The organism is uncultured Leifsonia sp. (assembly GCF_945957465.1).
Lineage (GTDB): Bacteria > Actinomycetota > Actinomycetes > Actinomycetales > Microbacteriaceae > Leifsonia.
This window is the reverse complement of sequence record NZ_CAMFLC010000033.1, coordinates 1-42,442: the sequence shown is the minus strand read 5'-3', so window position 1 is coordinate 42,442 and position 42,442 is coordinate 1. Positions and strand designations below refer to the sequence as shown.

The 42,442-nt window shown below is 70.3% G+C and carries 50 protein-coding genes; 14 read left to right on the top strand and 36 right to left on the bottom strand.

The features are described from left to right. Positions 1-9: 9 nt before the first annotated feature. From Q0Q23_RS14325 to fliO, 6 genes are read right to left on the bottom strand one after another with little or no spacing between them, the layout of a single operon-like run. Positions 10-2,058 (bottom strand): flagellar biosynthesis protein FlhA, encoded by a 2,049-nt coding sequence (locus Q0Q23_RS14325; protein ID WP_295125231.1) that lies wholly within the window; start codon positions 2,056-2,058, stop codon positions 10-12. Further along, a complete protein-coding gene (locus Q0Q23_RS14320) occupies positions 2,055-3,263 on the bottom strand; it encodes a flagellar biosynthesis protein FlhB (RefSeq protein WP_295125229.1) in 1,209 nt (402 codons plus the stop codon). Before Q0Q23_RS14320 ends, Q0Q23_RS14325 begins: the two co-directional genes overlap by 4 nt. Further along, a complete protein-coding gene (locus tag Q0Q23_RS14315; protein WP_295125225.1) occupies positions 3,260-4,021 on the bottom strand; it encodes a flagellar biosynthetic protein FliR in 762 nt (253 codons plus the stop codon). The genes Q0Q23_RS14320 and Q0Q23_RS14315 overlap by 4 nt, the downstream gene beginning before the upstream one ends. Continuing rightward, positions 4,021-4,296, bottom strand: a complete 276-nt coding sequence (locus Q0Q23_RS14310) for a flagellar biosynthetic protein FliQ (RefSeq protein ID WP_295125222.1) — start codon at positions 4,294-4,296, stop codon at positions 4,021-4,023. Before Q0Q23_RS14310 ends, Q0Q23_RS14315 begins: the two co-directional genes overlap by 1 nt. After that, positions 4,293-5,147, bottom strand: coding sequence for a flagellar type III secretion system pore protein FliP (gene fliP, locus Q0Q23_RS14305; protein ID WP_295125237.1), 855 nt, complete (start codon positions 5,145-5,147; stop codon positions 4,293-4,295). Before fliP ends, Q0Q23_RS14310 begins: the two co-directional genes overlap by 4 nt. Before the next feature lie 17 nt (positions 5,148-5,164). Then, positions 5,165-5,653 (bottom strand): flagellar biosynthetic protein FliO, encoded by a 489-nt coding sequence (fliO, locus tag Q0Q23_RS14300; protein ID WP_295125219.1) that lies wholly within the window; start codon positions 5,651-5,653, stop codon positions 5,165-5,167. Between the two features lie 58 nt (positions 5,654-5,711). Between fliO and Q0Q23_RS14295 the strand changes: the two genes are divergently transcribed. After that, positions 5,712-6,461, top strand: a complete 750-nt coding sequence (locus Q0Q23_RS14295; RefSeq protein WP_295125216.1) for an SUMF1/EgtB/PvdO family nonheme iron enzyme — start codon at positions 5,712-5,714, stop codon at positions 6,459-6,461. Positions 6,462-6,570: 109 nt separating this feature from the next. On the opposite strand, the gene fliN is transcribed toward Q0Q23_RS14295, so the two are convergent. The 5 genes from fliN to Q0Q23_RS14270 all read right to left on the bottom strand — a co-directional run bounded on the left by fliN (position 6,571) and on the right by Q0Q23_RS14270 (position 11,099). Beyond that, a complete protein-coding gene (fliN, locus tag Q0Q23_RS14290) occupies positions 6,571-7,287 on the bottom strand; it encodes a flagellar motor switch protein FliN (protein WP_295125213.1) in 717 nt (238 codons plus the stop codon). Further along, positions 7,284-8,165, bottom strand: coding sequence for a flagellar motor switch protein FliM (locus Q0Q23_RS14285; protein WP_295125210.1), 882 nt, complete (start codon positions 8,163-8,165; stop codon positions 7,284-7,286). Before Q0Q23_RS14285 ends, fliN begins: the two co-directional genes overlap by 4 nt. A gap of 64 nt (positions 8,166-8,229) precedes the next feature. Next, entirely contained in the window at positions 8,230-8,700 is a 471-nt protein-coding gene (locus Q0Q23_RS14280) for a hypothetical protein (protein WP_295125207.1), read from the bottom strand. A 106-nt stretch (positions 8,701-8,806) separates the two neighbouring features. After that, complete coding sequence (locus Q0Q23_RS14275; RefSeq protein ID WP_295125204.1) at positions 8,807-10,747, bottom strand: alpha/beta hydrolase; 1,941 nt, start codon at positions 10,745-10,747, stop codon at positions 8,807-8,809. A gap of 61 nt (positions 10,748-10,808) precedes the next feature. Beyond that, positions 10,809-11,099 (bottom strand): type VII secretion target, encoded by a 291-nt coding sequence (locus Q0Q23_RS14270; protein ID WP_295125201.1) that lies wholly within the window; start codon positions 11,097-11,099, stop codon positions 10,809-10,811. 85 nt (positions 11,100-11,184) lie between these two features. On the opposite strand from Q0Q23_RS14270, the gene Q0Q23_RS14265 reads away from it, so the two are divergent. The 6 genes from Q0Q23_RS14265 to Q0Q23_RS14240 all read left to right on the top strand — a co-directional run bounded on the left by Q0Q23_RS14265 (position 11,185) and on the right by Q0Q23_RS14240 (position 14,884). After that, on the top strand, positions 11,185-12,228 hold the full coding sequence (locus Q0Q23_RS14265; RefSeq protein WP_295125198.1) for a hypothetical protein: 1,044 nt from the start codon (positions 11,185-11,187) through the stop codon (positions 12,226-12,228). A gap of 167 nt (positions 12,229-12,395) precedes the next feature. Next, positions 12,396-12,674: a flagellar FlbD family protein gene (locus Q0Q23_RS14260; RefSeq protein WP_295125195.1), complete on the top strand. Its 279-nt coding sequence runs from the start codon at positions 12,396-12,398 to the stop codon at positions 12,672-12,674. 14 nt (positions 12,675-12,688) lie between these two features. Beyond that, a complete protein-coding gene (locus Q0Q23_RS14255; RefSeq protein WP_295125192.1) occupies positions 12,689-13,495 on the top strand; it encodes a motility protein A in 807 nt (268 codons plus the stop codon). Between the two features lies 1 nt (position 13,496). Continuing rightward, complete coding sequence (locus tag Q0Q23_RS14250; RefSeq protein ID WP_295125189.1) at positions 13,497-14,330, top strand: flagellar motor protein MotB; 834 nt, start codon at positions 13,497-13,499, stop codon at positions 14,328-14,330. A 45-nt stretch (positions 14,331-14,375) separates the two neighbouring features. Then, complete coding sequence (locus Q0Q23_RS14245) at positions 14,376-14,627, top strand: type II toxin-antitoxin system Phd/YefM family antitoxin (protein WP_295125187.1); 252 nt, start codon at positions 14,376-14,378, stop codon at positions 14,625-14,627. Beyond that, the gene (locus tag Q0Q23_RS14240; RefSeq protein ID WP_295125184.1) at positions 14,624-14,884 is read left to right on the top strand and encodes a Txe/YoeB family addiction module toxin; all 261 of its coding nucleotides are present in this window, start codon (positions 14,624-14,626) and stop codon (positions 14,882-14,884) included. Before Q0Q23_RS14245 ends, Q0Q23_RS14240 begins: the two co-directional genes overlap by 4 nt. Positions 14,885-14,890: 6 nt before the next feature. Here Q0Q23_RS14240 and Q0Q23_RS14235 read toward each other — a convergent pair whose 3' ends face one another. From Q0Q23_RS14235 to Q0Q23_RS14150, 18 genes are all read right to left on the bottom strand, one after another. After that, positions 14,891-15,640, bottom strand: a complete 750-nt coding sequence (locus Q0Q23_RS14235; RefSeq protein ID WP_295125181.1) for an ABC transporter permease — start codon at positions 15,638-15,640, stop codon at positions 14,891-14,893. A 102-nt stretch (positions 15,641-15,742) separates the two neighbouring features. Next, the gene (locus tag Q0Q23_RS14230; RefSeq protein WP_295125178.1) at positions 15,743-16,918 is read right to left on the bottom strand and encodes a flagellar hook protein FlgE; all 1,176 of its coding nucleotides are present in this window, start codon (positions 16,916-16,918) and stop codon (positions 15,743-15,745) included. A gap of 22 nt (positions 16,919-16,940) precedes the next feature. Next, complete coding sequence (locus Q0Q23_RS14225) at positions 16,941-17,378, bottom strand: flagellar hook assembly protein FlgD (protein WP_295125175.1); 438 nt, start codon at positions 17,376-17,378, stop codon at positions 16,941-16,943. Positions 17,379-17,396: 18 nt separating this feature from the next. Continuing rightward, on the bottom strand, positions 17,397-18,944 hold the full coding sequence (locus tag Q0Q23_RS14220) for a flagellar hook-length control protein FliK (protein WP_295125172.1): 1,548 nt from the start codon (positions 18,942-18,944) through the stop codon (positions 17,397-17,399). Next, positions 18,941-19,756: a C40 family peptidase gene (locus Q0Q23_RS14215; protein WP_295125169.1), complete on the bottom strand. Its 816-nt coding sequence runs from the start codon at positions 19,754-19,756 to the stop codon at positions 18,941-18,943. The genes Q0Q23_RS14220 and Q0Q23_RS14215 overlap by 4 nt, the downstream gene beginning before the upstream one ends. After that, positions 19,753-20,202: a hypothetical protein gene (locus tag Q0Q23_RS14210; protein WP_295125166.1), complete on the bottom strand. Its 450-nt coding sequence runs from the start codon at positions 20,200-20,202 to the stop codon at positions 19,753-19,755. Before Q0Q23_RS14210 ends, Q0Q23_RS14215 begins: the two co-directional genes overlap by 4 nt. After that, positions 20,202-21,530 carry a FliI/YscN family ATPase gene (locus Q0Q23_RS14205; protein ID WP_295125164.1) on the bottom strand — a complete coding sequence of 443 codons (1,329 nt, stop codon included), beginning with the start codon at positions 21,528-21,530 and terminating at the stop codon, positions 20,202-20,204. Before Q0Q23_RS14205 ends, Q0Q23_RS14210 begins: the two co-directional genes overlap by 1 nt. Continuing rightward, positions 21,527-22,147 (bottom strand): FliH/SctL family protein, encoded by a 621-nt coding sequence (locus tag Q0Q23_RS14200; protein WP_295125161.1) that lies wholly within the window; start codon positions 22,145-22,147, stop codon positions 21,527-21,529. Before Q0Q23_RS14200 ends, Q0Q23_RS14205 begins: the two co-directional genes overlap by 4 nt. Next, complete coding sequence (gene fliG, locus Q0Q23_RS14195) at positions 22,137-23,156, bottom strand: flagellar motor switch protein FliG (protein WP_295125158.1); 1,020 nt, start codon at positions 23,154-23,156, stop codon at positions 22,137-22,139. Before fliG ends, Q0Q23_RS14200 begins: the two co-directional genes overlap by 11 nt. After that, positions 23,153-24,754, bottom strand: coding sequence for a flagellar basal-body MS-ring/collar protein FliF (gene fliF, locus Q0Q23_RS14190; RefSeq protein WP_295125155.1), 1,602 nt, complete (start codon positions 24,752-24,754; stop codon positions 23,153-23,155). Before fliF ends, fliG begins: the two co-directional genes overlap by 4 nt. Then, positions 24,754-25,068 (bottom strand): flagellar hook-basal body complex protein FliE, encoded by a 315-nt coding sequence (gene fliE / locus Q0Q23_RS14185; protein ID WP_295125152.1) that lies wholly within the window; start codon positions 25,066-25,068, stop codon positions 24,754-24,756. Before fliE ends, fliF begins: the two co-directional genes overlap by 1 nt. Further along, the gene (locus tag Q0Q23_RS14180) at positions 25,068-25,460 is read right to left on the bottom strand and encodes a flagellar basal body rod protein FlgC (protein WP_295125149.1); all 393 of its coding nucleotides are present in this window, start codon (positions 25,458-25,460) and stop codon (positions 25,068-25,070) included. Before Q0Q23_RS14180 ends, fliE begins: the two co-directional genes overlap by 1 nt. Positions 25,461-25,497: 37 nt before the next feature. Continuing rightward, positions 25,498-25,839: a flagellar basal body rod protein FlgB gene (flgB, locus tag Q0Q23_RS14175; RefSeq protein WP_295125146.1), complete on the bottom strand. Its 342-nt coding sequence runs from the start codon at positions 25,837-25,839 to the stop codon at positions 25,498-25,500. Between the two features lie 522 nt (positions 25,840-26,361). Then, complete coding sequence (locus tag Q0Q23_RS14170) at positions 26,362-26,655, bottom strand: hypothetical protein (RefSeq protein WP_295125143.1); 294 nt, start codon at positions 26,653-26,655, stop codon at positions 26,362-26,364. Continuing rightward, positions 26,636-27,106: a flagellar export chaperone FliS gene (fliS, locus tag Q0Q23_RS14165; RefSeq protein WP_295125141.1), complete on the bottom strand. Its 471-nt coding sequence runs from the start codon at positions 27,104-27,106 to the stop codon at positions 26,636-26,638. Before fliS ends, Q0Q23_RS14170 begins: the two co-directional genes overlap by 20 nt. Further along, complete coding sequence (gene fliD, locus Q0Q23_RS14160) at positions 27,106-28,494, bottom strand: flagellar filament capping protein FliD (RefSeq protein ID WP_295125138.1); 1,389 nt, start codon at positions 28,492-28,494, stop codon at positions 27,106-27,108. Before fliD ends, fliS begins: the two co-directional genes overlap by 1 nt. 111 nt (positions 28,495-28,605) lie before the next feature. Further along, positions 28,606-29,439: a flagellin gene (locus Q0Q23_RS14155; protein ID WP_295125135.1), complete on the bottom strand. Its 834-nt coding sequence runs from the start codon at positions 29,437-29,439 to the stop codon at positions 28,606-28,608. Between the two features lie 97 nt (positions 29,440-29,536). After that, positions 29,537-30,346: a sigma-70 family RNA polymerase sigma factor gene (locus tag Q0Q23_RS14150; RefSeq protein ID WP_295125132.1), complete on the bottom strand. Its 810-nt coding sequence runs from the start codon at positions 30,344-30,346 to the stop codon at positions 29,537-29,539. Between the two features lie 382 nt (positions 30,347-30,728). Here Q0Q23_RS14150 and flgN point away from each other — a divergent pair, with 382 nt between their 5' ends. From flgN to Q0Q23_RS14130, 4 genes are read left to right on the top strand one after another with little or no spacing between them, the layout of a single operon-like run. Beyond that, complete coding sequence (gene flgN / locus Q0Q23_RS14145; protein ID WP_295125129.1) at positions 30,729-31,223, top strand: flagellar export chaperone FlgN; 495 nt, start codon at positions 30,729-30,731, stop codon at positions 31,221-31,223. A gap of 1 nt (position 31,224) precedes the next feature. Next, complete coding sequence (flgK, locus tag Q0Q23_RS14140; RefSeq protein WP_295125126.1) at positions 31,225-32,649, top strand: flagellar hook-associated protein FlgK; 1,425 nt, start codon at positions 31,225-31,227, stop codon at positions 32,647-32,649. Positions 32,650-32,651: 2 nt separating this feature from the next. After that, positions 32,652-33,536 (top strand): flagellar hook-associated protein FlgL, encoded by an 885-nt coding sequence (gene flgL, locus Q0Q23_RS14135; RefSeq protein ID WP_295125123.1) that lies wholly within the window; start codon positions 32,652-32,654, stop codon positions 33,534-33,536. Then, positions 33,533-33,916, top strand: a complete 384-nt coding sequence (locus tag Q0Q23_RS14130) for a flagellar assembly protein FliW (protein ID WP_295125120.1) — start codon at positions 33,533-33,535, stop codon at positions 33,914-33,916. Before flgL ends, Q0Q23_RS14130 begins: the two co-directional genes overlap by 4 nt. 25 nt (positions 33,917-33,941) lie before the next feature. On the opposite strand, the gene Q0Q23_RS14125 is transcribed toward Q0Q23_RS14130, so the two are convergent. Continuing rightward, on the bottom strand, positions 33,942-35,213 hold the full coding sequence (locus tag Q0Q23_RS14125) for a serine hydrolase (RefSeq protein WP_295125117.1): 1,272 nt from the start codon (positions 35,211-35,213) through the stop codon (positions 33,942-33,944). A gap of 168 nt (positions 35,214-35,381) precedes the next feature. On the opposite strand from Q0Q23_RS14125, the gene Q0Q23_RS14120 reads away from it, so the two are divergent. Both Q0Q23_RS14120 and Q0Q23_RS14115 read left to right on the top strand, forming a co-directional pair. After that, positions 35,382-35,795 (top strand): DUF4383 domain-containing protein, encoded by a 414-nt coding sequence (locus tag Q0Q23_RS14120; protein WP_295125114.1) that lies wholly within the window; start codon positions 35,382-35,384, stop codon positions 35,793-35,795. A gap of 23 nt (positions 35,796-35,818) precedes the next feature. Next, on the top strand, positions 35,819-36,337 hold the full coding sequence (locus Q0Q23_RS14115; RefSeq protein WP_295125111.1) for a hypothetical protein: 519 nt from the start codon (positions 35,819-35,821) through the stop codon (positions 36,335-36,337). Positions 36,338-36,395: 58 nt separating this feature from the next. On the opposite strand, the gene Q0Q23_RS14110 is transcribed toward Q0Q23_RS14115, so the two are convergent. Both Q0Q23_RS14110 and Q0Q23_RS14105 read right to left on the bottom strand, forming a co-directional pair. Further along, positions 36,396-36,749, bottom strand: a complete 354-nt coding sequence (locus Q0Q23_RS14110; protein ID WP_295125108.1) for an FHA domain-containing protein — start codon at positions 36,747-36,749, stop codon at positions 36,396-36,398. Between the two features lie 141 nt (positions 36,750-36,890). Continuing rightward, the gene (locus tag Q0Q23_RS14105; protein WP_295125105.1) at positions 36,891-38,195 is read right to left on the bottom strand and encodes an ATP-dependent RecD-like DNA helicase; all 1,305 of its coding nucleotides are present in this window, start codon (positions 38,193-38,195) and stop codon (positions 36,891-36,893) included. A 93-nt stretch (positions 38,196-38,288) separates the two neighbouring features. On the opposite strand from Q0Q23_RS14105, the gene Q0Q23_RS14100 reads away from it, so the two are divergent. Further along, positions 38,289-39,329: a hypothetical protein gene (locus Q0Q23_RS14100; RefSeq protein WP_295125102.1), complete on the top strand. Its 1,041-nt coding sequence runs from the start codon at positions 38,289-38,291 to the stop codon at positions 39,327-39,329. A gap of 4 nt (positions 39,330-39,333) precedes the next feature. On the opposite strand, the gene Q0Q23_RS14095 is transcribed toward Q0Q23_RS14100, so the two are convergent. From Q0Q23_RS14095 to rpmG, 4 genes are all read right to left on the bottom strand, one after another. Continuing rightward, positions 39,334-41,307, bottom strand: a complete 1,974-nt coding sequence (locus Q0Q23_RS14095) for a cytochrome c oxidase assembly protein (protein WP_295125099.1) — start codon at positions 41,305-41,307, stop codon at positions 39,334-39,336. A 128-nt stretch (positions 41,308-41,435) separates the two neighbouring features. Beyond that, positions 41,436-41,720 (bottom strand): HU family DNA-binding protein, encoded by a 285-nt coding sequence (locus Q0Q23_RS14090; protein WP_055922178.1) that lies wholly within the window; start codon positions 41,718-41,720, stop codon positions 41,436-41,438. Between the two features lie 252 nt (positions 41,721-41,972). After that, positions 41,973-42,278, bottom strand: coding sequence for a 30S ribosomal protein S14 (gene rpsN / locus Q0Q23_RS14085; protein WP_295125094.1), 306 nt, complete (start codon positions 42,276-42,278; stop codon positions 41,973-41,975). Between the two features lie 2 nt (positions 42,279-42,280). After that, entirely contained in the window at positions 42,281-42,430 is a 150-nt protein-coding gene (rpmG, locus tag Q0Q23_RS14080; RefSeq protein ID WP_295125234.1) for a 50S ribosomal protein L33, read from the bottom strand. Between the last annotated feature and the right edge of the window lie 12 nt (positions 42,431-42,442).

Sequence of the window (42,442 nt, the reverse complement as noted above, 5' to 3'; positions counted from 1 at the left end):
CCGAGCCACTCAGGCCGCGATCGACTCCGCACCTCTCACCACCCCGACGGTCTCGATCGCCGCCTGCACGGCGCCGACCTCCTGGTAGCTGAGAACCGCGAGCCCGGAGAGCTGGCCCGCGACCAGCCGCCGGATCGCCGGTCGCAGCGCCGGTGCGCACACCAGCACGGCCGACACGTTGGCTTCGTCGAGCTGGGCCGCGGTCTGCCGGATCGATGTCAGCACGGCCTCCAGCCGCAGCGGGTCCATCACGATCTGCATGCCGCCCTCGGCCGGCCGCAGGCCCTCCAGCATCGACTGCTCCAGCCCCGGATCGATCATGATCACACGCAGCGTGCCGCCGTCGACGTGCGGTGCCACGACCGCCGGGCCCAGCGCCGCCCGCGCGGCCTCGATCAGCCCCTCGGGGTCGTTCGACAGCTTCGCCCGCAGCGCCAGCGCCTCCAGGATGCGCGGGAGGTCGTTGATCGGCACCTGCTCGGCGAGGAGTCCCTGCAGAACGCGCTGCACCTCGGCCAGCGACAGCAGGTTCGGCACGAGTTCCTCGACCGCCGGGGCGTTGACCTGCTTGACGGCCTCCGTGAGCTGTCGCACGTCCTCGCGGGTCAGCAGACGTGCGGCGTTCGAGGTGATGATCGACGACAGGTGGGTGATGAGCACGGACACCCGGTCGATCACCGTCGCGCCGCCCAGCTCGGCGCTGTGCCGCATCTCCGACGGGATCCACTTGGCGGGCAGGCCGAACACCGGTTCCACGGTCGGCGTGCCGGGGAGCGTGTCGAGCGCATCGCCGAGCGCGAGCACGCGGCCGCCCGGCGCCTGTCCGCGGCCGGCCTCCACCCCGGCGATCTTGATCACGTACGTGGAGGGCGGCAGCTCCGCGCTGTCGCGGGTGCGCACCGGTGGCACGATCAGGCCCAGCTCGAGCGCGATCTTGCGGCGCAGCGCGCGCACGCGGGCGAGCAGGTCGTCGGAGGCGCCGCTCACGATGTCGACCAGGTCGGGGGCGAGGGTGATCTCCAGCGCGTGCACCCGCATCTGGTCGATGAGGTCCTCCGTCGTCTCCGACTTGCCCGCGTTCTGCACCGCCGCCTGCGCCGCCTTCGCCTTCTTCTCGGCGGCCTGCGTGGTCTTGATCCGCTGCGCGGCGAGCACGAGTACACCGCCGACGAGCACGAACGGGATGGGCGGCATCCCGGGGATGAGCGCCATGACGATGGCCGCGCAGCCGGCGATGGTGAGGGCGTTGCGCGACTGGCCGAGCTGATTGCTCGCGGTGGTGCCGATCTCCGTCTCGGCGTTGGAGCGGGTCACGATCATGCCGGTGGACACCGCCATGAGCAGAGCGGGGATCTGCGTGACCAGCCCGTCGCCGATCGTCAACAGCGTGTAGGAGTTGACGGCGTCGCCGAGCTGCATGCCGCGCTGGATCATGCCGATCGCGATGCCGCCGACCACGTTGATGACGATGATCAGGATGCCGGCGATCGCGTCGCCCTTCACGAACTTGCTGGCGCCGTCCATCGCGCCGTAGAAGTCGGCCTCCGCCGACACTTCAGCGCGCCGGGCCCGCGCCTGCTCCTCGGTGATGAGGCCCGCGTTGAGGTCGGCGTCGATGGCCATCTGCTTGCCCGGCATGGCGTCGAGTGTGAAGCGGGCGCCGACCTCGGCGACACGCTCGGCACCCTTGGTCACCACGATGAACTGGATGACGATGAGGATCAGGAAGACGACGGCACCGATGATGATCGACCCGCCGACGGCGACGTGCCCGAACGCCTGGATGACCTGGCCGGCGTAGCCGTCGCCGAGCACGAGCCGGGTCGAGGCCACGTTCAGGCCGAGCCGGAAGAGCGTGGCCACCAACAGCAGCGACGGGAACACCGAGAAGTCGAGCGGCTTCCTCACGAACATGGTGGTGAGCAGGATCACCAGCGCCAGCATGATGTTGACGATGATCAGGGTGTCGAGGAGCCAGGCCGGCACCGGCACCACGAGCAGCATGATGATGCCGACGACACCGATCGGCACCGCGACCTTGCTCGCTGTGGACTTCATCGGAGACCTCCTGCCGGTGCGGGTGAGGGTGCGGGGGCCGCGGCGCCGAGGGGCACGTCGTGGCCCTCATCGCGGGCTTTTCCGGGCGCTTGGGCGCCCTTCGCCGAGAGGAACTGGGCGGGTACGGCTGTCGGGGTCCGCATGGTGTGGACGCCGGCAGCGGCCCCGCGCGCCTTGAGCGCCATGACGAACGCCAGCACCTGTGCGACGGCGTTGTAGAGCCCCACGGGGATCTCGTCGCCGAGCCGGCAGCTCGCGTGCAGGGCACGGGCGAGCGGGATGTCCTTGACCACCGGCACCCGCGCCTCCTCGGCCTTCTCGCGGATGCGCAACGCGATCGCGCCCGCACCCTTCGCGACCACGCGCGGCGCCGACTTGCCCGGCTCGTAGACGATGGCGACCGCGATGTGCGTCGGGTTCACCAGCACCACGTCCGACTGCCCGATCGCCGCGATCATGCGGTTGCGGCTCATCGCCAGCTGGCGGGAGCGCCGCTGCGACCGGATCAGCGGATCGCCGTCGGAGTTCTTGTGCTCATCGCGCACCTCGCGCTTGGTCATGCGGGTGTGCTTGCGGTTGCGGCGCATGACGACGAGCACGTCGAGGCCGGCGAGCACCAGCCCGGCGCCGACGGCCGCCTGCAGCAGCCCGGCCGCACCCCCTCCGGCCGCCGAGAGCAGGGCGGAGACGGGCATCATGCCGGAGGTCAGCAGTACCGGCATCAGCCCCTGGACGACCAGGAACAGGCCGATGCCCACCACCGCCGACTTGAGCAGGGTCTTGGCACCCTCCCAGAGCGCGCGCATCCCGAACACGCGCGCGACGCCGCTGACGATGTTGAACTGCTCGAACTTCGGCGCCGGCCGCTTGAAGTGGATGCCGCCCTGCGCGGCTGCGGCGCCGATGATCGCGATCGCGCCGACGGCGAGCAGCGGCCCGATGGTCGCCATGATGCTGCCGAGCCCGTCACCGAGCGCGGCGAGCGCCTTCGCCGGGTCGGGGCTCTCGATCACCGAGCGCACGCTGAAGAGCTGGTCGACCGCGGCGTCGCTGCCCTTCTGGAGCGTCAGCGGCAGCATGACGGCGGCGGCGCCGACGCCGACCCAGGCGGTGAGGTCGGTGGACTTGGCGAGGCGACCCTTCGAGCGGGCCTCCTTCATCCGCTTCTCGGTCGCCTGCTCGGTGCGTTCCTGCGCGTCGCTCACCTGGCCACCCCCAGCATGGTCTTCACCGCGGTGTCGGTCAGCGACCCCACCACGCCGGGGAGGGCGACGAACACGATCGCCGACAGCACGACGGTGAGCATGATCTTGAGCGGGAAGCCCAGGGCGAACGCGTTGAGTGCCGGTGCGACGCGGGTGAGGAGGCCGAGCGCCATGTCGGCCATGAACAGCACGACGATGAGCGGCCCGGCGATCTGGAGCGCGGAGAGGAACATCTGGGTGACCCCGGTGACCATGGCCTTCGCCGGGTCGGCCATCGACATCCCGGCCGCGAGCGGCACCGCGTCGAACGTGCGCACCAGCCCGCCGATGATCAGCTGGTAGCCGCCGGAGGCGAACAGCAGCGCCAGCGCGGTCAGCTGGAACATCCGCGTGAACTGCGCGCCGTTGATCATCGACTGCGGATCGAAGGCCTGGGCGAGCTGGAAGCCGCCGAACAGGTCGACCAGGCTGCCCGCCGACTGGATCGCGGCGAACACCACGAACACGAGGAACCCCAGGGTGGCGCCGACGGCGAGCTCACGCACCATGTCGAGCAGGAACGCGCCGAGGTCGCCGGAGTGGTACCCCGCGCCGGCCCGCGGCGCGACCGCGATCGCGAGCCCGATCGCGAGCATCCCCTTCACCTGGGCGGGGAACCCGTTGTACGAGAAGGGCGGCGCGATCACCAGGAAGGCGACCATCCGCAGCGACGCCAGCGCGACCGCCTCGATCGCCGAGAGATCGATCGGGATGGACATCAGCCGCCCCCGAGGAGGGTCGGGATCTTCTCGAACAGCACGTGAGTGAACGTGATCAGCTCCGAGATCATCCACTGCCCGCAGATGATCAGTGCGATCGCGACGGCCGCCGCCTTCGGCACGAACGAGAGCGTGACCTCCTGGATCTGGGTGATCGACTGGATGAGCGAGATCGCGAAACCGACCACCAGCGCCGTGACCACGATCGGCGCGGCCAGCTTCGCCGTGATGAGGAGGCCCTGCATCGCGACGTCCAGGACCGCGTTCGCGTTCATCCGCCACCCCGATAGCTCGTGATCAGGCTCGTGATGATGAGTCCCCAGCCGTCGACGAGCACGAACAGCAGGATCTTGAACGGCAGCGAGATCATCACCGGCGGGAGCATCATCATGCCCATCGACATCAGCGCAGCGGAGACGACCATGTCGATCACCAGGAACGGCACGAAGATCACGAAGCCGATGATGAAGGCCGCCCGCAGCTCTGAGATCATGAACGCGGGGATGAGGGTGAGCATCGGGACGGAGGCCGCCGAGTCGGGGTTCGGCCGGCCGGCCGCCCGCGTCATCAGGGCGATGTCCTCCTCGCGCGTGTGCGACGACATGAAGTGCCGCAGCGGGGCTTCGGCTGCGTGCACGGCCGCCGTGAAGTCGATGTGCCCGGCGAGGTAGGGCTGCACCGAAGTGGTGTTGATGTCGACCAGCACCGGGCTCATGATGAACAGGCTCAGGAAGAGGGCGAGGCCCGCGAGCACCTGGTTGGGCGGGATCGACGGCAGCGCGAGCGCGTTCCGGGTGATCGCCAGCACGACGAAGATCTTCGTGAACGACGACATCATCAGCAGCAGTGCCGGCGCGACCGAGAGCACCGTGATGCCGACGAGGGTGAGGATGGCGGTGCTCGGGGTGCCGTTGGGCCCGTTGATGTCGAGGGTGATGCCGCCGGTGCCTCCGGCGCCTCCCGGCCCGGCAGGACCGGACGGCGTCGGGACGGGTGTCGGGACAGCGTGCGCGGCCGTCGCGGAGAGCAGCACGAACGCGGCGACGGTGAGGGCGACCAGCACGAGGGCGACCGCGAGGCGCGGCCAGAGCCGGGAGGCCGCCCCGGCCCGGAGGGGTGCGCGCAGCAGGGCGCGCGTCTCCGTCACCTCTTCTGCCGCACCGCCGAACTCGCCTGCCGCCAGGTCGCGGGTGACAGGATCGAGCCTTTGAGTGCCTCGTCGAAGAGCGAGGCGCGTCCCTGCGCCGTGAGGAAGTCGGCATCCTGCCTGGTGTCCGTGGAACCCGCGGCGGCTGCGGCCGTGGCGGGGAGGTCTTTGGCGAACGTCTTGCGCACCGGCACGAGCGGAGTGATCTCCGCGTCCGCCTCCTGCGGACGTTCGCCGGAGTGCAGCACGCTCACCTGTCGTTCGGTCACGCCGAGCACGAACCGGTTGCCGTCCACATCCACGACGACGACCGACGCCTTCGGCCCGACCCCCTGGCGTCCGACCACCGACACGGCGTTGCCGCGACGGGCTCGTCCGCCGCGCGCTCCGCGCCCCCGCGTGATGCGGCGCTGCACGAACCACAGCAGCCCGACGATCACGCCGAGGACGACGAGCACCCGGAGGGCGACGAACAGGGTATCCACGGATCGCACTATCGGCCGGGCGGAGCGGCCCGTTAGGCGGGTGTGGCAGGGTGGAGCCGTGGAGGGCGCGGAGATCGAGTTGGCGTACATCCCGCCCGGAGCGGTGCAGCTGCACGACGCGCGGCTCAAGCACCGGTGGACGGTGGAGCTGGAGTCGTTCGAGATCGGTGTCTTCGCGGTCACCGAGGAGCAGGTCGCCGAGCTGATCGGCGAGCCGGCCTCGCATCCACGGAGACCGGCGACCGGCATCAGCTGGCTGCGCGCCGTCCGGTTCTGCAACGCCGCGTCGGAATGGGAGGGCCTCGACCCGGCCTACTCGTTCGACGGCGAAGACGTGACCTGGCACGTGGACGCCGACGGCTACCGTCTGCCGACCGAGGCCGAGTGGGAGTACGCCTGCCGGGCCGGCTCGACCGGTCCGCACTACGGCCCGCTGGCCGAGGTCGCCTGGACCAGCGCCGACGGGCTCTCGGCCCCGCATGACATCGGCGGCAAGCTGCCGAACCTGCACGGGCTGTTCGACACGCTCGGCAACGTGTGGGAGTGGTGCTGGGACCACCTCGACCCGGCGCGCTACGACGACTACCGGGTGTTCCGCGGCGGAGGCTACGCCGACGACGCGTGGAGCGTGCGGGCCTCCGTGCGCCGGGGCGGCTCGCCGCGTACGCAGCACGAGGATCTCGGGTTCCGCGTCGCCCGCGGCGGTTTCGACGCCGAGGGCGCAGCGCAGGGGTGGTCGGCGGAGGCCGACGCCGAGCGCGCGGCTCTCGTCGCGCCCCTCCCGCCCGGCTGGACCCCGCGCCGCTGACCGGCGCGGCCTCGTCCCCATCCGCCCTCGGTGCCCGAGGGGCCGCCGAAGGGCGCCCAAACGCCCCTATTCCGCGGTTTTAGGGGCCCTTACGCGCCCCTCGGCACGGTCAGTCGAGGTCTTCGGCGGCGTCGAGGATCTTGGTGATCCGCACGGCGTAGTCCTGGTCGACGACCACGATCTCGCCGTGCGCGATCAGGCGCCCGTTGAGCAGTACGTCGGCGGGCGACCCGGCCGAGCGGTCGAGTTCGATCACCGCGCCCGGCTCCATGGCGAGAACGTCGCGCACGGCCATCCTGGTGCGGCCGATCTCGACCGTGAGCGCCATCTCCACGTTGCTGATGCGCGCGAGCTTGCCCGCGATCGCTCCGGAGGCCGCACGCTCGGGAACGCCCGCCCGCCCGCGGACGGCGAACCAGCCCGCTAGGCCGCCCGGCCCGCTCAGCTCGAAGACCGTCGTCGCGCCGTCCGCGAACAGCTCCGCTGCGTCCTCCACCCGCGCGTCGTCGAGCACGCCGGGGCCGAAGGTGTCGCTCGCCGCCTCCAGAGCCGGCTGCAGCACGTCCTGCAGGGCGACGACCGGCGCCCCGTCTGCGCCCTCGTCGACGAGCGCTGGAGCCTCCAGCAGCACGACGCCGAGGTCGATGGACGCCGCGCCGACGAAGGTGGCGACCACCGCGTTCGCCGTCTGGCCGGAGAAGCCGCCGGCGGTGTGCAGCACCGCGGTGAGCGGCGCGCCGGTCGGCAGCACGCCGGCCAGCGCCTGCGCGGCGGCCTGCGCCTGGGCGAGTGAGAGGGGGATGCCGGAGGCGATGGTCATGCTCATTGCGAGTCCTCTGTCTTGACGATGACGCACGCGAGCCGGGATCCGCTGGATCCCAGTGCCGCGCCGGCCACGGGGTGTCCCCCCACAGCGAGGTCGAACGGTCGGTGTTGCGGGTGCGGGAGGGGCAGGACGTCGCCGACGGCCAGGCCGAGCACCACGCTCGGCTTCACGACGGCGGGTGTGAGCCGCAGCGAGACGTCGACGGGAACGCGGGCGAGCTGGGCGTCCACGAGCTCGCGGGCGTTCTCGGTGCTCGACGTGGGGTTGGTCTCCCCCAGCTGCGGGAGGAGCACCGACGCCGGCAGCGCGAGCGTCGCCGGCGCGCTCGAGTCGCCGACCCGCAGCCGGAACCCGGCCACGATCATCAGCTCGGAGGTCGCCGCGGCCTGCGCGAACTGCGAGTTGTACTGGATGGCGTCCACCGAGATCGCGGTCGCCAGGATGCTCCCGAGCGAATAGCGCAGGTCTTCGAGCGCATCGTCCATGAGCTTGCGCACCAGGGCGTGCTCGATCTGCGTGAAGGTGCGCTCCTCGGCGACCGGTACGCCCGAACCGCCGAGCATCGCGTTCACCCACGAGAGCGCAGCCACGGTCGGGAACTGGATGACACCCTTCGGGGCGAGCCCCTCCAGCTCGCACAGCACCATCGCCGTCGTCGCCGGCAGCGAGGCCGCGTACTCGTCGTAGGTCTGCATGGCGACGCTGTCGCAGGTCACCTGGCTGAGCACGCGCACCTTGGCGGTGAGCTGGGTCGCCCACTGCCGGGCGAACGTCTCGAACGCCAGTTCCAGCACGCGCGAGTGTTCGCGCGCGAGCGTGGTCGGGCGCCGGAAGTCGTACACCGGCAGCTCGGGTGCGGGAGCCTGCAGGGTGGTCACGATGTCGACTATCGGCAGGTGATCGTCGGGTGTTAGGGATCGAGGGGGATCGCTCCGACGGGAGTCATTCCCACGTGACGCACTCGCCGGAGGCCGAAATGCCCAGGATCTTCGTGCTCGCACTGAAGTGTATGCCGGCGCTGTGAGGAAGGTCGACGATGATGGAGCGAAAGCCCGTAGCGTCGTGCCCGGTTGGCCCGATCTGACGAACCCGATGACCCTGGCCCTCCCAATAGGCACGCACCTTCGCACTCAAGACGTCAGGATCGAACTCGGACGACGGGGCCGCATTTTTCCAGACGTCGACGGAGTACTGGCCCGTGGTGGCCTTGTTGTCGCACGGACCCCAATCCCATGCGGCCCGTTGTTCAGCGTCGGCCGGATCGAAGACGCTGGGCGGGATTCCCGCATCCAACCATTCACCGCCGACGAGTTGGGCGACCTCATCGACACGGTGAACGGCCTCGTCGAGAAGCCGGGTCTTCGATTTGGTCGACAGGCCGTCGTACGGGGTGTTGACTCCAGGTTGAGGCAAGGGTCCTCCTAGATAAACGCACCCGGTAAGGGTGAAGGCGAGAGCCAGAGCGAGGGCAATGGCGGCCCGAACGCTGCGGGTACGTTTCATCGTCGGCCCTGTCTACCTAGCGCATCGGCCGATATCGGACGGGCGGAACGTTGGCCGTGGCGCCCTCGTTGATGAGCCCACTCTCGTCGAGAGCGGCGGCGGCTGTGTTGTGGAGAGCTTCGGTGCCTTCGCTGAAGTAGCCGTGGCCCTTGGTGGCATGCGGGAAAACCGGATTGCCCGTGTCAGAGCCGTAGCCCAGGGTTTCATGCCCATCGGTGGCCTGAAGCCCCGCCGCGATGTCGCCTTCCGACGAGTACACCTGAGCACCGTACCGATAGTCGCGAGGGTCGACCCGTCCCGACCCGAATCGGCCCCGATCAGCGACCACGTCTCGCGACGACTGGCTCGCGTAGACGTGCTCCATGCCGCCATCGACCTTCAGCTGCCTCCCTCTGGCGAAGCCGCCCTCCACACCTGCCGACGCAACGAGGACGACCGACTGAACCGCGTAAGTGAGTCCACTGACGGCATTGCCGACCACGGTCGTGCCGTACGAGTGGCCCACGACGGCGGTGAACGGGCGCGGATTGCCGCCGAGGATGCTGTCGGCCGCCCACTGTCCGTCCAGCTCCGCGGCCAGCCTGCGGCCACCGGCTTTCGCTTTGTCGCCGTGGAGCACGGAGTCCATTCCCGGCGGCTCGTAGCCGATCCACGCCACCACCATGTGCGGTAGTTCGTCGAGGCGCTTCTGTTCCTTGAAGAGATTGATGGCAGCAAAGGTCCAGTCCTTGAGGTGCCCGTCTTCGCCGAGTCCGCTGTCCATTCCGGGGACCATCCAGGTGACCTTCCCCGACTTCTCCGCACTCGTATCCCCGATCGCGACAGCGGCCAGCGGGGGTTCGTGGCGCAGGTTGTACGAGAGCAGCCCGCGCGGCGGCTTCTTCGACTTCGCCAGCCTCTCGAAGTCAGCCGCGGAACCATCCCGTAGCTTCTCCACCCCGAGCGCCGCGAGGATGTCTTTCAGCGTCTTGCCCCGCGCGGAGCCCTGGCTGATCGTCGGGTCGTTCAGGTCGCGCGCGAGTTGCAGCGCGTTCGCGTGGATGCGGGTGTCGGTGTCGAGCCCGGGCAGGTTGCCGATGACGCCCGGCGCGAAGTCGCAGCAGCGTTCGCGGGCTTCTGGCGCCAGCTTCTTCCACCAGGCCGCCACCTTTTCCGGTGGGGGCGGGTTGTCCCAGAATCGTTGTGCCAGCGTCGCGTCGGCGGCGAGAAGGCCTGCCAGGGTCTCCGGTTTGAGCAGAGTCAGCATGTCTAGCAGGGCGGAGGCCGTGTCGGTGGACGGCGGCAGCTGGGCGAACTCGCTGACCGTGGCGACGAAATCCTCCAGCTGGGAAGGCGCGAGCGCAGTCATCGCACCGTAGAGCGTCGCTTGCAGGGAGGTGACGAGAACATCTTGTTCGGTCTCGTATCGCTCCTTGGCCGTGCGCGCCTGCCGCTTGGCCTGCTCCAGCCGCTCCTGCGCGTCCTGGAGTTGCGATCGTGCGGTGCGAAGCTCATCGTCGGCGGCCTCGGCCCTTCTGCGGGCTGCTACCACTTGGGCCGTCGGGGGCGCCGCCGTCCCCGCTGGGGGTGGTGTGGTCGCGTACTGTCGCTGGGCATTCTGGAGCCCGGCCAGTGTCGCGAGCAGAGCGGCGTGTTCGGCGTTCAACAGCCCGAGGGTGGCCTCGGCCCTCTCGATGTCCTCCAATGCGTGCCTGGCGTCGTCCAGGGCCGCATCGGCCGCATTCTGCTGGACCCACAGCGCCACCGCCCACTTCAGCGCCGCCTCGCGCGCCTCCAAGAAGCGCGCCGTGGCGTCGCGGCACGACCGGCTCACCGTCCGCAGGCGCTCCCCGAACGCCGCGGCCGCGTACCCCGACCAGTGCGGCTCGCCGACCTGCTCGAGCACGTCATCCAGCCGTTCGGCTCGCCACCACATCCTCTCCGCGGTCGTGTCGAGCTCCTTGGCCTGCCGGTTCACCGTCTCCGGGTCTCCTGGCGTCGGGTCGCTCTCGAGACCGACAGGAGACCAATCCGTGGTGTCAGAACGCACGAGGGGCACCGAACGAGAAACCCTGAGCGCTCTCCGCGTCACGTCGCTCATAGACGTCGGCTGCCGACACGAGCGCCTCCCTCAACGAGATGACGCTCTCGGACACAGCGCGCAGCGCAGGACTCCAGTAGCCGTCGAACTCGTCGAACGCACCGATCGCACGGGCGGCGCCGAGACGGCCCGGAGCCACCGGGGATCCCGACCGTTCGGCGTTCACCTCACCCAAGTGCTGAGCGCTCCGTCGGAGCTGATCGGTGTCGACGTGGACCTTCTGACTCACTGCGCCGCCTCTCTCGTGTAACGGAGCGTGCAAACAGCATAGAATAGAAATATCGCATGTATATTCCGCGCGTTACACTGCAGGCGTGGAGACCTCGAACAGCCCCAGCGAATGCGACAGCCTGATGGCGCTGGCCGCGAACACCGCCCGACTCGTCGAGCTCCTGGAGAGCCGTAAGGCCAGGTCGGGCGGGCGCGGCGCCCGGTCGGCAGAAGCGCGGGCTCGGGCCGACCACGCGATCGAAAGCGCTCGTTCCGTCGCGACGGAGTACCTGCACGCGCTCGGCGACGGCGACACGATGGACGCGAACAGGCTCGGCCGGATCAACCCTGATCTCCCGGCCAACGAGTTCCTCCGCCACGAGGTGTACACGAGGGCAGATCACCTCACCGATCCGTGCATCCTCTGGGGTGAGATCGTTCCACGCGACAGATCCGACACCGAGGTGCGATTCCACGTGACCTACGATCTCGCGGGCGAGACGGCCCGCGACACCATCACCCTGGTCCGCAGCCACGACGACTGGTGGGTCTCCGACGGACTCACCTATCGGCTGCCGCGAAGCGACCCATACGCCTCGTTCGCCGCCGAGGATCGGTTCTCGCTCGGGGGCGCCAGGAATCCCGTCGATCGCTTCGGCGCGTATTCGGCCTACGCCGGCGTATACACACTCGCGCCGCCGAACGCGTTCTACGACATCGACGGCGACGTCACCGTCGTCCTCAACCACAACAGCCCGGTCATAGCCGATGGCGCGTTCACGATGGTCCCGAACTCGAGCTACGTCAGCCAGGTTCAGCACGCCGTCGACCAGGCGTTCTCGGAGGCCACGAGTTGTGGAACCCTTGAAGCGCTCCGGGAGGCCGGGATGCGCAGCGGCATCGGCCGCTCAACCCTCCTGCCGTCGGAAGCGGTCGTCGTATCGATGACGGTGCTGGACGTGCCCACCGTCTCAGTGAGGCCGCGGGAACGCCGCCCCTTCGCCGTCTCGGAGGGCCGGGCCCTCGTCACGGCCGGCGGCTTGAACGGCCGCGGCGAGCCCGTCACCGAGAACGTCACCGGCACGTTCCGCTATCACCTCGACACGACGATCGCCGGCGACGAGGTCATCATCCGAATCACGGACTAGCGTCGGGGGCGGCCGGGTGGCGGCCGGTCGGCAACGGCCGCCACCCGCGTCGTTCCGGAGATCCGCCTCCAGCCTCCGACGCGCCCGGTCCCCCTAACGGCCGACCGGCAGGCGCCGATAGTGCCCCTGTGACGGCTCACCCGGAGCCGAGACCAGGATTCGCGCCCATGATCGTCGTCACCCGATTGAACGACAGCCAGTTTGCGGTCAACCCCGACCTCATCGAGCGCATCCACGCGAGTCCCGACACGACCCTCGTGATGGTGGACGGAGCCAAGTTCATCGTCACCGAGTCGATGGCCGAGGTCATCGAGAAGATCGCGGCCTACCGGGCCAGGGTGATCGCGCTCGCGCACGACCTCCCGGCCTCCGGCCCCCGACCCGTCCCCGCGCCTGTTCCCGACCAGGCGATCGCCCCCGTTCCGTTGCGGGCCAGGAAGAAGTAACGAGGAGTCACACCATGGATCCGGCAACGATCATCGGGATCGTCATCGCCTTCGCCTCCGTCGTGGCGATGGTCACGATCGAAGGTGCCCACCTGACCTCGTTGGTGCTGCCCGCGCCGATGATCCTGGTGTTCGGCGCGACCATCTCCGTCGGCATCGCTTCCGGGACGCTGAAGGACTTCTTCACCGCGATGAAGGCGCTGCCCCGGGCGTTCCGCGGCAAGGTCGAGCCCCCGTCGAAGGTCATCGACCAGGTCGTCGGGCTCGCCGAGAAGGCTCGAGCCAACGGCCTCCTCGCCATGGAGCAGGAGGCCGACAGCGTCGACGACCCGTTCCTCAAGCGCGCCCTGCAGAACATCGCCGACGGCACCGACGGCGACGAACTGCGGATCCTGCTCGAGGACGAGATCGCGACGCGCTCGAAGTCCGACCGCGTCGCCGCCAAGTTCTTCTCCACGCTGGGCGGCTACGCCCCCACGATCGGCATCATCGGCACGGTCGTGTCGCTCACCCACGTGCTCGAGAACCTCTCCAAGCCGGCCGAGCTCGGCCCGATGATCGCGAGCGCCTTCGTCGCGACCCTGTGGGGTCTCCTCTCCGCGAACTTCCTCTGGCTGCCGATCGGCAACCGCCTGCGCCGGCTGTCCGACCTCGATGTCGACCGCATGACACTGCTGATGGAGGGCGTCCTGGCCGTGCAGGCCGGCAGCCAGCCGCGCCTCCTCGGCGAGCGCCTGCGCGCCATGGTCCCCGGCGGCGGCTCCGCCAAGCCGGCCAAGGGCCCGAAGGCCGTCCCCGCCCCGGAGAAGGAAGCCGCCTGACGTGGCCGCCCGTCGACGCAAGCACGAGCCGGAGGAGGAGCACGAGAACGAAGAGCGCTGGATGGCCTCCTACATGGACATGGTCACCGTGCTCATGTGCATGTTCATCGTGCTGTTCGCCATGTCGACGGTGGACGCCAAGAAGTTCGAGGAGCTCAAGAACTCGCTCGCGACCGGTTTCGGCCAGGTGAAGACGCAGAAGGTCGACACGGCGACCGGTGTGGTCGTTCCTCCCGCGCACGTGAAGGACGACGGCAAGACCACCGACTTCGCGCTCGCGCAGCAGGAGGCGCAGAACCTCGAGAAGCTCAAGGACCGCATCCAGGCGAGCCTGACCCGCGACGGGCTCCAGGACGCCGTGCAGATGAAGATCGACGCCCGCGGCCTGACGATCGGGCTCGTCGGCAGCTCGACGTTCTTCGAGTCGAACAAGGCCGACCTGAGCGCCACCGCCGTGAAGGTGCTCGACGACATCGGCCCGGTTCTCGCGCCGGAGCAGTACCAGGTCTCGATCGAGGGTCACGCCGACTTCCGCCAGCCGGGCGCGCCCTACCCGACGAACTGGGAGCTCTCGGCGGGCCGCGCGACCAGCGTGCTGCGGCGGCTCGTGGAGGCCGACGGCTTCCCCGCCGAGCGCATCGCGGCGGTCTCCTACGGCTCGGCACGTCCGCTGGCGAACACCACCGCCAACACCGACCAGGACCTCGCCCTCAACCGGCGCGTGGACGTGGTGGTGCTGTCCAACCAGCCCGAGCGCATCCGCGCCCTCATCCCCCAGGCGCTGCAGGGCACGACGCCGGCGGCTCCGGCGGCCGCGGACACGGCCTCGAAGTAGGGGCAGCCATGGCGTACAATTTCTTGTACGTCAGAGGAGGGCGACATGAAGACGATGAGCTATTCGGAGTCGCGAGCTCACTACGCCGCGACGCTCGACGCCGTCCTCGATGACCGCGAGGAGGTCGTCATCACCCGGGCGGGTCGCGAACCTGTGGTCATCGTTGCGCTCGAGGACTACGAGGCGCTGCGCGAAACGGCCTACCTGTTGCGGAGTCCGGCGAACGCGCGCCGGCTGATCGAATCGATCGAGCGCCTCCACGCCGGCGGCGGATCCGAGCACGACCTCACCGAATGAGGCTCGTCTGGGATGAGAACGCCTGGGAGGACTACCTGTACTGGCAGAGCCAGGACAGGCGCGTGCTGAAGCGGATCAACCTCCTGCTGAAAGACATCGAGCGCAACGGCAACGAAGGAATCGGCAAGCCCGAGGCGCTCAAACACGGGTTCCAGGGATTCTGGTCGCGGCGGATCACCGACGAGCACCGACTCGTCTACCGCCTCGACGAGGGAGCCGTCCTCATCGCCCAGTGCCGATACCGCTACGAAGCGTGACGGCGCTCACTTCAACCGCGCCGGCCGCACCCGCACCGGGGCCAGCCAGGTCGCGACGATGACGGCCGTGATCGAGCCGGCGCACATGATCGCGGCGAGCACCACGACCTGGAACCGGCCGGCCTCCAGCGGCGAGACGCCGCCGAAGATGGCGCCGACGAACGCGCCGGGCAACGTCACGAGGCCGGTCGTCTTGGTCTGATCGACCGAGGGGATGAGCGCCGCGTAGACGGCGCCGCGCGCTTGCTCCAGCGTGGACTGCCGGGGAGTCGCGCCGAGCGCGAGCCAGCCCTCCACTTCGTCCCAGTGGTCGTCGACCGCTTCGGTGAACCGGCGGCCGGCGAGCGTCGCGATGCTCATCGAGTTGCCGATCACGATGCCGCCGATCGCGAGCGCGTATCGCGCGGTGAAGTCGATCGCGCCGGTCGCGAAGACGATGGTGAACGTGATGACGACTCCCGTCGCCATCCCGGCGGCCATCATCGCGCCGTGGTCGAGCGACCAGCCGATCCGGTGGGTCGCGGTCGCCGCGGCGACGCTGAACATCACGAGGAGGGCGAGCGCGACCCACACCGGGCTGGTGATGACCCCGGACAGCACCACACTGATGACGGCGAGCTGCGCGGCTCCGCGCAGGATGGCGAGCAGCGGCGCCCACCGGTGCGGCACCCGGTAGGCCCCCAGCACGGCCGTCGCCAGCAGGGCGAGGAGGGCGACCCCGAGCAGGGTGGGCGCGAGCTCGCGGACGATGGGCACCCACCGAGCCTACGCGGCCCCGCCGCTCGGGCGCCGAAGGGCGCCCGAACGCCCTCATTCGGGCGTTTCAGGGGCGTTTACGCGCCCCTCGGCGCCCCCTCATCACCGCTTGAGGTTGGTCAGCTCCTGCAACACCTCGTCGGAGGTGGTGATGATGCGGGCGTTGGCCTGGAAGCCGCGCTGCGCGACGATCAGGTTGGTGAACTCCTGCGAGAGGTCCACGTTCGACATCTCGAGGGAGCCGCTCTGGAGGGTGCCGAGTCCCGCCTCGCCCGGGCCGCCGAGCTCCGCTGCGCCCGAGTTGACCGTGGCGCGGTAGGTCGAGCCGCCCGCCTTCTCGAGACCGCCCGGGTTGACGAACGTGGCGAGCGCGATGCGGCCGACCGCCTGCTTGTCCCCGTTCGAGAAGAGCCCGATGATCGTGCCGTCCTTCGAGAGCGAGAACGACTGCAGGGTTCCGGAGGCGCTGCCGTTCTGGTTCTTGAACGCCACCGTCGTGATGCCCGCGTAGCCGGTGACCGTGGAGAGATCGACGGTGATTCCGCCGACGGCGAGGGTGCCGCCGGCCGTGAGCGTGCCCGTGTTGTCGAACGTGAGCGCACCGTTGGCGGTCGCGCCGTTCGCATCGGCGCCGGCGACGTTCCAGCCGGCCGCCGTCTTGGTGAACGTCAGCGTGAGCTTGCGGGAGGCGCCCGTGCCGTCGTAGACGTCGACGTCGCGCACCAGCTGGTCGCCCAGCACGGCATCCGACGGCAGGTTGCCGGTGATCGCTCCCGCCGTCGTGGCGGTCGCCGGCGTCACCGCATTGAGCGGGATCGTCACGTCGCCGAGGGCGCCGCCCTGCTGGATGACGCCGTTGACCGCGTTCCAGCCCTGCAGGATCGCCCCGCCGGGGCCGACCAGGCGACCCTGGGCGTCCGGGTCGAACGAGCCGGCGCGCGTGTAGACGGTCTCGCCGCCGACCTTGGTGACGAAGAAGCCGTCCCCGTTGATCATCATGTCGGTCGGGCGACCGGTGGCCTGCGCGGCGCCCTGGGTGAAGTTGGTCGAGATCCCGGCGACGAGCACGCCGAGGCCGATCTGGGCCGGGTTGGTGCCACCGGTCTGGGCGCCGGGACCGGTCGCGCCCTGCACCAGCTGCGAGAGCGTGTCCTGGAACTGGACGGCCGAGCCTTTGAAGGCGGTCGTGTTGACGTTGGCGATGTTGTTGCCGGTGACGTCGAGCATGGTCTGGTGCGAGCGGAGTCCGGAGATTCCGGAGTAGAGGGAACGGAGCATGATGCTGCCTTTCTGCGAGAAGTCAGGCGGTCGGGGTCGGGGTGACCACGCCGAGGATGGAGTCGAGGTTGATCTGCTGGTCGCCGACTGTGACGATCGGCACGGGGCCGGCGTACGAGACCGACGACGCCGTCCCGGTCTTCGTGTCGCCGCTCTTGTCGAGGTAGCTGACGGTGTGCCCGATCAGCGCCGCGGCCGAGGTGCGCATCTGCAGCGCGAAGCTCTCCTGGTTCGTGGAGTCCATGCTCGTGAGCTTCTCCATCATCGCCAGCTGCGTCGTCTGCGAGATCATCTGGTTGGTGTCCATCGGCGAGCTGGGGTCCTGGTTGCGCAGCTGCGTGACGAGCAACTGCATGAACGCCTCACTGTCGAGCGACTGTTTCGGGGTGCGCGTCGGCGCGGTGGTGTAGATGCCGCCGGTGGAGGCGGTGTCGGTTCCGGTGATGGGGTCGACGGCCACGGGGGCTCCTTTCGTGTCTCAGACGATGAGGTCGATCGAGTGGGTGGCCCCCTCTGCGGCGGGGCGAGGGAGGCGGTCGGAACCACGGTCGGCCGCGGTTCGGCCCGGAGTGGCGCGGTCGTCGCCCGCGGGACGGCCGTCGGCGGCGGGACGCCCGTCCCCGTGCTGTCCCCCGGCACGGCCGTCGGCCGCAGCCTGGTGCTGGGGCGACGGCTGGCTCTGGGATGACAGGTCGAGGGTGCCGGAGAGGCCGGTGCTGCCGAGGTCGCGGCGGAGGTCGGGCAGGATGGCGCGCAGCGCGTCGCGGCCCGCGTCGGTCGGGGCGAACAGCTCGACGCGCACGCCGTCGGCGCCGACGTGGGCACGGACGGTGACCGGGCCGAGGTTGTCGGGAGTGACGTGCACGGTCATCATGTGCTCGCCACGACCTGCTGCGGCGAGGGTGAACACCGGTCGCGCGAGCTGCGCGTCGAGGGTCGGCGGCTGCTGCGCGGGTGCGGAGGATGCGGTCCCGGCCGTGGCCACCGCCGGGACGGTGATCTGCGCGGGCGCGGCCGGGGCCGCCGCGGAGACTGCCGGGAGCGCGTCGCCGACGCTGGCCGGCCGGTTCTGCGGTCCGACCGCCGGGCCGGTGGCGGGCACGGGCCGGGAGGTCACCGGCTCTCCGGCCGCCGCGTTCGGCGCCACGGCCGCTTGAGCGGCTGCCGCCTCGTGCCGAGCAGCGCTGGTTCCACGCGGAGCCGGGGAGAGCGGGAGTGGGTCCACTGTCGTCGGCGCGGCCGTCGCGGAAGCTGTGTCAGGATCCGCCGATCCCGCAGGCGACCCCGACCGGTCCGCCGTTCCGGTCGCGAGCGGAGCCTGCTGCGGCGCGCGCGATGCCGCGGCGGGTTCGGATGGCGCGGGGCTGGACGCCCCGGGGTTCGACGGCGCCGTGGGCGCGCCGTCCGCGACCGACGCCGCGAGTCCGTCCTTCGTCCCCGGGGCTGCCAGGGCTGCAGTGGCGATCTCCGGCGTGGCGGGTGCGGTGCCGGGAGTCGCGACACCGTGTTCGCCACCGGCGGCGGACAGGGCGGTCGCCGCCCGAGCCGGCCCGGCGATCCCTGTCACAGCCGCCACCGGAGCAGCCTGCACAGCGGGCTCTGCGGCCGCCCCGACGAGCGGTGTCGCCGATGCCGCGACCGAGGATGCATCGACAGCGCTCGTGGTCGTCGGGACCACCGCGGCCGCGGTCGCGGCGAGCGGAGCCGCCGCCGAGTCCGCCGCCGACGATGCCTTCTCACCGGGAGCCGCGGCGGGTGCCTCGGCTCCTGCATCGGCGGCCTTGTCCTCCGAACGGGTGCTCGCCGCTGCGTGCCGCCGCCCCGGGGTGTGTTCGGGATGCGTCGGCGCCGTGCGCGAGGAGGGTGCCGGCTCGCGTCGACCCGCCGTGTCCGTGTGCGCGTCCGCCGCGCCGGCGAGGAACGCTCCGAACGCATCCGCTCCGGAGCGGCCGGAGCGCGCTCCTCCCCCGGTCGCTCCCGTGCTCTGCGGCGCAGCGGCGGGTGCCGTCACCGCTCCGGGCGTCACAGCGACCCTCCCTGCATCACGGAGGCGAGGAGCGACCGCAGCAGATCGGCCTGGGTCGTCGAGCTCGACGAGCCCGTCCCGGCCAGCCCGGCCAGACCCGACAGGCCGGACAGACCCGACAGGCCGGACAGACCCGACAGACCCGACAGGCCCGCAGCACCCGACAGACCCGCAGCACCCGACGAGCCCGACAGACTCGCGAGTGCCGACGCCAGCGCCGCCGACGACGTTCCGTTCACTGCGCTCGATGCCGCGCTCGCCTGCGGCACGATCCGCCGGATGGTCACGACGTCGGAGTCGTCCATCCAGTTGTTCACGAGGCTGACGTTCCGGCCTTCGCTGGGCGCGTGGATGACCTTGCCGTCTCCGGCGTAGATCACGATGTGCTCGCCGCCGTTGGTGACGATGAGGTCGCCGGGCTGCGCTTGGGCGAGCGACGGCACCTCCGTGCCCATCTTCGCCTGGCCGGAGACCAGCCGGGGCAGGTCGATGCCGAGGTCCTTGTAGACGCGCTGCACCAGGCCGGAGCAGTCGATGCCCGACGAGCTCGTCCCGCCGAAGACGTAGGGCACTCCGAGGTACTTCTTGGCATCGGCGACGACGTCGGCGCCGGTCACCCCGCCGGTCGTGCCCGCCGCGCCGGTGACGCCGGAGGTGCCGAGCGCGCCGGCGAGCGCGTCGGCGAAGTGCGTCGACGAGACGGCGCCGGCCGACGAGGCGGCTGAGCCGCCGGATCCTGTCGTGATGGAGTCGAGCTGGGCGATCGTCGCCTGGATCTGCGAGATCCGACCGATCGCGTCGGTGACCGTCATGCCTCGTGCCTTCCTTCGTCCTGACCGGACCTCCCGCGCTGCCATGCGCCCGTCGCGATCTCGTCGATGGCCGCCTGCTCGGCGCCGAGGTCGCCGGCGACGACCTCCGCGTGGTGCCTCGCCTCGAGCTTCTCCAGCCCGACGGCGCGCTTCTTGGCCTCGGTGAACGCCTGCTGTGCCTCGGCGGCCCCCGCCTCGGCCTGTTCGGCGTACGCGGCGAGGTCGGCGAGCATGCTCCGGCTGGAGGCCCGCGCGGCGGCGAGCGCGAACATCGTGCTCGCATCGGTCGCCTCGGCCGGCACTGCGTGCAGGGCGGCGATGGCGCGCACCTGGCGGTCCTGCACGTCGCGGCGCAGCGCGTTCGCCGCGGCGAGGTCGCTCGCGGCGTGGTCCTTCTCGATCTGCCGCAGCCGCAGCAGTCCGGCCAGTGGGAACGTCCGTGCCATCACACCACCCCTGTCCTGGCGGCGGGCATCGCCGCCACGAGCTCGTTCAGCCGCACCCAGCCGTCCGCGAACGCGGAGGGTTCGCCGATCCCCTGACGGAGGAACCGGTTGATCTCGTCTTCGTTGGCCACCGCGGCATCCACGCGCGGGTTCGTGCCCGGCTTGTATGCGCCGACGTCGAGCAGGTCCTGCGCCGCGACCTTGGCGGCGAGGATGCTGCGCAACGCCGTCGCGGCCGCGCGTTGCTCGGGAGTGGTGACCCGGGAGGCCAGCCGCGAGATCGAGCCGAGCACGTCGACCGACGGGAAGTGCCCGACGACGGACAGCCTCCGGTCGAGCACGACGTGACCGTCGAGGATGCTGCGCGCGGCGTCGGCGATGGGCTCGTTGTGGTCGTCGCCGTCGACGAGCACGGTGTAGAGGCCCGTGATCGACCCGGTCTCGCCGGTGCCCGCACGTTCGAGCAGCTGGGCGAGGAGCGAGAACGTCGAGGGCGGGTAGCCGCGGGTGGCGGGCGGTTCGCCCGCCGAGAGGCCGATCTCGCGCTGCGCCATGGCGACCCGGGTCAGCGAGTCCATCATCAGCACGACGTCCCGGCCCTGGTCGCGGAACGACTCGGCGATTCGGGTGGCGGCGAAGGCGGCACGGAGGCGCATGACCGCCGGCTCGTCGGAGGTGGCGACGACCACGACCGATCGCGCCAGGCCGGCCGGGCCGAGGTCGTCCTCGAGGAATTCGCGGACCTCGCGGCCCCGCTCCCCCACCAGTGCGATCACCGACACCGACGCGTCGGTCCCACGCGCGATCATCGAGAGCAGCGACGACTTGCCGACGCCCGACCCGGCGAACAGCCCGAGGCGCTGGCCGCGGCCCGCGGTGACGAGCGTGTCCAGCACGCGCACCCCGAGTCCGAGCGGCGAGTGGATCCGCGCGCGCCGCATCGCGTCCGGCGCGCGGTTGTCGAGGGCGACGAACCCGTCGGGTGCGATCGGTCCGCGGCCGTCGACCGGACGCCCGAGAGCGTCGATCACGCGGCCGAGCATCCCGTCGCCGGTCGGGACGAGCAGCGGGCTGCGCACGGCACGCACCGGTGCACCCGCGGCGATTCCGGTGAGCCGCCCGTACGGCATGACTTTCGCCCCGGTGGAGGTGGTGGCCACGACCTCGGCGTGCACCCCGTCCCGGTCGCCGATCACCACGAGGTCGCCGATGGCCGCGTGCACGCCCTCGACCTCGGCGCCGAGGCCGACGACCGCGGTCACCCGGCCGACGCGTTCCACCGCCGCGGCGTCCACGGCCGCGGCCCAGTTCGCGAGCGCGGCCGTCACGACAGCGCCTCCCTGGCCCGGTCGAGCGCGGTGCGGATGCGCGCGTCCAGCCAGCCGGTCGGGAGGCCGCCGATCGCGTCCCCCGGAGCGAGGGACGGATCGGGCACGGTCGTGATCCCGTCCAGTGGGACGACGCCCGCGCCGCCGCCCGGGCCCGCCTCGGCGAGCAGCGCCAGGTCCGCCGGGTTGAGGCGGATCACCGTGAGCTCCCCTGCGGGCGCCTCGGCGAACAGCCTCGCGACGGCCGCCCGGGCTGCGGCCAGCCGGTCGGCCAGCACCGCGCCGACCACCGCCTCGGCCAGTTCGAACGCCGCCGCGACCAGTGTGGCTTCGACGTCCGCGAGCACGGGCACGGTCGCTTCACGGAGCTCGTCGGCCGCCGTTCGCAGGGCACGCTCCAGTACCGCGCGCCGCTCGGCCGCCTCCTCCGCCTCCGCCGCTCGCTGCCGCCGGGCGTCGGCCGACCAGGCCTCCTGCTCGGCCGCTGCCGTGCGCCGCCCGTCGGCGTACCCCGCTGCGAACCCGCGCGCGCGCGCGGCGTCCGCAGCGGCGTGCTGGTCCTCCGTCTCGGCGAGGACGGGGACGCTCAGCGGTGCGAAGGCGACGTCATTCGACATACGCGTCCTCGTCTCCGCGCTGCACGGTGATCGTCCCCGCGGCCTCCAAGTCGCGGATGGCGCGGACGATCGACGCTCGCGCATCCTCCACCTGCGAGAGGCGCACGGGGCCGAGGATGCGGATCTCGTCTTCGAGGATCTCGCGATTGCGCTCCGACAGGTTCTGCGTGATCACCTCGGTGACCGCCTCGGTCGCGCCCTTCGTCGCGACGGCGAGCACGGCTGCGTCGACCCCGCGCAGCACCTGCTGCACGTCGCGCGGGTCGAGCCGCACGATGTCGTCGAACGTGAGCATCCGGGAACGGACCTCCTCTGCCAGAGCCGGGTCGCGCTGCTCGAGCGATTCGAGCAGCGCCTTCTCCGTCGCGGCGTCGGCGCGGTTGATGATGTCGACGAGCGGCTGCACTCCCCCGACCGAGTCGGAGGCGGTGCGTGCGGAGACCACCGCGCTGGCGCGCTGCTTGAGCGTGTCGGCGACGACGCGGACGGCGTCGGGGCTCGGCGAGCCCATGGTCGCGATCGCGTGGGCGACCTCGGTACGGGCGTCGTCGTCCAGTCCGGCCAGCACCCGCGAGGCGTGGTCGGCCCGCAGGTGGGCGAGCACCAGCGCACTCGTCTGGGGCAGTTCGCCCGCCAGCAGCATCTGCACCTGGCCGGGCTCCACAGCGTCGAGGAACTCGAACTGCTTGCCCGCCAGCGACGACGCCACCCGGTTGAGCACCCCCGTCGCGCGCTCGGCGCCGAACGAGGCCTCCAGGAGGCCGACGGCGATGTCGCGTCCGCCGCGGGTGCTGACGCCGCCGCGGGCCGTGAGGTCGTGGAACTCGCTCAGCGCCTTCTGGGCGACCGCCGGGTCCACGCGGCGCAGGCGCAGGATCTCCGCGGTGATCTCGTCGGCCTCCTCGTCCGAGAACTGCTTCATCACCTGCGCGGCGCGCTGCTGATCCATGTTCATCAGCACGACCGCGACCTTCTGGGGGCCGGTCAGCGGGGTCTTGGTGTCGTTCATGCGCCGGCCCGCTCCTCCATCAGGCTGCGCAGGAACTCCGCGGTCTTCTGCGGGTCGCGCTCGGCGAGCGATTCGATCTCCTGGCGGCGGCGCTCGGCCTCGAGCTCGGGGCCCGTCGGGTCGGGCACCGGGTCGAGCTGCATCGGGATCGTCGGCGCGGCGGGCTCCAGCGCGATGGGGAACGCGGAGGCGTCGAGGGCCGCGGTGCCGGCCCGCTCGGCCTCCAGCTCGGCGTCCTCGGCGGCACGCTTGCGGCCGCGGCGGAACAGCGCGAACGCGATGATCGCGGCGGCCACGATCGCGGCGCCGATGATGGAGGTGCGGATGATGCCCGTGAGCTGGTCGGCCGCGGCCGCGTCCTTCGCCTCCTGGATCGCCTTGGCGGCTTCGGTCGCGCCCGCTTTGCTGAACGGGACGAGCTGCACGCTGACCGAGTCCCCGCGCTTGGTGTCGATGCCGGCGGCCGCGTTCACCATGCTCCGCAGCTCGGCGGCGCTCACGTTGGAGACGGCGTCCGAGTTCACCGCGACCGACACGGTCTGCCGGTTGATCGCGCCCGCCGGGATGGTGCGCTGCTCGGTGACCTTGTCGACCGCGTTGTCCTTCGTGCTGGACTCCGAGTTGAAGGTCCCGTTGCCGGTGGCGCCGTTCGGCACGGCGATGTTGTCCGGTCCGAGCACCCCCGCGGCGGAGTTGCCGCCGGTCCCCGAGTAGGTCTCCTTCTGCGTGGTCTCGCTGAGCGAAGGAGCGTTGGTGGGCGAGGTGAACGACTCCTCGGTGCGCTGGGCCGACTCCGTGCTGACGTCGGCCGCGACCGCGACGGTGGCGTTGCCCACGCCGACGACCTTGTCGAGCATGTCCTGCACGGCCGACTTCACGCGGGCTTCGTAGTCGGTGGCCTGCTTGTCCGCTCCCCCGGTCGCGCCGGCGCCGACCGTGCTCAGCACGTTGCCGTTCGCGTCGACCACGGCGACGTCGGTCGGCTGCATCCCGGTGACGGCGGCGCTGGTCAGGTGCACGATCGCCTGCACCTGGTCGGCGGTGAGCGTCACGCCGGCCTGCGTCTCGACGAACACCGACGCCGTCGGATCCTTCTTCTCGGAGACGAACACGGTGTCCTCGGGGATGGCCAGTCGCACCGAGGCGGTCTTCACGCCCTTCATGGCGGCGATCGTGTTGGCGAGCTCGCCCTCCATCGCCCGCTTGTAGGTGACCGACTGCTGGAACTCGGACGACGTCACGCCCATCTTGTCGAGCAGGGAGTACCCGTTGGAGGTCGAGGTCGGCAGCCCGGCGGACGCCGCCTTCAGCCGCTCGTCGTACACCTTCTGCTGGGGCACCATGATGGTGCCCCCACCGTCGGTGAGCTGGTACGGAACGCCGTCGGTGCGCAGCTGGTCGACGATCGACGACGCGTCCGCCGCCTGCAGGCCCGAGAACAGCGGCGTGTACGACGGCTGCGACGCCCACATCGCCAGCCCCGCCGCTCCGAGGCCGATCACGGCCACGCCGATCACGGCGATGACCCGCTGGGCCACGCTGAACCCGCGGATCGTGTCGCCGAGCCGGCGGAAGAAGCTCGTCACCTGCTGGGGCATCAGGCCTGCATCCTCATGATCTCGTTGAAGGCGTCGACCGCCTTGTTGCGCACGCCGGCGACCAGTTCGAGCGTGACCTGGGCGCGCGTGGAGGCGAGAGTCGCCTTGTGGATGTCGTCGAGGTTGCCGGTGACCGCTTGAACGGCGAGCGAGTCGCTCGTGCCCTGCAGCTGCTGGAGGTTGTCGACGGCACCGCTCAGGGCGTCGCTGAACGAGCTCCCCCGGGTGCCGGTGGCGGCGCTCGCGGCGGACGCGCCCGCTGTCCCGGTCGCAGCGCCGATCGAGCCGATCGCGCCGATCGCGTCGATGGGCATCAGTTCCTCCCGATCTGGAGGGCGGCCTGATAGGTCTCCTTGGCGCGGTCGACGACCGCGGCGTTCGCCTGGTATCCGCGCTCGGCCATGATGAGCGACCCCATCTGCGACGACAGGTCGATGTCGGGATAGCGCACGTAGCCCTTCGCGTCGGCGACCGGGTTGTCGGGCTCGTAGACCATGCGCCCCTCGACGCTGCCGTAGGCCGCTCCCGCGACATAGGCGCCCGAGACTCCTTGCCCCTCCTGGGCGACGACGTAGCGCGCCTGGAAAGCCGCGCCGTTGGTGGGCTTGGCCGTGTTGATGTTCGCGAGGTTGTCCGAGATCGCGTCGAGCCACTTGCGGTGCAGGGTCAGGCCCGTGCCCGCGATGCCGATGGCGTCGAATGTCATCGTGTGTCCTTTCGGTCGTCGAGGCGGCGGGCGCCGGTCAGCTGGTCTTCAGGGCGGCGCGGACGAGCGAGAACTCGTTGCCCGCCGCCTGGGAGGCGAACTGGAAGCGGAGCACCGTGTCGACGTTGGAGAGCGTCTCAGTGTCGAGATTGACGTTGTTGCCGTCGGTCCGGGTGGGCTCGAGGGAGCGGCCGGTGGTCGAGGAGGCGTGGCCGTCTCCGCGCGCGACCGAGGCGGCCAGGGCGTCCTCGAACGACACCCGCTCCGCGGTGTAGCCGGGCGTGTTGACGTTGGCGATGTTGTTGGCGATCGCGCGCTGGCGCGCCGAGAGGCCGTCGAGAGCGCTCGACAGGGCGGCACTGGTCACGGATTCGAGCACGCTGCACTCCATCGGTGGTCGAGGGGTGGCCTGTCCGTGGCCGGTCGGCGAGCGATCCGTGCTCGTAGGCCTCTATCGGCCGCGCGGAGGGAAGCGTTAGCGACGACGCTCGTGCCCAGTTCGCGGGCCATCCCGCCAGGTGAACAGCAGGGTTCGCACCGGGCGGAGGATGCTCGGTGCGGGTTGTGGATGAATGCGCGGTGCTGCGCTGAAATCACAGATCTATCCACAGCCGATTTCCCGGTGTGAATTACACCGTTGTGGTTTAGAACAAAGCTTCGATTTTGCCTAGTTCCGAATAAAATCCCTGGTCAGGGCGCTTTACATCTCGCTGTGAATTCTGAGATTCCACACAAGCCGCGCGTGTCCTCCACACGTTATGCGCACTCATCCACGGCTTTTCCCCAGAGTTATCCACAGGTGGAGAAGCTGGGGACGACGGCCGCGAGTGGACATGTCGGTCCACCCCCGGCAGTTGAACGCGCGGTGAACACGCCGACACGCCCGACGCGACGTGTCGGATCAGCCGATGAGGTCGAAGTACACCGGGTGCGGGCCGACCTCGGCGCGCGGCACGGAGTTCACCGCGGCGAGGTGCCGCGCGGTCGTCTGACGCACGTCTTCGAGGTACCGGATGGTGTGCAGCTGGGCCTCCAGGAGGCGGGCGGCCCGCTCCTGGAGCTCCTCGGGGATCGGCCCGAGACCGGCCGGCGGACGCCACGGGATCGGATCGACCTTGGCGAGCGCGCCGTGCAGCTCACGTTCCATGCGTTCCAGGGCCTCGGCCCAGGTGCGCTCAGGCGACACCGAGGTCACGTCCGGTGTCCTGGTCGGCGCCGGCGACCGCGTCGCCGAACGGGGAGTGCGCGGGGGCGGACGCCGCCGGCAGGCTCGCGGCCGCCTCGTGCCAGGCGAGGCGCAGCGGCTCGACCAGCTCGATCGCTTCGCGGACCTTCGAGGCATCGTGGTCGACGGTCCCGGCGACGATCAGATCGGCGAGGTAGCCGTACAACTGGAGCAGACCGTCGGCGCCGTCCCAGACGTCGACCTTCAGGCTCGAGGCGAGCTCGGCGACGATCTGGTCGGCGTGACGCAGGTTCTCCCACGCCGTCGGCCAGTTCTGCGCACGGAGCGCCTCCTCGGCGCGGGTGAGGTCGAGCACGAGCCGGTCGTACAGCATCGTCACCAGCCGCGCGGGGCTGGCGGAGAGGACGCTGTCGCGGTTGTAGGCGGACAGCTTCGCGGCGGCGGAGTTGAGCAGGTTCATCAGGCGCCCGAAGAAGAGGAGAGGGAGGCGAGCTGGCCGGTCAGCCACGACGATTGGGATTGGAGTTGCTGCAGCTGGACTTCGAGATTCGCATAGGTCTTCTGGAGGGTCGATTTCCTGTCGGCCAGGCGCGTGTCCCAGTCGGCGATCTGGTCGTTGAGGCTCTTGACCGTCGACTGCTCGCCCTGGATCTTCGTGGTGATCGTGCCGGTGTACGTGTCACTGGCGACGCTCGCGGCGTCCGCGACGCGCTGGGAGATGGTCGTCACTGCTGACTTGACGGCGTCCGGGTCGTTCGCGATGGCGGTGGCGAAGGCTGTCTTGTCGAACGTCACCTGCCCGTCGCTGGTGATGCTGATGCCGTAGGTACTGGGGGAGATCCCGTTGATCGGGGCGATGACCGCGTCGATCAGCTTCTGATTCGCGTCGCGGACGGTCGAGTCGCCGGTGAAGGCGCCCGCGGTGACGGTCGTACCTCCCGCGGTGTCCGTCCCGGTCGCGACCGCCTGCTTCTGCGAGATGAAGGTGAAGATGTCGTTCAGGCTGGTCACCAGCGAATTCGCGGCGTTCGAGATACCCGTGTCGTCGCGGGAGACCGTGAGCGTCACCGGGGTCGTGGAGGCGGCGGACACCGTCACCGTCACACCGGGGAGCACACTGCTGAACGTGTTCGTCGAGCTCGTCACGGCCTGCGCCGCGGCCGATCCCGCCCACAGGGTGACTTGCGCGTCCTGGGCCTGCCGCACCTGCGCGGCTCCCGGGTCGTTCAGGAGGTTCGTCGCCGTTCCGGCAGTCACATCCGCGGGAGTCCCGCGGTACACGGTGAAAGCGGCGGCCGCACCCGTCTTGGCGGAGCTGAGCTGCAGCCGGTAGAGCTGCTGGCCGGTCGCGGGGTCGAGCCCGGCGGCGACCTGGGTGGCGCTGACGCCCACCCCGGCCTTGTTGATCGCCGCGGCCACGTCGGCGAGCGACGAGCTCGACGCGGTGACCTGGGTGGTCGTTCCGTCGGCGGCGACGAAGGTGAGGGTCGGGGGCTGGTCGGTCCACTGTGTGAGAGGCCCGGTGACCGTGACCTGGGATTGCGCCAGGCGGTCCACGGTGAAGTCGATGGTGCCGTCCACCGCTCCTGTGCCCGCGGTCGCCGTGACGGAGGTCGAACTGACCGAGGCGGTGTGGAGGTCGGTGCCCGCCGGCTTGGCCAGCGCGGCCGCGGCGGTGGCGAGCGACGCGATCTTGGTGTTCAGCGTCTGCATCGCCGTGATGAAGGTCGTGGAGTCGGTGACCTTGTTCTTCAGCAGCGTCTGCGGAACGGCCTCCGCCTGCATCAGCTGGTCGATCAGCTGCGTGGTGTTGAGTCCGCTGATCAGACCATCGACGGCCATGCTCATGTGGTGCTCTCCCTCCTACGGCGGTGGTGCTGGTAGTACGTGTGGAGCGGCGGCCGGGATGCCCTTTGGGGATGACATCCCGGCCGCCGGATCTGAAGCGGGCCTCTGCGGTTAGCGGAGGAGCTGAAGGACGCCCTGGCCGGACTGGTTGGCCTGGGCCAGCATCGCGGTGCCCGCCTGCGACAGGATGTTCGAGCGGGTGTACTTCACCATCTCGGACGCCATGTCGGTGTCGGTGATGCGCGATTCCGCCGCCGACAGGTTCTCCTGGGAGACGTTGAGGCTGCGGATGGTGCTCTCGAAGCGGTTCTGGACCGCACCGAGGTTGGCGCGCGCGGTCGACACGTTCTTGATCTGCGTGTCGAGAGCCGCGATCGAGGTGAGGGCGTTCGCCGACGAGTCGAACTGCAGCGCACCGACCGCGGTGGCGACCGTTGCGACGTTCGCACCCGACAGGTCGACGGAGATCTGGTCGTTCGCGGCCACCGAGCCGGCACCGACCTGGAAGGTCAGCGACGCGTTGGAGCCGTCGAGCAGCTTGATCCCGTTGAAGTTCGCGCTTCCCGAGATGCGGGTGAGCTCGCTGGTGAGCTGCGTGACCTCGGTCTGGATCGCAGTGCGCGAGTCGGCGTTGTTCGAGTCGTTGCCGGCCTGGACCGCGAGGTCGCGGACACGCTGCAGGATCGAGTGGACCTCGGTCAGCTGACCTTCAGCGGTCTGCACGACGCTGATGCCGTCCTGAGCGTTGCGGGCGGCGACGGTCAGACCGCCGACCTGCGACTTCAGGCCCTCGGAGATCGCGAGGCCTGCCGCGTCGTCCGCCGCACGGTTGATGCGGAGGCCGCTGGACAGCTTCTCGAGCGACTTCGAGAGGTCGCTCTGCGTGTTGTTCAGGTTGCGGTAGGCGTTGAGCGCCGAGATGTTGGTGTTGATCTGCATACCCATGATGTTTCCTCCATGATTGGGCTTCGGTTCGCGGTCCGTCCATGTCCCGCAGTGAGTCCTATCGGCCGTCGGTGGCGGCTCGTTAGGGACGACTTCGTCAGGATGCGCGCGCCGTGGTGGGGGAGGGCGCGTGCGGGTGGAGGTGCGCGACGGCGTGCTGAGCGAGTCGCGCCAGGTAGGCGCTGCGGCGCGCCTGGGAGGTCTTCGCCTCGATCACGGCCGGATCGCCGTCGTCCGCGTAGTGGGTCGCCATGCCTTCGCGCATGAGCCGGATGGCCTCCGAGCGCTGCTGGGACACCGCCGAATGGGTGATGCCGAGCTCGTCGGCGATCTCGGTCACCGTGCGGTCGTCGAAGTAGATCGCCTCCACGATCGAGCGCATCCGGTCCGGCAGCGCGGCCACGGCGGCGCGCACGTACGCCGTCCGCTCGCCGGCGAGCAGCGTCTCCTCCGGACCGGCCGACTCGGACACGAGCATCGATTCGACGGTCTCGTCGATCGCGGTCACCGAGCGTGCGGCGTCGGCCAGCCCGGCCGCCGCCGTCTCGCGGTCGACGCCGAGCGCGGCGGCGATCTCGTCGACGTTCGGCGTGCGACCGAGCGCGGCGGTGAGGCTCTCCTGAACCGCCAGCGTCGCCTTGATGCGCTTGCGGGCCGAACGCGTCGCCCAGTCGCCGGCGCGCAACTCGTCGGCCAGAGCCCCGACGATCCGGGTCCGTGCGTAGGCGCCGAAGGGCACGCCGGTCGACGCGTCGTACGCCTCCGCCGCGGTCACCAGCGCGACGGCGCCGGCCGAGGCCAGGTCGTCTCGCGACAGGTGGGTGGCGCGGGAGCACAGGTCGGAGACCAGGTACCCCACCAGCGGCAGGTTCTCGACGACGAGCGTGTTACGTTCTGTGCGGTTCACGCTGGGCGACCCCTCTTCATCGGACGGGTACCGCGGCACCTCCCGGTCGGGGTGGGATGGTGCGGGTACTCGGGCGGTGCTCGGAAGTTCGGGCTTACTCGGGTGCCGAACCTGGGTGCTAGGGGTCTTTCGTGTTCACGGTAACAATGGGAGTCCTCTCAGATCTCGAGCGCGATGCCCCCACTACGGGGCAGCCCCTACCCCCAGTACGGGGAATACTGAGCAGTCCCTCAGACGCGGTAGGGCCTGAGGGATTTCATAGGCCCGGCCGCCTAACATCGGGGCGACAGGTGCCGATGGTCCCCCATGAGGCGGACACCCGTTCCGCCACGGACCGAGGGATTCTGTGCGCACAACGACTCACGAGGACGTCAGGAGCGACATGGCCGCGAGCGAACTCTCCGCTCAGCTCTGGAAGGAGCGCGAGCTGCTGGAGCTGCTGCTGTTCAAGCTGGAGGAGGAGCAGCTGCTGCTCATCGCCGGCAAGTCGCGCTGGATCTCGCACGCTACGCGGGAGGTGGAGCAGGTGATGGAGCGCATGCGCGACGCCGGTCTCGCCCGCACGATCGAGGTGTCCGTGGTCGCCGAGGAGTGGGGGCTCAGCCCCGAAGCCACCCTCCGCGAGCTGGCCGCCGGCGCCCCCGACGGCATCTGGTCCGACATCTTCGCTTCGCACCTGACGGCCATGACCGAGCTCACCGGCCAGATCGCCGACGTGCGCGACACCAACGAGCGCCTGCTGCGGGAGGCCGCCCGCTCGACGCAGGAGACGCTGAGCGGCTTGTCCGGGTCCGGCCCCGACGCCGGCGTGTACGGATCGGCGGGGGAGAGCCGTGCCGGCGACGCCGGCGGCCGCCTCTTCGACACGGAGGCGTAACGTGAGCACCTTCAGCGGACTCAACACGGCCTACACCGGTCTGGTCGCCGCGAAGGCCGGGCTCGACGTCGTGGGCCAGAACCTGGTCAACGCGAACACCGCCGGCTACACGCGCCAGCGGGTCACCACCTCCGGAGTGCCGGCTCTCACCTCCGCCGGTCTGTTCACCGGCGGAGTGCGGCCGGGTCAGGGGGTGAGCGTGGACGGCGTGCAGCGCCTCGACGACGCCGCCCTCGACGCCCGGGTGCGCAGCACGACCGCGCTCGCCGGCTACTCGTCCGTGCGCGCGAACGCGCTGACCTCTCTCGAGGACTCGCTGAACGAGCCGGGCACGAACGGGCTCTCGGCCCAGCTGCAGAAGTTCTGGTCGGCCTGGAGCGATGTCGCCAACCAGGCGGGGGAGCAGGCCCCCGCCGGTGTGCTGCTCGGCCAGGCCGGCACTCTCGTGAACCAGATCGCGGCCGGTTACCGGTCGGTCGACGACCAGTGGACCGCGGTACGCCAGAACGCCGCCGGCATGGTCGACGACCTCAACCGAGCAGCCTCCGAGGTCGCCGACCTCAACGGCCGCATCCGGCAGGCGGTCGCCTCCGGCGCGTCCCCGAACGAACTCCTGGACCGACGCGACACGCTGACCGCCCAGATCGCGAACCTCGCCGGGGGAGTGGTGCGGCCGAACGCGGACGGCACGGTGGATGTGCTGGTCGGCGGCAACGCCCTGGTCAGCGGCACCACAGCCAACGCCGTCCAGCTCTCCGGTGCGCAGCGCCTGGCCGACGCGGCAGGCGCCCCGGTGCAGCTCGAATGGACGCACCGCCCCGGCTCCGCCGTCGCCCTGGAGGGTGGTCAGATCGCGGGTGCGGTCTCCACTCTCGCACCGGCCGACGCCACCGGCACCGGCGGTGTGCTCGCCGAGGCCGCCGCGAGCTACAACGCCTTCGCCGTGACGCTCGCGCAGCGGGTCAACGCCGTGCACAGCACCGGCTCCACCCCCACCGGCGCGACCGGCCTCGACTTCTTCGCCATCGATGCCTCCCGGCCGGCGGCGCTCGGCCTCTCGGTGGTTCCGACGTCCGTCTCGCAGATCGCCACCGGCACTCCGGGCGCGGGCGGAGCGAACGGCAGCGTCGCCGACGCGATCGCGCAGCTCGGCACGGGAGCGAACGCCGTCGACAAGCAGTGGTCGGCGTTCGTGGTGCGCGTCGGCGTCGCGAGCAAGACGGAGCAGCAGCAGTCCGATCTCGCCGATCTCGCAGCGAGCTCGGCGAGCAGCGCGCAACTCGCCAACTCCTCCGTCGACCTCGACGAGGAGAACATGAGCATGCTCACGTTCCAGCACGCGTACCAGGGCGCCGCCCGGGTGATGACGGCTGTGGACGAGACGCTCGACGTGCTCATCAACCACACCGGACTGGTCGGGAGGTAATCGTGTTCACCCGCGTCACGAACGCTACACAGACGGCGAACGCCCAACACAACCTGCAGCTCAGCCTGCAGCGTCAGGCCAAGCTCTACGATCAGGCGACGAGCCAGAAGCAGCTGACCCGGCCGTCCGACGACCCGACGGCCACGGCGAGCGCCCTGACGGTCCGATCGAGCCAGGCCGCCACCACCCAGTACCAGCGCAACGCCGACAACGGCGATGGCTGGCTGACGACCGCCGACTCGACGCTCACCAGCGCGGAGACGCTGATGCGCCGCTTCCGCGACCTCACCGTGCAGGGCGCCAACGACGGCTCGCTCTCGCCCGAGGCGAAGGAGTCGATCGCCACGGAGCTCGAGGGCATCAAGAAGAGCCTGCTGTCGCTGGCGAACACCACCTACCAGGGCAGGACCGTCTTCGCCGGCAACTCGGACGCCGGCGTGGCCTTCCAGCCCGACTACTCGTTCACCGGCTCGGCGGCCAGTACAGTGGAGCGCAGGATCGGCCCCGACGCGACCGTGCGGGTCGACGCCGACGGCGCAGCTGCGTTCGGTACCGGCGCGTCGTCGGTGTTCGCACTCATCGACAACACGGTGAGCGACCTCCGGTCGGGGGTGAACGTGGGGCCGAGACTGGCGGAGATCGACGACAGGATGAAGGCCATCGTGGGAGAGCACGCGGAGATCGGCGGACGCCAGACCCGCCTCGACAAGGCCAAGGACGCGCTCGCCTCCGGAGCCGTCTCACTCGAGTCGCAGCGTGCGGGCCTGGAGGACGTCGACCTGAGCAAGGTCCTCCTCGACTTGAAGACGCAGGACGTGAACTACCAGACCGCCATCGCCGTGACCGCCCGCGTCCTGCAGCCGACCCTGATGGACTTCCTCCGATGAGCGCCGTGCGGTTCATCGTCCCTCCGCCCGGACTCGAGCCGCTCGCCGAGTTCGAGCTCACGGTCGTGCCCGGCGCCGACGGCCTGTACTCCCTGTCGTCGGTGGAGCGTCCGGAGGTGCGTCTCTTCACGATCGACGCCGAAGTGCACCTTCCCGGCTATTCGCCTGAGCTTCCCGACGACCGCGCAGCGCAGCTCGGCATCAGCGCTCCGGAGGAGGCCATGCTGCTGGTCGTGGTGACGCCGTCGAGGGAGGGCAGCACCGTGAACCTGCTTGCGCCCGTCGTCGTCAACCGGGCCGACGGCGCGGCCCTCCAGCTGGTGCTGGACGACGACGCCCTGCCGGTTCGCGCCGAGCTGGCCGCCCTCGCGGGCGGGTGACCGTACGGCCTGACGTGAGGCGACCCTACTTGGCCGGGGTGGCGGGACACGGCGCGGCAGCCTTCATGGCCGCGACGGCCTGATCCTCCGACCACGGCAGGGCGGCGACGGCTTTCGCGCCCTTCTGAGCTGCCGGCACCTTGGACACGATCGAGGCGAGCCGCTGCGCGAGGGCCTGCGCGAACCCCGCGCCCGGCGTGGAATTGTTGACGGCCGCGACGATGGTCAGTCCGGACGACGGGTCCGCGTACATCGCCGACAGGTAGCCGGGAACGGCTGCGGCGCCACCGCGCAGCGGTCCGACGGACTGGACGCCCAGGCCGTAGCCCAGCCAGGAGGCGCCGGCGCCGACGGTCTTGTTCTGGGCGTCCGCCGAGCGGCTGCTGAGCAGCGCTCCGCTCGCCAGCGCCTGCGCGAAGACCTTGAGGTCGGGCACGTTCGACACGACGCCGGCGGCCGTCCACCCCATCGACGGCGACAGCGCGGTCACCTCGTGCACCTGGTCGCAGACCGGAGCGCCCGTGGCGTCGAGCGCGGCGGCGTATCCCGCGGGGTGCGCTCTCGGCACCGTGAGGACGGCGTTGTCCGGAAGAGTCGACGCCGTCATCCCGAGCCGCGAGAACACGTGGTCGTCGTAGAGCTGCTGCCAGCTGCTCTCGCTGGCGTTCTGGAGCGCCATACCGACCAGAACGGCGTTGGTCTGCGACGGAGCGTACCGCTCACCCGGGCTGCCCGTGCGCGCGGTCGCGATCCCGTCGCTCGCGAGCTCCAGCGGCGGCCAGTACCTCGTCGGGTTCGCGAGGAACTCGGTGCGGAGCGCGGCAGCGTAGTCGCCGATTCCGGAGGTGTTCTGGCAGAGCTCGCGCAGCGTCACTCCAGTGACGCCGACCAGGCCTGGCAGCCATTTCGTCACCGGATCGTCGAGCCGCACAGTGCCGTCGTCGACCAGTTCGAGCAGGACGGTACAGGTCATCGGCGTGGTGAGCTGGCCGATCCGGAAGGTCATCGACGGCGTGACCGGCGTCGAGCCGCCGCGCTTCGTCGTGCCGATCGCGGCCGTCCAGCTTCCGGCCCACGGCGCCCAGACTCCGACGATCCCGGCCGATCCGCCCGACTGGTCGATCGCGTCCGTCACCGCCGCCTTGAGCCGCTTCGTGACGTCGGACGGCAATCCGCCGTCCCGCTGCGGAGGGAAGCCGGTGTCTGCGGAGGAGGAGGCGCAGCCGGCCAGCGCGACCGTGAGCAGCGCGGCCGAGGCCGCGAGAACCAGCCGGCGCAGCCGCGAAGCTCTCTGCATCACATCCCCCGATGATCGTGACGGGGCCCGCGGGCCCTGTTCAGCGATTGTAGCCCGCCGGCAGCAGAGCGCGGTGACCCCGACCCGTGTCCAATCCGTTCCGGCGACCATGCCGAATCCTTCCCGAGGCGCGCAGGCCGCGCGCCGTCTTCCAAGGAGGAACGACACATGCGCACATCACCGAATCGTCTCGTCGCGACCATCTTCGGCGCGGTCTATCTGCTGGTCGGCCTGCTCGGCTTCGCCTTCACCGGCGGCGTCGGCTTCGTCGCCGCCAAGGGCGGTCTGATCCTCGGCATCTTCGAGGTCAACCCGCTGCACAACGTCGCCCACCTGCTGATCGGCGCGGCACTGCTCATCGCCGGGCTCACACGCGTCGCTGCGGCGAAGGCGGTCAACACCACCGTCGGCGCGGTCTACCTGCTGCTCGGCATCGTCGGCTTCTTCCTCGTCGGCACGGGCGCGAACATCCTGGCCCTGAACACCCCCGACCACTTCCTGCACCTGGTGAGCGCGATCGTGCTCCTCGGCGTCGGTCTGGGCGCCGAGCGGACCGTGCGCACCACGTCGGCGACCGCATGACCGGCTGGGCCACGGCTCTTCCCATGAGCAGGATGTCGAGGACGGCCGCCGTCGCGCCCGCGACCCGGGCGTTCCTGGCCGTGGCCGCGCTGGGGGCGGGACTGCTGCACGCAGCCCTGGCCCCCGGCGCACCCCTTCCTTTGCTGTCGGTGCTGCTGGGCCTTGCTCTGGCCGAGCTGGCCTGGGCCGTCGCCACGCTCGCCAGGGACCGGCCGCCGCTGTTCGGCATCGTGCCCGCCCTGGCGCTGGTGCCGTTGGGGCTCTGGGCGGGGCTCGCGGTCGTCGGAGCCACAGCCTCGTCCGGAACGGTGCTGACCCTGCCGTTCGCGCCGATAGGCACGGCCTCGCTCCTCGACCTCGGCATCGCGGCCGTATCGGCGGTCGTGCTGCGGCGAAGAAGACCGGTGCAGCCGACGAGCGGCGCCCTGCGCTTCGTCCTCGCGCTGATGCTCAGCGCGTGCGCGGTCTCTGCGGTGACCATCCCCGCCCTCGGCGCGACGGATGCCGGCGTCGCAGCGGTGACAGTCCACCACCACCACTGATCCTCCCGGGAGGACGACGCGTCGACCGGGCGGATCGGCGGAACTGCTCAGCGCCGGCTCAGCGCCGGCTCAGCGCGAACGACGCGTTGCCGAAACGCACGATCGATCCCGGGTCGACCTCGTGCCGGGTGTTCGGGTCGCACGCGAACGTGCCCTCGCCCGGGTAGCTGATCGTGGTCCCGTTGGCCGAACCGAGATCCATCACCCAGAACACCCCGTCGTACTGGCCGAAAGCCAGATGCGCCCGTGAGACCGACTTGGCGTCGTCCGACACCGTCACCAGCTCGATGTGCGCGGGATCGTCGAACTCGGTCCCCGGCGTGTGCGAAGCCGGATTGCGTCCGATCACACCGTTCCCCGACGTCTCGACGTGCTGCCCGTCGCTCAGGTCGAGCGCGAACGTGACCGCCATCCGCCTTCTCCTTCCGCCGCCCGATGCGCCTCGCCCAGCATGCCACGACACGCCTGTGATCCCTAGCGGGGATGCGCGGACCGCCGGTCCCGCCACCCGTCGGTCCGACGCCACCGCCCGTCAGTCCGACGCCACCGCCCGTCAGTCCGACGCCACCGGCACGCGAACCGGCCGGGCGTCCCGCATGAACCGCTCCACATCCGGATCGACGGTGATGTCGCTCGGCCGCAGGGGTCTCGTCAGATAGAGGCCGTCGAGACTCGTGATGCGGCTGAGGGCCACGTACGTCTGACCGGAGGTGAACGCGCGCGAGCCGAGGTCCACGATCGCCGCGTCGTACGTCTTGCCCTGCGACTTGTGGATGGTCACCGCCCAGGCGAGCCGCAGCGGGAACTGCGTGAACTCGGCCACGACGTCCTTGGTGAGCTTCTTCGTCTCGGGGGAGTAGTTGTAGCGGTACTTCTCCCAGATCGCCGGCTCGACTTCGTACACCTCGCCGTCGACCTCCACGTAGACGTTGGAGTCGATGCGCGTCACCGTGCCGATCGTGCCGTTGACCCAACGCGGCCCGTCGCCCTGCCCGACATCGTTGCGCAAGAACATCACCTGAGCGCCGACCTTGAGCTCGAGCACCTCGTCGGCCGGATAGTTCCTCCCGCCGAAGTCGCCGCTCACCTCGGCCTTCGCCGTCAAAGGCCGACCGGGCAGCCGCTCCAGGGCCTGCGCGTTGATCCGGTTCACGGTGTCGTTGCGCGTCGCGAGCGTGATCGTGCCGTCGTCGGGCGCGGGCCGGGCGCCGACCGCGTTGAGCCGATCGGCGATCTCCTTGGTGACCTGGCCGTGGCGCACGGCGTTGAGCATGTAGCGGAAGTCGGATTCGTGCTGCCGGTGCACCTGCAGCAGCTCGACGATGTGGAGGTCGGCGTCGCGCCAGACCTTCGCGTCGAAGAACCACATCGAACGGTAGGTGTCGCTGAAGTAGGCGCGCTCCTCGTGGTCCCCCGGAACGGGAGCGAGCTGGTACGGGTCTCCGAACAGCACGACCTGCACGCCGCCGAACGGCTCCGTGGGCTTCTGCCTGGCCTGCCGCAGGCTGCGGTCGACGGCATCCATCAGGTCTGCGTTCACCATCGAGACCTCGTCGATGACGAGGGTGTCGATGCTGTTCAGCAGCTTGCGCAGCTCACTGGTCTGGTCGATGTCGTGGTCGGCGATCACGCCGATCGGGAGTTTGAACAGCGAGTGGATGGTCTGCCCGCCGACGTTGAGCGCGGCCACGCCGGTCGGGGCGGCGATCACGATCGACTTCTCGGTGTTCCACGACAGATGGTTGAGGAGCGTCGACTTCCCGGTGCCGGCCCGCCCGGTGACGAAGACGTGGTCGCGGGTGTGCTCGATCAGCTCGAACACCGCGCGCTGTTCGGGTGAGAGCGAGAGTCCGGCCATCGGCGTCCCCTTCCCTCACGCGACCTGCCGCACTACTCTAACGCGGGCGATGACGGCCGGGACGGTTATCCACACGCCCCTAGGATGGCGTCTATGGGAGGGGTCGGAGAGCGTCGGGGCATCGGCCCCGTGCTGCTGTGGTCCGGCCTCGGTGTGCTGCTGGTCGCCGCGTTCCTGTCGGCGCTCGGAGCCGTGCAGCGCACGTTCTACAGCCCTGAAGGGTTCGTCTCGGCCTACCTGTCCTCTCTCGCGTCCCACGACCTCCCCGGCGCCCTCTCGATGCCCGGAGCCGCCCCGACCCCGGCCGCGCTGAAGCGGGCAGGACTGCCCACCGGCGCCTCCACCGAGCTGCTGCGCTCCGACCTCCTGCCCGCGATGGCGGACATCCGCGTCGCGTCCGCTGTGGACGCCGCCGGCGACCGTCGCAGCGTCACCGTGCACCTCCGCGCCGACGGCACGCCGATCTCGACGACGTTCGAGGTGCGGCAGACCGGTGCGATCCTCGGCCTCCTCCCGACCTGGGAGTTCGCGACGACACCGGTCGGCGTCGCGCGCATCACCGTCGCCCACGCACAGACGTTCACCGTCGGCGGCCACACCGTGTACCCGCGCGCCGCCGATCGGAGTCAGCCCGCATCCGCGTTCACGGTCGCGGCCGACTATCTGGTTCCGGCGCCGGCGGTCTATGAGCTGGGCCACACGTCGACGTACCTGAAGGCCGCGACCGTGGCGGTTCAGGCCGCTCCCGGCCGGGTGGCCGAGGTCACCGTGGACGCCCAGCCCGACAGCGCCTTCACCGCCGCGGTGCAGAAGGAACTGAACGGGTTCCTCGACGGATGCGCCCGGCAGCAGGTTCTGCAGCCGGCGGGCTGCCCGTTCGGGGTCGTCATCGACGACCGCGTGCAGGGGGCGCCCACCTGGACGATGCTCCGGTACCCGGTCGTCCGGCTGGTCGCCGGCACCACGGCCTGGACCATGCCGCAGACGCCCGGCACCGTCCACCTCTCCGTCACCGTGCAGTCGATCTTCGACGGCACCGTCGAGCACCGCGAGTCTGATGAGAAGTTCGACGTCTCGCTGACCAGCGTCGTCATCCGGCCCGACGGGTCGCTCGACATCGTCGTGGGGGAGTAGGGGCCTACCTCTGCGCCGTGCCGTCGCGCGCGGCGAGTCGCGCGAGCTGCTCGTTGTAGGCCTTCAGCTCCGCCTCCCCGGTCCTGTCCGCGTTGCGGTCGCGGCGCTTCGTCTCGCGCTCGTCGCTGCGGCTCCACTGGATCGCGACGACGATCGCCAGGATGACCGTGGGGATCTCGCCGACGCTCCAGGCGATCCCGCCGCCGGTCTGCTGGTCGACCAGCGGTGTCGCGCCCCAGGTGCGCCCCATCGCCCCGAACCAATCCGCGAGCAGGAGGCCGTGCATCTGCATGATCGACAGCCCGAAGAACGCGTGGAACGCCATCGTGCCCAGCAGCAGGAGGAGCCGGAACGGATAGGGGAGCCGGTACTTCACCGGGTCGATGCCGATCAGCGACTGGACGAACAGGTACCCGGTGATGAGGAAGTGGACCACCATCCACTCGTGGCCGATGTGGTCGGTGGTGGCCCAGCGGATCAAGGGCGTGTAGTAGAACGCCCACAGCGACCCGGCGAACAGGCCGGCCGCGACCAGCGGGTGCGAGATGATCCCCGCGAAACGGGAGTGCACCGCGAGGAGGATCCACTCGCGGCCACCGCGCGACCCGTCCTGACGCTTGCGGATCGCGCGTGCCGCAAGGGTCACCGGCGCTCCCGGCACGAGCAGCAGCGGCACGGCCATCGTCAGCACCATGTGCGCCGACATGTGCGCCGAGAAGAGGTACTTCTCGTAGACGTTCACGCCGCCGTTGGTGATGTAGAAGAGCAGGACGATGCCGAGCGTCCACAGGATCGTGCGGTAGACCGGCCACGCGTCGCCGCGGCGGCGCAGCCGCCACACCCCGGCGAGGTAGAAGAAGAGTGCGAAGGCGCAGCCGAGCACCCAGAGCAGGTCGAAGTTCCAGCTCGTGAACAGCCGCCCCCAGGTGAGCTCGGGAGGCAGCTTGTCGCCGGTGAGGATCTCCGCGGGGGTCGGTGTCGCGGCGCGCGTCTGCGGCACCGGCGTGACCGTGCGGGCGAGCGCGGCGGCGACGCCCGAGGCGATCCCCATGAACGCGAGCTCGGCGGTCACGATCCACCAGAATGTGCGGCCCTCGCCCCGTCGCTTCAGGCGGTCGATGAGAACGCGGCGCTGCATGAGCCCGAAGAGCCCCAGCACCACCAGCACCGCCACCTTGACGAGCACGAGGATGCCGTACGGCGTCGCCAGCTCGGCCAGCGTCCCCACCCGGAGCTCCGCGTTCACATAACCGGAGGCCGCGACCACGATGAAGCTGATCAGCGCGATGCTGGAGTACCGCTCCAGCACCGTCACGAGGCGGCCGCCGCCGAGCGTGTTCTTGACGACGATGAGCGTCACCAGGCCGCCCAGCCAGATCGCGGCGAACAGCACGTGCAGCCCGAACGACGTGACGGCGGCGTCGTGGCCGGCGGCCTCGGAGCTGTGGCCCTGCTGCGCCATCGGGACGACGGCGGCCATGGCCAGGACCGCGACGAAGACGATCGCGGTCTGGTTGCGCACGGCGAAGCAGAGCACCGTGACCGCGGCGGCGATGAGCGTGACACCGAGCCACGCCTGACCGAGCGACACGCTCGTGACGAATGAGCTGAGCCCGTTGGTGAAGGTCTGGTCGAGCGACCAGGGCACGTTCGACACGCTCACGAAGGTGAACAGCCCGGTGACGGCGGCGCCGACGGTCATGACGGCGGCGGATGCGGCGGCGAAGTCGAGCGCGAGCCCGTACTCCCGCTTGTCGGAGCTGAAGGCGAAACAGGCGAGGACGAGCGCGCCCACCGTTCCGGAGAGGCTGAGATTGACGATCAACGTCGAGATCGGGAGGCCCCAGCGCACCAGCGCGCCGGGGTCGAGCAGCAGTGGCGCAGCGGCGCCGCCGCCGTACGCGAGGGCCGCCGCGACGGCGGCGAGAGCGGCTGCCAGCAGAACGGCTGGACCGATCACTCGGAGAAGTCGGGGCACCCGTCAAGCCTACGTCGCCGCCGCTGGACGCCTGCCCACAGGCGCAGCGGCCGGTATCCCGCGCACGATGCGGAACGGGGGCGGCGCCGCTGTCGCGACGCCGCCCCCGTGGAGCCTGTGCAGGCTGATTACTTGACGGCAGCCTTGAGCTTCGAGCCCGCGGTCAGCTTGACGCGGTGGCCGGCCGGGATCGAGATCTCCTCGCCGGTCTGCGGGTTGCGGCCGGTGCGAGCAGCGGTCTCGGTGCGCTCGGCGGCGAGCCAGCCCGGGATGGTGACCTTGCCGCCACCCTTGACGGTGTCGCTGATCGTGGCGAAGAACGCGTCGACGACGCTCGAGACGGTGGCCTGGCTCTGGCCCGACGCCGCAGCGACGGCAGCGACGAGCTCGGTCTTGTTCAGGTTGTCAGCCATTGAGTGTCCTCCTCGGACCTTGTGCTGGTTATTCAGCTATCTTGTGGAACGGTTGAGGCCACGGGGGCCGTAACGTTTGGTCGGTCGACCGCCTCGAATGTATCAGAATCGCCCGGAAACACGCGGATTCTCGCGGATTTTCGACGGGTTCCCACGCCGTATCCAGGCCCGGGGCGATCCAGACGCGACGAAGGGGCGCCCGGCGGATGCCGGACGCCCCTCCAAAGGGTGTCGCGTGTGCTCTCGAGGAGACTACCAGCTCGACTTGGTGATGCCGGGCAGCTCGCCACGGTGCGCCATGTCGCGGAAGCGGACACGCGAGATGCCGAACTTGCTGAGGTTTCCGCGGGGACGGCCGTCGACGGCGTCGCGGTTGCGCACGCGGATCGGCGAAGCGTCACGGGGAAGCTTCTGCAGGCCGACGCGGGCGGCCTCGCGGGACTCGTCGGTGCCGTTCGGGTCGACGAGGGCCTTCTTGAGCTCGGCGCGCTTGGCGGCGTAGCGCTCGACGACGACCTTGCGCTGCTCGTTCTTGGCGATCTTGGACTTCTTGGCCATGATTAGCGCTCCTCTCGGAAGTCGACGTGCTTGCGCACGATGGGGTCGTACTTCTTGAGCACGAGACGGTCGGGGTCGTTGCGGCGGTTCTTCTTGGTCACGTAGGTGTAACCGGTGCCCGCCGTCGAACGGAGCTTGATGATCGGACGGATGTCCTGCTGCTT

Bases quoted from the DNA above. Each gene is read 5' to 3' on its own strand.
- Q0Q23_RS14120 (WP_295125114.1), top strand. From the start codon at position 35,382: ATGCGCACATCACCGAATCGTCTCGTCGCGACCATCTTCGGCGCGGTC.
- Q0Q23_RS14240 (WP_295125184.1), top strand. From the start codon at position 14,624: ATGAGGCTCGTCTGGGATGAGAACGCCTGGGAGGACTACCTGTACTGG.
- Q0Q23_RS14090 (WP_055922178.1), bottom strand. From the start codon at position 41,720: ATGGCTGACAACCTGAACAAGACCGAGCTCGTCGCTGCCGTCGCTGCG.
- Q0Q23_RS14105 (WP_295125105.1), bottom strand. From the start codon at position 38,195: ATGGCCGGACTCTCGCTCTCACCCGAACAGCGCGCGGTGTTCGAGCTG.
- fliS (WP_295125141.1), bottom strand. From the start codon at position 27,106: ATGAACCTGCTCAACTCCGCCGCCGCGAAGCTGTCCGCCTACAACCGC.
- Q0Q23_RS14260 (WP_295125195.1), top strand. From the start codon at position 12,396: ATGATCGTCGTCACCCGATTGAACGACAGCCAGTTTGCGGTCAACCCC.
- Q0Q23_RS14210 (WP_295125166.1), bottom strand. From the start codon at position 20,202: ATGGCACGGACGTTCCCACTGGCCGGACTGCTGCGGCTGCGGCAGATC.
- Q0Q23_RS14100 (WP_295125102.1), top strand. From the start codon at position 38,289: ATGGGAGGGGTCGGAGAGCGTCGGGGCATCGGCCCCGTGCTGCTGTGG.
- fliG (WP_295125158.1), bottom strand. From the start codon at position 23,156: ATGAACGACACCAAGACCCCGCTGACCGGCCCCCAGAAGGTCGCGGTC.
- fliF (WP_295125155.1), bottom strand. From the start codon at position 24,754: ATGCCCCAGCAGGTGACGAGCTTCTTCCGCCGGCTCGGCGACACGATC.
- fliN (WP_295125213.1), bottom strand. From the start codon at position 7,287: ATGAGCATGACCATCGCCTCCGGCATCCCCCTCTCACTCGCCCAGGCG.
- Q0Q23_RS14125 (WP_295125117.1), bottom strand. From the start codon at position 35,213: ATGCAGAGAGCTTCGCGGCTGCGCCGGCTGGTTCTCGCGGCCTCGGCC.
- Q0Q23_RS14200 (WP_295125161.1), bottom strand. From the start codon at position 22,147: ATGTCGAATGACGTCGCCTTCGCACCGCTGAGCGTCCCCGTCCTCGCC.
- Q0Q23_RS14245 (WP_295125187.1), top strand. From the start codon at position 14,376: ATGAAGACGATGAGCTATTCGGAGTCGCGAGCTCACTACGCCGCGACG.
- Q0Q23_RS14155 (WP_295125135.1), bottom strand. From the start codon at position 29,439: ATGGGTATGCAGATCAACACCAACATCTCGGCGCTCAACGCCTACCGC.
- Q0Q23_RS14255 (WP_295125192.1), top strand. From the start codon at position 12,689: ATGGATCCGGCAACGATCATCGGGATCGTCATCGCCTTCGCCTCCGTC.
- fliD (WP_295125138.1), bottom strand. From the start codon at position 28,494: ATGAGCATGGCCGTCGATGGTCTGATCAGCGGACTCAACACCACGCAG.
- Q0Q23_RS14180 (WP_295125149.1), bottom strand. From the start codon at position 25,460: ATGACATTCGACGCCATCGGCATCGCGGGCACGGGCCTGACCCTGCAC.
- fliE (WP_295125152.1), bottom strand. From the start codon at position 25,068: ATGCCCATCGACGCGATCGGCGCGATCGGCTCGATCGGCGCTGCGACC.
- Q0Q23_RS14115 (WP_295125111.1), top strand. From the start codon at position 35,819: ATGAGCAGGATGTCGAGGACGGCCGCCGTCGCGCCCGCGACCCGGGCG.
- Q0Q23_RS14230 (WP_295125178.1), bottom strand. From the start codon at position 16,918: ATGCTCCGTTCCCTCTACTCCGGAATCTCCGGACTCCGCTCGCACCAG.
- Q0Q23_RS14310 (WP_295125222.1), bottom strand. From the start codon at position 4,296: ATGAACGCGAACGCGGTCCTGGACGTCGCGATGCAGGGCCTCCTCATC.
- Q0Q23_RS14110 (WP_295125108.1), bottom strand. From the start codon at position 36,749: ATGGCGGTCACGTTCGCGCTCGACCTGAGCGACGGGCAGCACGTCGAG.
- Q0Q23_RS14130 (WP_295125120.1), top strand. From the start codon at position 33,533: ATGAGCGCCGTGCGGTTCATCGTCCCTCCGCCCGGACTCGAGCCGCTC.
- rpsN (WP_295125094.1), bottom strand. From the start codon at position 42,278: ATGGCCAAGAAGTCCAAGATCGCCAAGAACGAGCAGCGCAAGGTCGTC.
- Q0Q23_RS14315 (WP_295125225.1), bottom strand. From the start codon at position 4,021: ATGTCCATCCCGATCGATCTCTCGGCGATCGAGGCGGTCGCGCTGGCG.
- flgN (WP_295125129.1), top strand. From the start codon at position 30,729: ATGGCCGCGAGCGAACTCTCCGCTCAGCTCTGGAAGGAGCGCGAGCTG.
- Q0Q23_RS14215 (WP_295125169.1), bottom strand. From the start codon at position 19,756: ATGACGGTCACCGACGCGATCGGTCGGATCTCGCAGATCCAGGCGACG.
- Q0Q23_RS14325 (WP_295125231.1), bottom strand. From the start codon at position 2,058: ATGAAGTCCACAGCGAGCAAGGTCGCGGTGCCGATCGGTGTCGTCGGC.